Source organism: Pseudomonas sp. FG1 (genome assembly GCF_034313875.1).
GTDB classification, from domain to species: domain Bacteria; phylum Pseudomonadota; class Gammaproteobacteria; order Pseudomonadales; family Pseudomonadaceae; genus Aquipseudomonas; species Aquipseudomonas veronii.
On sequence record NZ_JAVIWP010000001.1, the window covers coordinates 1 to 56,587 of the forward strand.

Below are 56,587 nucleotides of genomic sequence, written 5' to 3' on the forward strand. Positions count from 1 at the left end.
GTATACATACACGTATATGTGTGTGTATACAGAACACACACATATATATATATATATATATATATATATATATATATGTATCACAAATGTACCCACCCACCCACCTACCACCCACCCACAAAAGGAAAGGCATCCGTAATCAATGCAAACAACGCAATCAAACATCCTGCCCAGACCACACTCTCCCCCACGCCACCGCCGCCCCCCCCTCCTGTCACCGTGGGGCACACAGCAATGGGCAGAAGGAAGGAACACAACAGAATGTGTGGGTGGGTGGGGGAGGGGAACAATAAATGTAATAATAAGAACTCATCCATAGAAACATCCACCATAAAAAAAAAAACTTGCAGGTAGAATAAATGGGTAAATTTTTTGTGTGTGTGTGTGTGTGTGTGTGTGTGTGTGTGTGTGTATATATATGTTATGTTTTTTCAATGTAGAATTGAGATCCCCCTGGTTCCTGGACTGTATATACCTCCAAGTGATTCCATTGAACTGCATTATTTACAATATGGGAAATAAATTTTACCTGTGTCATCTTTAATGCTGCTCTTTGTGTTTCGAGTAGCTGAATATCATCTTTTGGAAGTCTAAAATTTAACTGATTACTTTTTCTTTCTTTATCACTCATACAATCCTCCATATTGATTGCTATACATTTTTCAAACGTAGTGCGAGGTAAATCGAGACGTAAACGTTAGTGCCATGGTTGAACTGAAGGGAACTTGCATATACGATTTACATTGTCTTTCGCCCATGGTAATGTTTTCGAACTACTAATATCAAGTTAACATATATTAAAATGTTTTCAAGTTGTATAGCTTTCAATAAGCCAGATAACAAAGAATGAAAGTGTATATAAACGCAGAAACGGCGCAACGTATAGCAACGTATAGCAGGCATTAAAAAGGCCACCTAATTAGGTAGCCTCATGAATGATGACAACAATAAAAAATTATACTGAGAATTTATATTGTAGGTGTTTAACAGCATCCATTTTAGATGCTGGGGTTGGGCCTTCCGAATATCTATCGAAAGTCATTCTTAGCAGTCCATCAGCTTTGTGGCCAACCAACGAAATGATGACAAGGTTCTTAACATCAGCACGCTCTAATGTAGTGATTACAGTTTTGCGAATGCTATGGAAAACACATTTTTTATCAAAACCTAAATCTGTCTTGAAGATTGAAAATTGATTACCTAAACCTTTCGATTTGGTTTCATACTTCCCACCTTTGCTTGTCTTCAACAAATACCCATCGTCCGATGAACTAACAAGCCGTTTGACCGTTTCCATGAGAACCGGATGAATTGGCACAAAACGAACGGATGCTTGTGTTTTACCTTCTGTAATATGAAAACAATCCACACCATCCTCTTTAACAACTGACGATGTTTTTAAACGGCATATTTCTTCAATGCGTGCTCCCGTATAGGCCGCTATCTTAATCAAATCGGCTAATTGACGCTTTCCTTTTTCAACTGCTTTACTATGCAAGGTTTCAACCTCTTCCGCCGTAAAAGCACGTCTTTCATCTTTTTTGAGTGTTCCACGTCTAACTTGGCTCAATTCATGACTTTTGAAAGGATTGATTGGATAACGTTCTTTGAATGGTGGTTCTTTTTTAATCAAGAAATTATAGAAGGCATTAAACGAAAACAAATATTGTTTCTTTGTCTTCGATTCCAGATTTTTTGAAATCAAGAATGAAGCAACTGCCTCATAATCCAGCAATAAGTCCTCAGCTTTCAAAAAGGCATCAAGTGCTTTAATTCTCTTTATATGTCTATCAACTGTATTCAAGTCTACTTTTCGTTGATTTAATTCATAGTTATAGAAACCATCAAGGCGACTTTTGAAAAATGGGGTTTTTGGTGAGTAGTCCGAACGACCTGCTGCAATATCAATTGCTTCATTAACAAGGTCGATGCTTAACTTCTTATCTTGTGTATATTGGATTACTTCAAAACCCATTTTTGTTTCATTGTTTGCGGGTTTCCCCTTAATTTTATCTTGGTTTATGGCCCTTTGATGCTTTTCAACTATTTGAAGAACATCATCACGGAAATTGCCGATTTCACCCCTACGGGCTTTTTCGATTTCGGTTTTCCACTGCTGCAACCATCGTAGTTTGAAAATATGGGCTTCCGAACGATTGCCAGTTTTGAGGCTTTTAGTCAAAACCTTACGCCCGGAAAAGGCTTCCCGTGCGTCTTCTGGAACGTCCAGACGGACGTAGTAGGTGCCGGATTTCAGGACTAAAAAATCGGTCATAGCAAAAGCCTTCGCTAGTCATTTCTACCCAAAATTCTACCCAAAATTTCTACCCAAAGCCACTGAAAGCCTTTAAACTCGCGGCATTGCTGGGTCTTATGATGTTTTTGAGGGAGTTCGAGTCTCCCTCGGGGCACCATTTGATGTACATAGACGTCCAACGACGGCTAAGCAATACCCCTAGAGCCCGCTAACTGCGGGCTTTTTGGTCTCTGGGGTTCCATCCCCGTCCCTTGCAAGCCAGCCTCTTTTTGGTACATTTTCTGTACAGATTCCAGTTCGAGAACCGGAGGTGTACAGCCATGCCCCTGACCGCCTTGCAGATCAAAGCGTCCAAGCCAGCCGACAAGCAATACACGCTGGGTGATAGTTCGGGTCTTGCCCTTCTGGTTCAGCCTAACGGGCGCAAGTACTGGCATTTTCGCTATACGTACCGGGGTCGACCGGCGCGAATGTCGCTTGGCGTCTATCCGAGCATCTCCTTGCAGGAGGCTCGCGAACGGGCGGCTGAATGCCGGAAGCTGCTCAAGGACGACATCAACCCTGCTGCCAAGCGGCGGGATGACAAGCAGCAGCAACGGGAGGCTGGGCTCAACACCTTCAGGCGAGCTACGGAGTACTGGTATCAGTTCAAGGCCGACTCCGGCCGCAGCCATGCGACGCTAAAGAAGATTCGCGACTACCTCGACAAGGATCTGCTACCGGCACTCGGCGAGATGCAGCTGGAGCACATCACTCGCGCCGACTGCGCGAAGTTGCAGGCCAGCATCGAAAAGCGCGGGGCGTTCAATGTGGCAGACAAGGCTCGGACCTGGCTCAAGCAGATTTTCAGTCAGGCGATTGCACGGGGGTTGTGCGAACACAATCCGGCTTCAGAACTTCATGCCATCGCGTTGGCGCCGCCTCCTCCTGAGCACTACCCGCATTTGCGTGAAAATGAGCTACCCGAATTTCTTCAAGCGCTGAGTAAGACCACCAGCCGGTTGCCGTCGAGGATTGCTTCGTGGATGGCAATACTGACGGCGAGCCGACCGGGCATGGTTCGGTATGCGACGTGGGATGAAATCGATTTTGAAGAAGGGACGTGGACCATACCGGCTGAACGCATGAAGATGCGCCGGGACTATGTCAGCCCCCTGCCCCATCAACTGATCGCGATGCTGATCAAGCTGCACCAATGCACTGGGCGCAGCCGCTACCTGTTTCCGGGTAGTGGTGAGAAACGCCCCGTCATCAGCGAGAACACGATCAATCTGGTGTTTGCCAAGATTGGCTATAAAGGGCGGATGGTGAGCCATGGCGTTCGCCACACCGCGAGCACGCTGCTGCGCGAACATGGGTGGCTGAAGGATCATGTTGAAAGTCAACTGGCGCATGTCGAGGGTGGCATTGCTGGGGAGTACAACCAGGCGCTGTACCTGACGCAACGGCGGATCATGATGCAGTGGTATGCCGATTATCTCGATGCGCTCAGGGTTGGGATTACGGCGAGCCTGCGGGATGAGTTTGATACGCGGGTTAATCAGTTTCTGTCGCGCAAGTCTTCGGAGCTTCTCGGGGTCAACGCGGTCGGTGGTGGCATCAGCGCCTTGGAAGATCAGTGTGGCGCATTTCAGCGCTAACCCGCCAGTAAAATCTCCACAGCTTTGCCTTCCACGCGGGCCCTTTCAAGCAAGGCTGCAAAGCCGCCCTGCTTGAAAGGGCCTCACTTGAAAAATCTAAAAATCAGCGTAACCGTCTTCTAGAAACCACGGATTTCCATAGACGGCTTATGCCATTCACAGCCGCAGAATTCTCGAAAAATCGAGCCTTGACCCTCTCTATCGGCGAGCGTAGAAAAGATCGGGCAAAGCGCTGTCGTTGACAGCAACCCAGGTAGCCAGAACCTTTAAGGCTACGCCACACCGTGGTGGTTCTCCCAAAGTGCGATTAGCGTCCGGCGGCTCGCACGGTCACTCACCGAGTGATGGATGCCCACTTCAGATCATCGCCATTGCGGCAAATACATCCCCCTACCCAGCTGCCCTGCAGCAACCTATCCGCTTGGCCATTTCCTTGCGCCAACCTGCGCCCGTCTCTTTCTTCCGGAAAGAGACGGGCGCTCCTACCACTGCTGCAGCCCAACTCGTACAAGGCTTTGCGGCATTCCCCCTCGTGACAATCGGTGTGACAAACACCGAAGTCACCAGCAACAGCGATCCAGATGATGGTTGCCGCAGCCCAGGGAATGGACTGTACCTGACTGACAGTCAGGCATGCCCCGGTCATCGCTTCACTGCCTTCACCCGACTCAGGATCTCGAGGCATTGGTCTCGTCAGCCAGTGCAGCCTCCACCCGCCCACTTCTTCAGAGGTGTTCAGGAGGCCAGGTCATGAGACGCCCAAGCTCCCGGTCGTAAAGAGCCGCCAGTCCCGCGTTAGTGGACAACCCTCACAGGTCGCAGGGGCCTTGATCCCTGATAACACTCAACATTCTTGGCGGGATGACGTGGGGATAGTTTCAAGGTTTTTTGGCTTCGAGAGGATTTAGATCATGGTACTGGTAGGTAGACGGGATGGACGCAATTTTGGCTATGGGCGACAACTGAGTTATGCCGGGCCGCAGGCATTGCCCGATCTGTTTGGCGGCGGGCATTACGGCACGGTCAAAGCACACAGTGATCGGTGGCAGGCGTTTGTACAGTGGTGTCGCTCGGAGGATGGGCCAGGGTTTAATGATGCGCGGCAGATAGATCGGCAGACCTTGTTGGACTATGCCGGACATCTGCGCCTGCAAGTTGACCAAGGTGAACTCACCAACGCCACTGCGCAAAACCGGTTATCCAGCGTCAACCGGACCATGGCCGCGCTTCGCGGTGATCAATATGTGAAAGTGCCAAGTCCGAGCAAGGCTTTGGGAACGCAGCGCATCACCGTGCGCACGAAAAATCCTCAAGGCCAAGATCACGAACACGTGATACGCATCGTCGAGGCGCTCCGCGAAAAGCATCCGCGTGCCGCCGCCATCGGACAATTGGTACGCGCCACCGGCATGCGCCTGCGCGAGGCCATTTTGGCCGACCTACCGCGCTTAACACGTGAGGCCGAACACTACGACAAGATCAACATCCAGGAAGGCACCAAAGGTGGCCGCGGTGGTGCAACTCCACCTCGCTGGATCATGGTGGATGATCATATTCGCGACGCACTCAGGTACGCCGAACAGGTCTCTCCCAAGGGGAGCCGCAACCTGCTGGCACCGAATGAACGCTACCTCAGTTTCCAACAGGAAGTCGTCCGGCCGGTGCGGGAAATTCTCCACAGCCACGATCTTAAGGGCTTTCACGAATTGCGGGCGGCGTACGCGTGTGAACGTTATCAGCAGATCACTGGTCACCCTGCGCCAGTTAACGGCGGGAGGTTTAACCGGCGTGACCCACAGCTTGATCGGAAGGCTCGCCTGGTAATCAGCTACGAGTTGGGTCACGGTCGAGTCGATGTAGTGTCCGCCTACATTGGAGGTCGAGTATGACCAAACCGTTTGATAAGGAACCTGAATTCAACACATAAGTGCAACGCTCACCCCTGCATAAACTTCGTACGGCGTCTTCCAGCCCAGGCGTTTTCGCGGGCGTAAATTGATCTTCGTTACCACGCGACTGACCGCCTCGACGGTCAGCTTGCTGAAGTCGCCGCCCTTGGGAAAATACTGCCGGAGCAGGCCGTTGGTATTTTCATTAGTGCCTCGCTGCCAGGATGAATAGGGTTCTGCAAAAAAGACTTGGCACTGGCTCCGATGCGCAATGCGTTCATGCCCGGCAAACTCCTTCCCGTTATCCAGCGTCAGCGTGTGAACAGCATGCCCCTTGAGCAACAGATTGATCGCCCGCGTTACCTGCCGGCGCGTCCTGCGCTTGACCGGATAGGCGCTCAGGTAGCCGCTTTTACGATCAACCAGCGTGACCAGATTGCCGCCTACGCCATGCACCGTGTCACCCTCCCAATCACCTAGACGCTCGCGGGCTTCGACCTCAGCAGGGCGCTCGGTTATCGATACGCGATTACGCAACTGTCCGCGCCGGTCGTGGCTTCCGTAGCGTTTTCGGTACAGCTTCCTGCGGTGCCGCAAATACTTGTATAACTCGCCACCTGCGTGTTTGTCGGTGGCGATAAACCGATAAATCCACTCGTGACTGACCGCGCGCTCCGGCTGCTCTTGCTTCAGGCGCTGAGCAATCTGCTCCGGGCTCATACCGTGTTTTAGCCAGAGCGGCAGATAATGGCTGAACCACGTTAATGGCTTGCAGTGCTTGCGCGCCTGCGCTCGACGGGCATCACTTTCATGGGTCGCAGCAACCGCTTTGTAGGTCTTCTGGGAGCTGTTGCGGCGAACCTCACGACTGATCGTCGAGGGATGTACGCCAACCTGTTTCGCGATGCTTGCCTGGCTTTTTCCGGCGCTCAGACCGGCCTCAATCTGGTAACGTTGGCCCTGAGTCAGCTGCCGGTAATGCGTAGTCATCTGCGCTTGAATCCTTCGGTGTGAGAGCCTGGATTCTACCGGTGGCTGACTCTCTGCCTATCGTTTCAAACGTTGCACTTATTCTATGAATTCAGGGAAGTATTCCTGGCTGGGGCGCTGACGGGTGCTCCAGCGTCACATAAGCCAGGCCAACGCTATTCAGGCAACCATCCCCAACCGCCGGGGCCGAGATGATCCATGGAGGTGGCAACGAAAGCATCTTACGTGGTTCGTCAGTTCACATCTGACGTCGCATGCGGAGTCGACACGCGATTACATCCTGCTGACTATATGTTTGATCGAAAAACGCATGGGCAAAACCTGGCGGCTTTGAAGCGGACTCAAGCTACTTGACCGCCCTATAACCCGTCGCAACCTTTCCTTAGCTGTCAGTGGAGAAGGACAGCTTCAACTGCAGTCATTCAGCTCGGCAGCTTCAGCTAGCGTGGTAGAAAGCAATCAAAGCCATTGACGCGCGCTCCCCAACTATTATCGGAACAAGGTCACGCAAGCGCTACCGACGTAGGGCTTTCCCGCCGTTCGCGCCTTGTGGCATATTGCCATTGCTCACTGCTCGCTTGCGCTGAGATCGAGAGTCATCGAAACGTACACAAGGCGGGCACTCGGTCATGGACGGCCCTCAAACCTCCATGCTTCGCCTAGGCAATGGAGGAATTGATGGTTAGTTCGGCAGGAAGCGTATCGCCTTTCGCAAGCTTCATTGTGGCACTTGTTAAGCAACCGCAGACTACTATAGACACGATTGCAAAATCAGTGCTATCCGCGATCAAGCCCTCCGCAGGATGGGTGCAGTCGAAGCAGTTGGCACTGCCGGGAAACTCGCATACGTCGGAAGAGCTTGCATTTCATTTGATCGAACGGAGACTGACAAGCTGGGCTGGCGGAAACAACGTGAAAGACCGCTTAAATCACCTCATCGCCTTTTTCATGCTTGATGATTATATTGCAGTATATGTTAGCGACAGCGACCTCAAGGCATATTTGCACGAGTCTTTGTCGCTAGATGAAATCCCAAACCTAAGCCCGGTAGACGAGGCGGTTCTCATTTCAGCGTTTATTCAGGGAAATGCGCTGCGTACATTGTGGCTGGGAGGCACGCACCGGAACGTTCCGGTAAAGCCAAATAGCAAGATTCTTAGCGGTGAATCCTTGGGTGATGCGATAGATCCCTTTGGGGATAATACTTTCATTGCAGGTGCTGTCCGCTCAACTGCTGCTGGTGTAAGTTTGAAGCGTAGTGGCGTTTGGTTTGGGCCGAAGAAGAATTGGGCGGACTTTTCTGATACTGCAAACGGGTTGCTAACTACTCTAAAAGCGTCCCACTCAAAGGCACCCAACGATACTACTATACATATTGGTCTCGCCAATAGTGTCTCGAGCTTCAACAAGGTGGGCCAAATATATTGGATCGAGTGGACCGATCCCGAGACAGTCAAGGGCGCGCGACAAGCGAAAAAAATCAGTAAATTGCGCAGCGCCTATGAGATGCGCTTGACATCATCACAGCCAAAGGCTGTAGATATAGAACTTGAGGTTGTTTGCAGGAATACAGGGGCGACCCAAGTTTTCGAGCTCAAGCCTAGCATAAAAAAACGTAAGGTTTGCGTTAAGATCTTACCAAGTAAAATCGCGCCGGAGTTTTCCTATTGGGTTACAGAGGTAGAGCGCGATGCGGAGGTGTTGCGCCTCCTCTACGCTGATGGACACACTGTTGTGTATGCGACACTTTGCTTACCTCCTGTCGTCGATAGAAAGTTCGATATGGAGTTCCTAGACTTTGCGCCTTCCGGCTTCAATTACGATGTTACTATGGAAAAGCCTCCAGGGACACCGCCACCACTCCACAAAATTTACGACATAAATGACATCAGTCTCTTTAAATGGATAGCGAATGAGGGGCTGGCGCAGATGGGCTTGCAGTCGCCGTCTCCTGGTACCTGCTGGCTATACTGTGACGACAGGTCTAAGGAGGTGGCCGACTTCATTCATGTTCACAAACCAACAAGTGGAACGCCGTTGGTGACGATCATTCATGCCAAAGGCGCAAACAGTGCCTCAAATACACGTCAGGTCTCGCCCGGGGCGTATGAGCTTGTAACGGCACAAGCTATCAAAAACCTCAAGAGAATCTCGGCGCGCTCAATAATTAGCGATGTACAAGCGATCCTCAAAAAATCTACAGACAGAGTCTGGGATCAGCCTTGGCGCGTTGATTTACAAAGCTCGGCCGCTGCCAAATCGGATTTGGAGGTTGCGCTCACCAGCATGACGCAAGATTGTGACTATCAAGTCATTATTGTTCAGCCGCACGCGTTAAAAAGTCAATTTCATAGCACCGGAAAAAAGAATATCGGTGCCCTACAGTTGCATACGTTATTGTTGGGTGCGGAAGCATTGGCGCATTCTGTATCCGCAAAATTTCGAGTGATATCCGACAATCGCTAAGTTTTATTAACGAGCCCGCGGCGTTGCCTGCTAACTACGTTTCAAAACCTGAGCGAAAGGGGGCTATTGAGTGACGCCTTAGGCATGGCAGCACTCCCGTCCATGATCACTTTTTTGCCTTCGGATATGTAATAGCTAGTTGCGTTCAGGGCATCGCACGGTTGATTATTTCATCACGAAAGGCTAGCCGAGCAGATCAAGGCTTAAGAACGAGTAATGAATGACTGCAATCGATAGCTGCCCTTCGTAACTGGCCGTTTCGTCATTGAATGGCGGGCTTGAGAAGGTTAGGAGTCTTCTCCACAATCGGTTATAAGGTAGAGTACGGTCTATCCTGAGATCCGAGCACCTCCAAAATGCCTGAGACCTTCCAAGGCAGCTGCCTCTGCGGTGCCATTCAGTTCGAAACTCTTTCCCGCCCCAAAGCGCTATCTCACTGCCACTGCAGCCAGTGCCGCAAGAGCCACGGCGCAGCCTTTGCTAGTTATGCGAGCGTGCCCCGTGCCGACCGGCGCCTTGCCCAAGGCGAGGACCGCATCACCTCCTACGCATCCTCCGAATCAGTGCTTCGCCAATTCTGCGCCCAATGCGGCTCAACACTCTTCTGGTCGAAAACCAAGGGGCACCACGCCGACTGGATTTCCATAGCTTTAGGTACATTCGACACGTCATTTACTTCCGACAAGCAGAAACACATCGAAGTGGCATCCAAGGCACCCTGGTATAAAATCCAAGATCAATGACCACAGTCAGAGTGGACTAACCCTGCATCTCGTCGGAAACTCATCCAACAATAAACAGCGAGTTCCACACACTTCCAATAACCGTCAAAAAACATGCCAATTTACGTTTTTCTGTACACAAAAATATGTACAGCGTAATTAACCTTGTACAATCAAATAATTAACTCTAATATTGAGTCTCCCTCGGGGCACCATCTTAAAAAAAGACCTTGAAATTCAAGGTCTTTTTTTTCGCCTGTCGAAAAGTGGGCAACCAGCAAAACCCCTGACCAGCGCAACATCAACTTGAAACACAGCCCCTTGTGGGAGCTGGCTTGCCTGCGATAGCGTCAGCCGCAACACCCTCAAACCACCAGACTAACTACCCGCCACTTCACCCTCCTCCGTCACCCCATTGGCCAACATCCCATTCGCCAAATCATCCACCACCGCCTTCGCCATCTCCCCCAAATAATGCGCCGCCCAGGCATAACGATCCGCGCCCGTGTCCATGGCGGCATCCAACGCCAGCAGTTTTGAACAGTGGAGAAGTTCGGAGGCATGCTCCAGCGCATCGCGGATGGGCACGCCGGCGTTCACGCGGAATAGTCGGTGAAGGTTGGGCTGCTTGCCACAGGTGGAAAAGGTGATGACGCCGAGGGTTTTGTTGAGGGGTGGGTTGATCATTGGGCACCTCTTGGATGGGCGGAGGTGTGGGTGGTGGGGTTGTGAGGGTATGGCCTGTCAGAAATGCTCATGATTTTAGCTCCTAATGTCGAGAAGCTGCCACGTTCGTTATCAGGCGAAAGGGTGGCAGCTGTGCGCAGGCTGATAAACCGGGACAATAGGAACCCGGCAGGCCCGAAGGCCTCCCGCGCACAGCCGCCATAACACGGATGTGCGGACGCAAAAAAAGCGTCGGCATGGTGCTGGAGACGCTAGAGCGCCTATTGTTCCACGGGTTATCAGGCCCGGTCACTGAATTTGCAGCGACGACGGAAAGGTAGCGCGGATGGAGGTGGGACTAAAAGGTGGTATCTGTGGCGAAAGGTTTCCGGGATCTGTAAGGGTTAGGCGAGTGTCGACGGAAACAACCGGGGTCTGCCCCCGATTACCTCCGGGAAAACGTGTTGGTTTAATGGGCATCAGAAATGACAGTGTGCGCCGACGCGATGGCTGATATCTTTCCCGCGCGCCCAATCGCGTCCAATCGACGCCGGTCCCATCAATGTCGCCATCTGGCCGGGCGATGAAGCCGTCCAGGCTGACGGCGATGAAAACATGTGCAGTGGCCATCAGGACCTCCTAATTGAAACGACGTTTATTCATACTTGATCATAAGCCGAATAAAAGGTTCGCCTTCGCTGACTGCCGTTCATAGGTACGATCCCATAAGCGCCAAGATGGCAACAGGGCCAAGCTAAACCGTTTCTATGAACTTAGAGACTGTTGAGAGTGCCGTCGCGGTCGTTGAACTCCCATATTATTCTTTCTCCAGCGTGACGCGCCCAAGTCTACTTGGTGAGCGACGACATTGAGGCATTTCAGCCCTTTTTGATTTTTCAGAGTTTGACTCTAATTACCCTAGGTCACACGAAGTTGAAAGTACTGTCAGATACCTCGAAGTCGAGGTCGACGATTCCTTTAAGACGGCGGAACAGATGAAAGTCTGACTATTTATAACGACAGTCGACTCTAAACCGTCGCTATCCGCCCCGGAGCGGTCGATCGAGCCTCGGCCTTAACTCAATCATTCGGCCTGTAGGCGACTCCGCGTGCTAAATTGATATTTTCGAGGCGAGTTACCTTCACGCCAGGTGGTAAGTGCTGTTTGCAAGCCATTCCGACTGGTGACTTAAGGAGCTAGTTTCCTATACAACTGTAGGTAGACCATTATGGAAAACCATCCTGCCCCTGAGAGAGGATATGTATATATCCTCGGGGTTAAAGACATCGAACTTCCGGTGTGCAAGATCGGAAGAACCGCTAGAGATCCTGCTGTTCGCTGTGCAGAAATAAATCAGAGCTCGACGGGTGATTTTCTTTGGGAGGTAACCCATCAGATTGCAGTGAACGACTGCCAGAAGTTTGAGTCGCTGGTTCATACAAAGCTCCTGCAACTCCGACAGAGAAGGCGTGAGTTCTTCAATCTTCACCCGGACGATGCAATTCTTGCGGTTCAATCCATACTCGCGTCGGTATCGGACGTAAGTGCAGTAACCATCATGGAAGCGCAAAAAGAAGACATCGATGTATCAAAAGCGGGTGCTCCTCCCCGCAAACAGTCTACGCGCTCCAGCAGGAACACCCTATACGCCCATCTATTACACGGATTCACCGAATTGCTGGGTATTAAAGGACGACCATTCGGCCAATTAAACAAACCCTCCTTTGGAATTAGTGATGGACACGAAGGAGTTCAATGGAACCTCGCGATATACCCGAACGATGGGAAAGCGCGCGTGGGAGTTAATCTCGAGGGCTTGCAATACAGCGGCTGGCCGATTGCAACGCTGATAAAATCCGAACTGGAAATCCCTGCGTTACTACGACTTGTGCCAGATATACTCGATCCTCAGGACATCACCCTGCGTTTCGCGAGAGACGCGTGGCAGCTAAGTTCAAGACCGAAAATCCTGGAGGACACTTTAGGTGGACGCGAGTTTCGTCTCTCCGAAATCACCGATGGGTTATGGCGTTCAATACTCACCGAAGCCATCGGCTGCCTCAACAAAGACCGGAGCTACCATGGCCGAGCCCGCCAAGCTGTGACCGTGCTGAGAAAGGATGGGGCAGACGCGAATTCGACGTTTATGTTGGTTTCGCCTCACCTGACTATTTGGACTCCAATTGACCCATTGAGCGACTCGATCGAAGCGTTGTCCGCTGCGATTGATCGCTTAAAGCCCGTCCATGAATGGGCATCGAAGGTGAGCGGCGGTTAGGGTCGGCATTTGAAAAAAACGCCAACCAACTACACAATCAACCGGGCGTTTGGGCGTTTTCGCGTCGCGCAATTCCTCCGGGTCGGCGCAACCAAGCGCCGTTTATTGCGACCTTAGCCGACAGAACAATCGGGGAGTGACCCCGATTACCTTAGTTAGGCATTTTTATCCGACCTACGCAGGATCCATGTGAAGAAAGCAAAAGCGATTACCAAAAAGAAATCATCCGGCCGTGGCTTTGAGATGTCCTCGTTTTGTGGGTGGGATGGAGAGACTTTAGTTCTGAACATACTTGGAACTCCGAGCGCCAAAAAGGATGCCATCGGCAAGGCGAAAGGAAGTCAACTCAAGATCAGCGTCACCGCCGCACCCGTAGCAGGCAGGGCGACTGACCATATGGTTAAGTTTCTCGCCCGAGAGTTTGACGTCTCGGTTTCTGACATCACGGTTGTGTTCGGTCGTTTTAATTTGAACAAGCAAATGCGTATAAGGGCGCCCGGAAGCTTACCTGCCGTAGTGGCCAAGGCCCTGTCAGAAGCAGAAAACACCTGACCATTCGCTACGGGCGCGTGCAGCCTAATGAGCCGCCCTGCTGTCATGGACTGTTCCAGTGTCTGCTTGCAATAAAAGGGGGGACTGATTTATTTTCTGCACTAAGCGTCCGCTTCTGGCCGACTTCGGCCTATCGCAACCGGCAGATTACTCTTTCTCCAGCGCGATACGCCCAAGCCGACTTGGTGAAAGACGACATTGAGGCGTTCGCAGCCCTTTGGACTCTTCAGAGTCTGACCCCGATTACCTGCTGAAAGACACCCACTGAATCAGTGATCAACATCCCGGCCAGGTACACCATCAACACCGCCACACCCGCATCCAACCAGCGCCACACCACTGGCGCCTGGAACAGCCGCGTCAAACGCTGACATCCCAGCGCCAGTATCACAAACCACACCAACGACGCCGTCATCGCGCCGCTCGCGAACAGCGCTTGTTGGCCGGTGGGTTTGGCTGCGCCGATCGAGCCGATCAGCACGACGGTATCAAGCCAGGCGTAGGGATTGGCAAACCCGAGCACCAGTGCGGTGCGCAGCAAGCCTCGTTGCGAGTGACCGCCTTGCGTGTTGGGCATGGACTGGTTACGTAGGCACGCCAGCAAGCGTTGACCGCCAAACCAAAGCAAATACGCCGCACCGGACAGCAGCAACAGCGCCACCACACCCGGCCGACTTCCCAGCAATGAACCCAACCCTGCGACGCCAACAGCGATCAGTAGGACATCGGCGAGTACGCAGATAGCAACCACGGCCCAGATCGGACCCCGGCCCACACCTTGGCGGATGACCAAGGTGTCTTTCGGACCAGGCGCGGCGAACAGCCCCATGCCCAAAAGCAAGCCTTCGAGGTAAATAGCGTTGAAGTTTAGAAACATGGGATGTTCGAACCCGCTAGAATATTAGAGAAGTTGAATCGGTTGATTACCGAACTTGGTGTGCGGACGTTTATGGCACTATTTAAACTGATGGTTGCGAGCGGGAAAAATTTAGCAGCGTTTGAACAAAGGAAAATGAATCTTTAGTGGCCTGAGAGATTGCTGAATATCCATCAACAATTTTTTTGTAGTCCTGCAGCATGGCATCAGACATTTGCAGGATGCCGAAGCCTGATCGAACAATGGATTCACAGCACGTTTTTATTTGAGTCATCGCTATATCCAAAGATGATTGTAAAGGAATGCAACACACACAAGGTTCGCAAGCATGCGAGAAACCACGACACTGGATGTAGCCAACCCAAAAGGGACCTATCCATGTCCTTCACCACGTCGCTAGCAGGTCGCAAGTGTGCATCGCTCGATATACGTAGCGGCGAGCAGGTTGTCCTTTTTGGCGAACAACGTGACGACTATCACCAAGGACCGGAGATCAACACTCGAATATGAACATCAGAACACGCGATACGCTTCGAGCCTTGGTTATGCGACGCAGCCGAGAACTGGGAAAGCCCCTGACAGCCCTGGCCAAAGAAGCCGGCATTTCCCGAACCTACCTCTACGGATTGACCGGCGGAGCCTCACAAGATCCCTCAGTACGCACCCTGATCAAACTGGCCAAGGCGTTGCAGGTTTCGCCGCTGCTGTTATTCCGCTACTTCGCCGACCTGGCTGGCGCACCGGGCGATGCCTGTTCAATGGCAACCACTAATCGCGCCACCGGCCTGCGTGACCCCAGCGACATAGCTGTCTTCAACGCGGATGTCACCACCCCAGACCAGACCGTGGTGCTGCCCGGTGAGACGTTTCAGAAAACCTGGGAGATCCAGAACCTTGGCGCCCGCCCGTGGCGCGGTCGGAAATTGGTACGGGTCGACGGCGAATACGTAATCGCTCGCCGCAGCGCGTCCGGCGTTCCCTTGGAAGTGGTGATGGACACCCACCTGCGCAGCCTGAACAACGAAATCCCCATCGCCGACACCCTGCCCGGCCAGCCGGTACGTATCAGCGTGGAGTTCGGCGCCCCAAGGGAGACCTGCACACTCACGTCGATCTGGCGTATCGAAGATGAACAGGGCCAGCCTTGTTATGGACCCGCCTTCATCCTGCATGTAATCGTCAACGTCATGGCACGTTAAGGCCCGACGGGAGCCCCACAAATCTGTCCAAAACTCTGTGCCTGATGACGGGCGTCTATCAATGTAGACCGCAACGACATTTACACCTCCATAAAAATAAAACCTCGACTACTGTATTAAACCAACTAACCCCCTCTTCCTTATTACACAAAATCAAAAAAACACATTGCACGCCCCTTCAACTCATCCAAAAGTCTTAACTCCCTACTAATAGGTCGTGGTTTTGCAAACAGACGTTGACGCATTTATCCCGCCAGGAATAAGGAACTCCAAAGGGGCTGGCGGTTTATCTCAATGGCGCGCGGATCAATGAAGCGTTCGGCGATACCGTGAATTTCGACCTAATGCCCAGCGTGGCCATCGACCACGCTGATGCATGCCGGTTTCAATGTGAAGTTCTGAGTCGCTCAGCGTCTGAACCAATCCGGTACAGGCCCCACCGCATCCCCTACTTAACCTGCGCTTCCTCCAACAGCCAACGCGCAAATACCTGGATGGGCGCGCGGCTCAGTTCAAGCGGTTCGGGTAGCACGAGGCAAAAGGCCTTGGCGACATTCTTCTCTTGTGGCCATGGCGCGACCAGCCGGCCTTGCGCCAGTTCGGCTTCCACGTACAGGCGCGGTACGAGTGCCACGCCGAGCCCCGCCAGCGCGGCTTCGATCAGCATCGCATGCAAATCGTAACGCGCGCCCATCGCGGCGTTGCTCAGGACAATCCCGGTTTGCTGGGCGTAACGCTGCCAGGCATCCGGGTTCTGTCGTCGGTGTAATCGCGGCAATGAATCCAGAGCCGTTGCCTGCTTGCCCGGCTTCAGCAGGCCAGGGTGACAAACCGGAATTAACACTTCGTTCAACAGGCAGTGCGTCTGCATGCCTGTCCACGCCGGGTGCTCAAAATGGATGGCGGCATCGAAACCGCTGCCGGCGAGCACGAACGGTTCCATACGTTCCGAGAGGTGTACGCAGATATTCGGGTGTTGCTGGCCAAAGCCGGCCAACCGCGGAATTAGCCAGCGCAGGGCAAAGGTTGGGCTGACGGCGATATCCAGGCTGGCGCCGTCGCTGGGCTGGCCCATCAAATACTGGCTGTCCCTGTCGAGCCGGTCGAGTAGTTCGCGCACTTGGGCCGCGTAGCGCTCACCGTTGGGCAAGAGCCGCACGCGGTTGCCAACACGCTCGAATAACGTGACCCCCAGAAACGCCTCCAGACGGCCTATCTGCCGGCTGATGGCGCCTTCAGTCAGGGCCAACTCGTCTGCGGCACGGGCGAAACTGCCATGCCGGGCTGCGGCTTCATAGGCCATCAGGGCAGCGTTACTCGGGAGCTTTCGACGCATGGGCATTCCTGGTTCAAGTCAAGGCCTCCACCTTGATGTTTAATCACTGAAGAGTGCCGAAAAGTCGTTTTATGGCTCATTACCGTGTCACTAGCATGATGAAACATCAACCAACGAAGTGACATGATGATTTATACAGTCGAATGCAACTACGCTGACCCCGCCAGCGAAGCTGAGTGGAATGCGTTTTACAGCCTGGAAAAACTGCCAGCGCTGATCTCGGTGAGCGGATTCAGCTCCTCGCAGCGGTTCAAAGCCTTGAGCGGCGATTGCCCGGCCTACCTAGGCCCTGCACTCAGTCGACACGCTTGCCGTGTTGCAGAGCGACGAGTACCGCCAAAAAGGGGGAGGCAATTTTGCCCGTTGGCAGTCGCACATCACTGATTGGAAGCGCAACCTCTATGCCGGGCTGGACCGGGCAGTTGGCGTAGGCGTGGACGAATTCCTGTTGGTCAGTGAACAAGGCCCTCAAGTACTGATTGGATTAGGCCTTACACCTGTAGCGCTGCACGCGGTTGCGTTGGACAAGAACCCTGCACACCGTTGGCTGGCCAAACTGGGTTGCACTCAAGCAAGGGCCAGCGATCTGCAGGGGCTGAAGGTATATAGCGCAATGACCATGCAGTTACTGTCATGAGCCACGCGGACATAAATCACTGGAGGCTTGCCGGCCGGCACAGGATTGGAATCCATATTTAAGCGCCGAAGCATAATCGTTCTAACAGTGGTCTGAATCGCCCCTGATTTACTGGTCGAATCTGACGGACTGCTTTTAGCCGATTTCTCCCGGTTTGGGGAACCATAGAAATGTGTCCGTTCTGCACAATCGAAAGCAGCCCCTCTCGGGCGGCCACTTCGGGTCGGTATCCCACCTATCGCTTGATCTAGGTTTTGCACGCGCCCGCCGCGTGGAGCTGATCCTGGAGCGCTGACGCGTGGGTCTTTTTTTTCCGACGCAGAACAGTGATCATCGCCCTCCCCACCAAAACCCGAGGAAGCGAGACCATGGAATTGACGCTGGAAGCGGTTGCGCTCTTCGCACTGAAACTGGTGTACGAGACCGACGGCGGCAGCCCGGTCTTGCGTGACGATCTGGTGATGGACGGGTACGAGCGGGAAGTGTTTGGGTTACTGGTACGGCAGCGGGATTTGGCTGCGATTCAACGCAAGATCGAGGAGTGCGTGGTGCAGGCGCTGGAGGCATTGGGCGGCGCCCACACGGTGCTGGGGCGGGAGTTGCGGCGGTTGGCGACTGACGTGCAAAACGTCCATCAACTCGACGCACTGCCCACGCCGCTAACCACCCTCAAGGACTATTTGAAAGACATCCTGTGAATCGCTGATCAGCGTGCCCGCCGCGGCCAAAAGCGCATGCCCGGTTAGCGCCGCCCTTCAACCGCCATCCGCACGGCCAAGCCCATCAGCACCGAGCCCATCAGCCAGCGCTGCACCACCTGCCAACCGGGCCGGGTGACGAAAAACACCGCGATGGAGCCCGCCATCATGGCAATCATTGCGTTGACGCTCACGCTGATGAAAATCTGCGTGAAGCCCAGCACCAGGGATTGCGTCAGCACACTGCCGTGGCCGTTCGGGTCGATGAACTGAGGCAGCAACGACAGGTACATCACCGCGACTTTAGGATTCAGCAGGTTGGTCACAAAGCCCATCATGAACAGCTTGCGCGGGCTATCCAGGGGCAGGTCCCGCACCTGAAAAGGCGAACGACCACCCGGTTTGACCGCCTGCCAGGCCAGGTAGACCAGGTACAACGCGCCGCCGAGCCGCAGCGCGTCATACGCCAAGGGAACCGCCATCACCAATGCGGTGATACCCAATGCCGCGCACAGCATGTAAACGATAAACCCCAACGCCACCCCGCCCAGGGAGATCATCCCGGCCATGCGTCCCTGGCAAATCGAGCGGGAAATGAGGTAAATCATGTTCGGCCCGGGCGTCAGCACCATGCCGAGTGAAATCAGCGCGTAGGCAAACAAGCTGGACATATCGGGCATTGTTTAGCTCCTGGATTTTTATTCTGCCGACGTGAAATCCTTCGCCGACGTTGCAGTGTCAGGCGCCATGGTAGGGCGTTGAAAAGCAGGGCGTTAGATACAGATCCACGAGCAAAACGTCATACACCGGCTGACGATTACCGACTCACTCACCCAGGACAGGCACATGATCGACTTCAACAACAAAGGCTTCTTCAAACTCAAGCAAAACAACGAATACGCCGAACGCGTTGCCGCCCTGCTGCTGGACGGCGAAGAAGTGATCGATGCCTACAAAGCCATGCGCGACGGCGTGGTCTTCACCACCAAGCGCATCATCGCGGTGAACGTGCAGGGGATTACCGGCAGCAAGAAGGACTTCACCTCGCTGCCGTACAAAAACATCGTGGCGTATTCGGTGGAAACCTCCGGGACGTTCGATCTGGATTCGGAGTTGGAGATTTACTTTTCGTCACTGGGGAAAGTGAAATTCGAGTTCACGGGGAAGACTTCGATTGTTGAAATCTCGCGGATCATTTCCAGGCACCTGCTGGCGTGATCAGCGGGCAGAAAAAGACCTTGGCGTTCCAAGGTCTCTTATTACTGCATGCGCGGCTGATTCAATGGATACGGGCCATGTGAGTTATACCCTGCAATCAAAACTGACAGGCAAGTAGGACCGTTCTGATTTTATCTGATCCCCCTCTTAAGCAGCAGAGCGTTTGCTATGGTCGCGAAAAAACGCAACGGAAATGCTGAATGCTGACGTTCTATACGCTATGGAAAAACCATCCGGAAATCTTCGGAGACGCCGCCCCGTGCCGAACCAATGGCGCGAAAAATTTCAGCGATCAATGCGCGATCAATCTAGGCGTGGCATTGCGCAGATCTGGTGCCGACCTAAGCAGATTAAGGGGGGTGCGCTATTGTTGGCAGCACCCCAAAAGTGAAGGTCACGTACTGGCCGCAGAGGAAATGGCCAAGGCATTAAGCAGCGCCAATATCCCTGGTATACAGCCCGTAAAGAAGGTAAAGCCTGAAGACTTTGAGGATATGTTGGTCGGGCAGCAAGGCATCATCTTCTTCAAAGATTTTTGGCGCAGGAGGAATGAGACGTTTGGCAATCGCAGTGGTGACCACATTGATTTATGGAATGGACGGCGATTAACGGATTGGCTGAGCTACCCGCGAATTCAGTTGGGGTTCTCGATCGAAGGGACGTTCTCGGATTATCACGACTCCAGGGAAATATGGTTTTGGAGGGTTATATGAAGGTATGTAAGGCGGTCGTGTTCGTGTTTTTGGTGGTTGCCGTCGCTGTTGGGGTGTTTAACGGTGTGGTGATGGCGGTGGCGGCGTACTTTGGGCCGTTTTATGAGGGGGATGCGGAGCAGACTCGGAACTTTGGGATTTGGTTGGTGGGGAACGGGGTCACTGTTGTGGGTGCGGTTGTGGGTGGGGTGGTTTGGTATTGCAGGTATTTGGGGCGGGGCTGATGCACCGCGCCCACATTTGAGGGGATGTCCTTATCGGTGTAAGGGCTTCAGAACGACGCAGGTTTTATGTGGGAGTTGTCGAGCCCCAGCGAGGCTGCGATGCAGGCGCTGCGGTCTGGCAGGTGTCACGCGGTGATCCCATCGCAGCCTCGCTGGGGCTCGACAACTCCCACATGGGGTCAGGCGATCACTCAGGTTGAAACGTCGCCAGGTAGGCCAGGATGTTGTCGATCTTTTCCTGATCGCTGATACCCCAGAAGATCATGCGCGTGCCGCTCACCACCTTCTTCGGCGCCTCGATATAGGCCGCGAGTTTTTCCCGGGTCCAGACCACCCCGGAGTTTTTCATCGCATCTGAATACTGATAGTCGGGAGTGGTGCCGGCTGGCCTGCCGATGATGCCGTTGAGTTCGGGGCCAAAGCCGCCGCGCGCGCCCTCGCCGATGCTATGGCAGCCGCCGCAGGTTTTGGCGAAGAGCTTGCCACCCGCTTCGGCATCGCCGGCGGCGCAGGCTGCGCCGGTGTTGAGGATCAGGACGAAGGTCAGTAACGCGCGGTATTTCATAAGGGCTCCACATCGGGTGATACGGGTAATTATGCCGGTTTGTCAGGAACGCATGCCCATCCAGATCACCGCTTCGGTCCACGCTGTCACCACCGGCGCCAGCGCCCTGAACCACGGGTCGTCCCGCTCGATCTGCGCGGCCGAGTGATCATGGTGGTGCTGTTCCTCCTCGACGATCGAGGCAATCGCGGCCACGGCCAGCGGGTCGATGTCACGCAATGTGTGGAGTTGATGGGCCAGGTGCCTGAGGACCACACTCTCGACCGCAACCGTGGTGGCAACAATCGCTTTGCGGCCGCACAGGCCGGTGATCAGCCCCAGTACCAGGCCGCCGAGACCGCATAGCCAGTAACTGCGACAGCGGCGGTAACCCCGTCGTCGCAATTCGGCCTCAAGCAAGCGGACCGGAGGTGGGTGGAAAAGCGCCGGTATCGTGCAGCAGCACCCGGCAAAGGCGCAACCTAGACGCGCAAAACGACCATCCATCGCTCAGCGCATATCGGATCGAACCTAATCCGCTCCGCCCCACTCCACCCTACTGAACCCTGATGGTGGAGTAAGGATCATGGCTCAGCCATCGATTTTAGTGCTGGAAGACGACGAAATCATTCGCGCGTTAATGGTGGATGTACTGGAGGACTTCGGCGCACATGTCACCTCGTTTCCTTCGGCGGATGAAGGCATGATCTACCTGGAGCGGGCCGATGACCCGGTGGACCTGATTGTGAGTGATATCCAGATGCCTGGTTTACTCAACGGCTATGACCTGAGTCGAGTGGTGGCCCATCGCTGGCCGTCGGTGCCGGTGCTGCTGACGTCCGGTAACACCGGGCTGGCGGCGCAGCTGGGGGGATCGGTACGCTTCCTGCCCAAGCCGTGGAGCACCGAACATCTGCTCGAATGCGTACAAACCGCACTGACCCGGCAGGGCGCGTCGATGCATTGATAGCGTCGCGATTCACTTTGCTCAACGTCACGACAGGCTGGCAGTGGGCTCCGATTTACGGTGCCCACGGTGAATGACGATTCCCACTCCTGGGTAGTCTCGTTTTGACTCAATAGGTTTATAGCGACTGCCTTCTTACCCGCTGTAAGTTCGGTTCGCGTCGACAGTGTTCGCCGCAAACCGAACTTACAGAGGAAACCGTGATGAATATTTTCTACAGCCATCTGAACTTCGAAAATTCGTTTCTGCCGACCTACTTGAACACACAGGTAGACCACCACTCCCCCTCAAAAACGCCCCCTCAGGGAGCGGCCATTGGCGTCAATGGCGAGCAGTCGCCTAAAAAAGACCGCCCCGTGAGCGGGCTGGACAGCCTGGGTCGGGGAAACATCATCTGAGGCGCCCAACCAGAGGCTGCCGACCTGCAGCCTCTTCCTTCTTTCGATCCGCCCGGCCTTAACACAATACTGACATCCGCCGGGTTAACCTTCGCTACCCCCTTGCACAGAGCTTTCAACCCTATGCCTCACGCCGGCACCTTGCCCGACGTCCTCGCCGGCCCGCTGCTGCGGCGCCTTGAACCGCAGCGCCTGGTAATGTGGCTGGTGGGGACGCGGCAACTGCCTTTGACCCTCAGGCTGCACGTCGCCGAACAGAGCCGCGACATCGTGCTGGACCAAGGCCAGTGCCAAATCGTGCCGGTGGGGCGCCAGGCCTTTATCCACTTGATCGACATCCCGTTGGACGAGGCCCTGCCCCAGGACGCGCTGATCGGCTATGACCTGCTGATCGACGGGCGCGGCATCGCCCACTGGGCAGCGCACCTGCTCTATTGCGACGCGCAATCGCCGAGTTTCGTGCTGCATAGCCGTATTCATCAACTGGTCCACGGCTCCTGCCGCAAGCCCCATCACCCGGCGGACGAAGGCTTGCTGTGCGTCGATCGCCTGCTGGCCGACGCCCAGACCGCGGCCCAACGCCCAGCATTGTTGATGATGAGCGGCGACCAGGTGTATGCCGACGATGTCGCCGGGCCGATGCTGCGGGCGATTCATGGGCTGATCGCGCGCCTGGGGCTGTTCGACGAATACCTGGATGGCGCCGTGGTGGACGACAGCGCCAGCCTCTACGGGCATCACGCCAGCTATTACCAGCGGGCCGAACTGCTCCCCGCGCTGGACAGCAACGAGACCTTGCGCGAGCGCTTCTTCGGCGGCGTGAAGAAGCCGATTTTCACCAGCAGCACCGCCGACAATCACCTGGTGACCTTCGCCGAAGTGATGGCCATGTATTTGTTGGTCTGGTCCCCCACTCCCTGGACGCTGATCGCGCCACAGCCGCCGCAACTGAGCGCCGACGCGCAACAGCGTTATGCCCGCGAACAGGTGCAGATCGATCGCTTCCGCAACGGCCTGCCCGGCGTCGCGCGGGTGTTTGCCCATCTGTCCACGCTGATGATCTTCGACGATCACGACATCACCGACGACTGGAACCTCAGCGCGCAGTGGGAAGAAACCGCCTACGGCCATCCGTTCTCCAAACGCATCATCGGTAACGCGCTGCTGGCTTACCTGCTGTGCCAAGGCTGGGGCAACCAGCCGCAGGTATTTGGCCCGCTGATCAACCAGACCCAGGCGCTTGTCGCCCAGGCACAGCACAACCACCTGAACGCGAGTGCGCAGGATCAACTGATCGACACGCTGCTGGCCTTCCAACAGTGGCATTACGTGCTGCCGACCACCCCCGCGCTGGTGGTGCTCGACACCCGCACCCGCCGCTGGCGCAGCGAATTCAACCTCAAGCAACCGTCCGGCCTGCTGGACTGGGAAGCCTTGAGCGAACTGCAACAAGCGCTGCTGGACCACCCGTCGGCAATCATCGTCTCCCCCGCGCCGATCTTTGGCGTCAAGCTGATCGAGACCGTGCAAAAAGTGTTCAGTTGGTGCGGCTACCCGCTGCTGGTCGACGCCGAGAACTGGATGGCGCATCGCGGCGCCGCCCAGGTGATCCTGAATATCTTCCGCCACTCCCGCACACCGGGTAACTACGTCATCCTCTCGGGCGACGTGCATTACTCGTTCGTCTACGAAGTGCTGATCCGCCATCGCAACGCCGGCCCCAAGCTCTGGCAGATCACCAGCAGCGGCATCAAGAACGAATTCCCACCGCGCCTGCTGGAATGGTTCGACCGCCTCAACCGCTGGCTCTACTCGCCGCGCTCCCCACTCAACTCGTTCACCCGCCGCCGCACCATGCAGGTGGTGCCGCATATCCCGGAACACGCCGAAGCCGGTGAACGCTTGTGGAACTCGGCGGGGATCGGCCAGGTATTTTTCAACGAACAAGGCCAGCCCGAGGCCATTTACCAGCACAACGCCAATGGGAAGGCACCGACGAGGATGCTGGCGCCGAAATAATGGCCTATCGCCACACTTCGGCAGCGGCACAGCCGTTCTATTCAAAGCGTGCAAGCCCCGTTGTACAGTAGCGCCAGCCACGGAGTATCGGCGTCAATTTGACCGGCCTTGGGGCCCACGCAGGAAGCGCGCACATGGACGATACATCCGGCAACAAACCGTCAACTGACCTCAATGCGGACATGTTGCATGCCGTCATTGAACTGGTCAGCGACGGGGTCTGGGACTGGAACGCGAATACGGGGTTCGTTTATCGCAACCCGGGCTGGTACGAAATGCTCGGTTACCCCCGCCACTCCCTGGAGAACAGCGTGTTCACCTGGGAGAACATCATCCACCCCGATGACTACCCCCGCGTGATGACGGTGTTCGATGACTACATCAACCGTCGCTCGCCCTATTACCAAACCGAATACCGTTGCCGCAAAGAAGACGGCAGCTACCTGTGGATCGAAGACCGCGGCTATGTGGTTGCGCGTAACCTCGACGGCTCGGTAGCGCGCATGGTCGGCGCCCATCGCGACATCAATACGCGCAAGTGCGCGATCGAACAGCTCGAACGGCGCAACCAATCCCTTGAAGCCTTGGTTGCCGAACGCACACGCGAGTTGTCGCGGGTCAACCAGCAACTGCAGTTGCAACTGGACGAGAACCGCTCCCTGGCCGAGCGTGACGCCCTGACCCGCGTGGCCAACCGTTATCGCCTGGAGAAAGTGCTGCTGGACGAATGCGAGCGCGCCCAACGCTTTCGCCTGCCGTTGGCCCTGGTCGCCATGGATATCGATGACTTCAAGCCGATCAATGATCGACACGGCCACGGCGTCGGCGACCAGACCCTGATGAGCGTCGTGGAGAGCCTGGAGGCCTGTGTGCGCCCCGGTGACTTGCTCGCGCGCTGGGGTGGCGATGAGTTCGTGGTGGTACTGCCCAAAAGCACCCTGGAGAGCGCAAAAAACCTGGCCGAGCGCATTCGCCAAAGCATGAGCGAAGTACCCACCGTGGGCGACTTCAAAATCACCCTGAGCCTGGGGGTGGTGGAGCGTCATGCGGGTGAAGCCCCCGCCGCCCTGATGGCGCGGGCCGATCAGGCGTTGTATCGCTCCAAGGCGGCGGGGAAAGACATCGTCTCGGAATGAATGCGCGGGTTTGTGGCCCCGAACGGCTGCTTGGCAAGCGCTCCTTCCGATTTGGAATGACCCGGCGACTTTATTTCGTTTGCGGCCCGGCCCGGCTCACGGCTTAGATAAAAAGACGCCCGCCACTGCCGAGTCCGAGATTCATGAGCCGCGAAACCATCAGCCAGTCGATTTCCATCGTCCACCCCATCAGCCTCAGCCACGGCAAGAACGCCGAAGTCTGGGACACCGCGGGCAAGCGCTACATCGACTTTGTCGGCGGCATCGGCGTGCTCAACCTCGGGCACTGCCACCCGGCGGTGGTCGAGGCGATTCGCCAGCAGGCGACCCAACTGACCCACTACGCCTTCAACGCCGCTCCGCACAGGCCTTACATCGAGCTGATGGATCGTCTGAGTGCATTTATCCCGGTGGACTACCCGGTCAGCGGGATGCTCACCAACAGCGGTGCGGAAGCCGCGGAAAACGCCCTGAAGATCGTGCGCGGCGCCACCGGCCGCTCCGCGGTGATCGCCTTCGACGGCGCCTTCCACGGCCGCACCCTCGCCACCCTCAACCTGAATGGCAAGGTCGCGCCCTACAAGCAAAAAGTCGGTGTCCTGCCGGGCCCGGTGTATCACCTGCCCTACCCCAGCGCCGATAACGGCGTGACCTGCGCCGAAGCGCTGAAGGCTATGGACCGCTTGTTCAGCGTGGAAATCGACGTCAACGATGTAGCCTGCTTCATCATTGAGCCGGTGCAGGGTGAAGGCGGCTTCCTCGCGCTGGATATCGCGTTCGCCCAGGCCCTCCGCCGCTTCTGCGATGAGAAAAACATCCTGCTGATCGCCGATGAAATTCAGTCCGGTTTCGGCCGCACCGGGCAACGTTTTGCCTTCTCGCGCCTGGGCATAACGCCGGACTTGATCCTGCTCGGCAAAAGCATCGCCGGCGGTGTGCCGTTGGGTGCTGTGGTGGGGCGCAAGGCGTTACTCGACAACCTGCCCAAAGGCGGGCTGGGCGGCACATATTCGGGCAATCCCATCGCCTGCGCGGCGGCGTTGGCCACCCTGGAGGTGATGACGGATGCACAGTTGCAGACCTGGGGCGCGCGACAGGAAGAGGCCATCCTGCGCCGCTACGAAACCTGGCGCGCGCAACGCCTGTCGCCTTACCTGGGCCGACTGACCGGCGTCGGCGCCATGCGTGGCATCGAGTTGGCCCACGCCGACGGCACGCCCGCGCCCCAGCAACTGAGCCAGTTGCTGAGCCTGGCGCGGGACGCCGGCTTGCTGCTGATGCCCAGCGGCAAGTCGCGGCACATCGTCCGCTTACTGGCACCGCTGACCATTGAGCCGGCGGTGTTGGAGGAAGGCCTGGACATCCTCCAGGCGTGCCTCAAGCAACTGGACTAGTAACGCGCATCCACCGGCTTGCCGCCGTTGGGCCAGTCTTTGACCTTGTCCGGGAAGTCCGGGCGAGGTTGCCCCGAGAAATACGCCGCGACGTCCACCGCTTCCTGGTCGGACAAACCGCCCTGGCCCAACGGGAACTGCTCGTGGAAGCCGATCGGCATGTTGCGTTTGACGAACGCCGCCGCCGTGTAGGTGCGTGCCATGCCGGCGCCGATATTGAACGACTGGTCGCCCCACAGCGGCGGGTACACCCGCTCGCCGTCGGCACGCGCCAGGCCCTCACCGTTGTCACCATGGCACACCGCGCATTGCTTGGCGTAGACCGCCTTGCCATTGGCCAGGTCCGGTTTGATCGCCGGGTCGACCTTGCCTACACCGCGCCCGGCCACCTTGTCTTCGGGGCGGGTGTTGTTCTTCATCCAGTCGAAGTACGCGACCATCGCCTGCATATCCGCCGATTGCGGCGGCAACGGTTTGCCGTTCATCGAGCGCCGGAAGCAGCCGTTGATGCGTTCTTCCAGGCTCACCACCTTGCCCGCGCGCGGTGCATAGCTGGGGAAGAAGGCCGACACGCCGACGAAGGGCGAACCGTCCGCCACGGTGCCGGCGTTGAGGTGGCAACTGGTGCAATTGAGCGCGTTGCCGACGTTGTCGGGCAGCAATGCCTTGGTTTGCAGGTGCAGGCGCATGCCGCGCACCACCTGGTCGGCGTTCGGCGCCGCGAGCAGGTCGGCCAGGCGCGGGGTTTCGAAAGTGGAGGAGTCGGTCGTGGCCGGGTTGAGCTGATCGCGCAATGTCTTGACCTGCGCGGCGCTGATCGACGTGCCCTGGTTGCCCCAGCGCGTGCGAACGAAACTGAGGATTTCAGCGACCTCCTGGTCCGCCAGCCGGGCAAACCCGGGCATGGTGTAGACCCGTGGGTGAGTGGCCGTTTGTGCGGTCTCCCAACCGGTGAGGGTGATGTGCAGCAGGGATGTCGGGTCGTTCGAGACGATGCTCGGGTTGCCGGCCAACGGCGGGAACAAGCCTTTCACCCCCGCGCCATCACTGCGGTGGCAGTCGCTGCAGAACTGCATATAACCCAGGCCGCCACGGCTGGTGAACAGGTCGGCGGGCGGCGCGGCCAGTGCGCGGGCCACCGACGGCATCGGCAGATCGTCCGGGCCGGGCGGCAGGGATTTCAGATAGCGGGCAATCGCGGTCAGGTCGTCGTCGCTGAAATGCTGGGTGCTGTGGTGAATCACATCGGCCATGTTGCCGGCGACGGTGGCAAAACGGTTCTGCCCGGTCTTGAGCAGTTGCACGGTGTCTTCCACGGTCCACAGGTTGCGCAGGCTCAGGGCGCGCCAATGCTCGACGGTTTCGCCGGCCAGGTAATGCTGGCCGCCGCGCCCGTCGTCGCTCATGGCCTTTTCCTGGAAGGCGATGCCCCGCGGGGTATGACAGGAGCCGCAGTGGCCCAGGCCCTGGACCAGATACGCGCCACGGTTGAGCTGCGCGTCACGGCCGGGGTCGGGCTGGAACGCTTGCTTGTCGAGAAAGGCGAAGTTCCACAAGGCCAGGCCCCAGCGCTGGTTGAACGGGAAGCCCATGTCCGCCTCGAGGTTGGCCTGCCGCACGGGTTCCACGCCTTGCATCAGGTAGGCGTACAAGGCGCGCATGTCCTCCTCGCTCATCTTGGCGTAGGACGGATACGGCATCGCCGGGTACAGGTTCATACCCGCAGGTGTGACACCTTCACGCATGACCCGGTCGAACTGTTCGAAGCTGTAGGCGCCAATACCGGTCTCGCGGTCCGGCGTGATATTGCTCGAATAGATCGTGCCCATCGGCGTGCTCAGCTCCAGCCCGCCGGCCATCGCGTTGCCTGGCTTGGCGGTGTGGCAGGCAATGCAGTCGCCCAATTGCGCGACATATTTGCCGTGTTCGATCAGTGCGGTATCGGCGGAATTGGCGTGCAGGGGTAGCGTCAGACCAAACGTCGCTCCCAGCAAGGCCAGGCGTGACAGAGAAAGCGCCATTGCATTAGTCCTTTAATGACCTCGCGTGGGGAAGCCCCCTCGGCGCAGGTCCGTTGTCGTTTTTATGGGTTCATCAGACCTTTGTGTTGTAACGGGTTTAGCGCTGCGGGGTTTTGATGTGGGTCAGGCTCAAACCGTAAGGGTGCCACCCATTGACCGTTGATAAGGAACCCCTTGAACACATGTACGTATTTCTGGACGTTTCGTACCATCAAGCGAGGACATACCCATGGAAACAATCAACTACACCAATGCCCGTGCCCATCTCTCCGAGACAATGGATCGGGTCAATGACGATCACATCCCGTTGCTGCTCACCCGGCAAAAAGGTGAGCCCGTGGTGATGATCTCGCTATCGGAATTCAATGCCCTTGAAGAGACGGCCCCGAACCACTCAAATACAACCTCAGTGGCTTCTGGTCTCGGCGAATCACCGCCGAACATCGCTTGGTCTATGGCATAGAGGATGATGAGACTCAGGTCTTGATGTGTCGTTATCACTATTAACGGGGAATACCTGTTGAAGCCGACGGCCCTGGTCCGCGCCTGAAAACATCCGACGCTTTTCTGCAGGGAAGCACACTGGCGCTGGCACCGTCGATACTGTCGAGCGGCGCCTGGGCGGGCGGCATGGTCATCGGCAGCCTGTTGGGCATGCGGGTTGACCGTAGGTCTGTTTTGCGGGCGCTGGCCGCGTTGCGTCGCAATAAGGGCATTGTGCTGCCTTGACCTGCCTCCCCTCCCCGCCGAAAATGCCCGACGCTTTTTTGTCCCTGTTTACTGAAGTAGTGAAATTTCAATGCCCGATTCCTACACCGCTGAATCCGCCGAAGAATCCGTAGTCGCCTTGCAATCCAAAGCTGAATACGAAAACGCCATCAATCTTTCACAGCATGTGCCAGCGGCCAAGATCATCAGCGAGATGGTGCTGGACGCGTTCCACACCTCCAAGGAAAGCGACCAGATCCGCGAGTTGCGCGTGGCCATCCGCCAGGCCCACGATGCCTTCGACGACGACAAGGCCTACGACCTGATGGGCCAGCTCAAGCAGCTCAAGGACGCCGAAGCCGCCGACAACATCGCCCTGGAAGACCTGAGCAGCAAGTTCTCGATCAGCCGCATCCTGTCCAGCTTCAAGGACGACCCGGAGTTTCAGGAGCTGGTCTACGGCCTGGCCCTCAAGGTGTTGAACCAGTCCCACCAGGCCATCAGCAACCCGAGCGCCGGCAAGGGCAAGGCCGCGCGGCCGAAGAAAGACGCCGAAGTGTTTGTGATCAGCAAGGATGGCATCAGCGTCACCCTGCCGCTGCGCACGCCGCGCTCGAAGCTCAATGTCGACCGTGAAGCGTTCGAGTTCCTGGGTTTCAGCTTCGTGGGTGAAGGCGATGACGCCGAGCTGGAAGTCGAGAGCTTTGTGGATAACGCCGGCGCCGAACAGCCATTGAGCCGCAAGAGCGTGATCACGGCGTTGCAGCAGCAGACCGCGTTCGATGGGTACAGCATCGCGCAGCAGTAGTACCGCAGAACCCAATGTGGGAGGGGGATTGCTCCCTCCCACATTGGTTTTGTATTGGGTTAAACGCTGCGCTGGACCTGCGCCGCAAACACCTCGCGAAACCGCTCCATCTCGTGCTTGTTCCCCACCGTCACCCGCACCCACTGCGGCCAACTCTTCCATACGCGGCCGATCATCACACCTTGCGCGGCCAGTTTCTCGATCACCTGCTCCGCCGGTTGCTTCACGTCGATCATGAAGCAGTTGCTCTGCGACAGCGTGCAGGTGAACCCGCGGGCCTTGAGCCAGGCGACGGTCTCCTCGCGCAGTTGCGCGTTCAGGGCCTTGCGTTGCGGCAACAGCTTGACGTCTTCGAGGCTGGCCTGCGCGCCGAGCAAACCGCTGCCGGCAGGGACGTTATCGCCCCCGAACACCGCGAGGCGTGCCAACAACGCCGGGGCGCCGATCGCCAGGCCCACGCGCGCGCCGGCCATGCCGTAGATTTTCGAGAAGGTGCGCAACACCAGCAGGTCGTCGTGTTCCTTGACCCAACTGACACAGCTGGGAGCGTCGGCGAAGTCGATGTACGCCTCGTCCACCACCAGCACGCTGCCTTGGGGTTTGTTCGCCAGCGCGTGGCGGATGGCCTCGGTGGACGTCAGGGTACCGGTGGGGTTATTCGGGTTGCACAGGTAGAGCATGCCCGCCTGGGGATCGGCGGCGAGCATCGCGGGGATGTCGTGGGCGTGCTCGGCCGTGAGGCTCACTTCATGCACCGGCGCCCCGCTCGCCTCGGCCGCTTGGCGCGGCACCTCGTAGGACGGCGTGGCCATCACCAGGCCGCGGCTTTCGCCGGTAAACGCCAACACCGCGTAGCGCAGCGCCGCCATGGAACCGGAAAACACCGCCACCTGTGCTTCGGCAATCCCCTGCTGCCGGGCAAACAACGCGGCCAGCGCATACATGTGGCCGTAGGGATAACGCCCGGCCGTGGCAATCGCGCCCTGCATCGCCTCGCGGGCGGCGCCCGAGGGGCCGTAGGGGCTTTCGTTATAGTTGAGCCGCACCTTCTCAGCCTTTGCCGGCGGTGGGCTGGCGACTGCCCAGTCCAGGCGCCCGAGCAAGGGCAAGGCCGCGCCCAAGGCGAGAAGGGACCGACGACTAACGCTGACCATGGTGACAACTCCTTGTACGCGGGTAATGGATTCGCACAGCTCGTACAGTGAGGTATAACGAGAAAGGCGCCGGCCGATTTAATCTCGCGCCCAAGAAAAAGCCCCGCACTTCTCACGAAGGCGGGGCTTGTTCACTGCTTGGAACCACTCAGGGCGCGTAGGTCAGCAACAGCTCTCTCGGCACCTGGAAATCCAGGGACATCATCACGCTGAGCGCGGTGATGGTGAAGATCGAGAACACGAACAGCTTGCGTGCCCACACGGTGTCGTCCACCGCCTTGTAACCGGTCCAGGCCATGTACAACCAGTACATGCCCATGGCGGCGGCGACGGCAAGGTAGCTCATGCCGGCGTAGCCACTGAAGGTCAACATCAAGGTCGCCACGAGGAAGGCCAGGATGTACAGCAGGATGTGTTTCTTCGCCACCTGGATGCCGCGCTTGACCGGCAGAACCGGAATCGACGCAGCCAGGTAGTCGTTGAAACGGAAGATCGCGATGGCATAGGAATGCGGCATCTGCCACAGGCTGAACATCACCAGCAGCACCAGCGCGGCCATGTCGAAGCTATTGGTCACAGCCACATAACCAATCACCGGCGGCATCGCCCCCGACAGACTGCCCACCAGCGTGCCGTGAACCGACTTGCGCTTGAGGTACAGGCTGTAGAGGCCGACATAAATGACAAAGCCGATCACGGCAAACAGTGCCGCCAACGGGTTGGCCACCTTGTACAACAACACCACGCCGGCAACACCCAGGACGGTCGCGAACAGCAGTGCCAGTTTCAGGGAGATAAGGCCCTGGACCAGCACGCGATTCTTGGTGCGTTCCATCTTGATATCGATGTCGCGGTCGATGCAGTTGTTGAACACACAACCGGAAGCTACCACCAGGGACGTGCCGATCATGGCGGCCAGGAAGATGGCCAGATCGACATGTCCCTTGGAGGCCAGGAAGAAGCCGCCTGCCACAGAAAGCACGTTACCGAAAATGATCCCCGGTTTGGTGATTTGGATAAAGTGCTTAAGCGACATCGGGTCTTACCTCACTTCGCCATCATGTAGGTGTGGATGCTGAACATGATCCACAGCGACAGACCAACCAGCAGAACGATCACCAGGCCTGCGAACACGAACGCAATCACGTTCTCGCGCTGGGCCTCGGAGCGGTCCAGGTGCAGGAAGTACACCAGGTGAACCAGGACCTGAATCACCGCGAACGCCAGGACGATCATCAAGGTGATCGACTTCGGCAAGGTTGGGTACATCACCAGGCCGAACGGGATCAGGGTCAGGATGACCGACAGGATGAAGCCGATAGCGTAAGTCTTTACGCTGCCGTGACTCGCATCATGGCTGTCATGGGAGTGTGCATTAGCCATTACAGGGTCCCCATCAAGTAGACGACGGTGAATACGCAGATCCAGACCACATCCAGGAAGTGCCAGAACAGGCTCAGGCAGTTCAGGCGAGTCTTGTTGGTGTTGGTCAGGCCGTGTTTATTGACCTGATACATCATCATCGCCATCCAGATCAGGCCAGATGTCACGTGCAGACCGTGGGTCCCCACCAGCGTGAAGAACGCCGACAGGAAGCCGCTGCGGCTAGGGCCGTAGCCTTCGGAGATCAGCAGGTGGAACTCGTTGATCTCCATGCCGATGAAGCCCAGGCCGAACAGGAAGGTCAGGCCCAACCAGGTCAGTACGCCCTGCTTGTTGCCCTTGTAGAAGGACAACATGGCGAAGCCGTAGGTGATCGAACTGAACAACAGCAAGGCGGTTTCGCCGAGCACGTAAGGCAGTTCGAAGATGTCGTGGCCCGCCGGGCCACCCGCTACGTTGTTTACCAGTACCGCGTACACCGCGAAGATCGACGCAAACAAGATGCAGTCGGTCATCAGGTAGAGCCAGAAACCGTAGACGGTTACCGGGCCCGAGTCGTGGTGATGGTCATCGTGCCCATGGTCATCGACATGGGCGTGTCCAGCATTGGTCACTAAGTTCGACATGGTTTAAGCCTGTTCCAACGAGGTTTCTACACGGTTGGCCGGGATCTTCTTCTCGGCCACCAGGCGAGCGTGCTGCTCGGCTTCGATGCGCTCGATCGTTTCGACCGGCACCATGTAGCCTTGATCATCACGTGCAGCGTGGACAATGAAGTAGCCGATGGTGCCCACCAGGCTCACGATTGCCAGCCACCAGATGTGCCAGATCATCGAGAAACCGAACACGGTCAACAGCGCACCCATCACCACGCCAGTGGCGGTGTTGTTTGGCATGTGGATCGGTTCGTAGTGCTTAGGCCGCTGGTACGCAGTACCGTTTTCCTTGGCTTCGGTGAACGCATCGATGGTGTTCGCGGTAGGAATCACGGCGAAGTTGTAGAACGGAGGTGGCGACGAAGTCGACCATTCCAGGGTGTGGCCGTTCCATGGGTCGCCCGACTCGCACATGTTCTGCTTGCGGTCACGCACGCTGACATACAGCTGGATCAGCTGGCAGGCGATACCCGCCGCGATCAGCACCGCACCGACCATGGCGACGTACAGGTACGGCACCCACTCAGGGTTGGTGGTGGCGTTCAGACGACGGGTCATGCCCATGAAGCCCAGTGCATAGAGCGGCATGAACGCGACGAAGAAGCCCGAGATCCAGAACCAGAATGCAGCCTTGCCCCAACCGTCGTGCAACTTGAAGCCGAACGCTTTCGGGAAGAAGAAGCTGAAACCAGCGATGTAACCGAATACCGCACCGCCGATGATCACGTTGTGGAAGTGAGCGATCACGAACAAGCTGTTGTGCAGCACGAAGTCAGCACCCGGGATGGCCAGCAGTACGCCGGTCATACCGCCGATGGCGAAGGTCACCATGAAGCCCAGTGTCCACACGACCTGGCTGGTCATACGCAGACGGCCGTGGTAGATGGTGAACAGCCAGTTGAATAGCTTCACCCCCGTCGGGATCGAAATCAGCATCGTCGCCAGGCCGAAGAAGGCGTTGACGCTGGCCCCCGAACCCATGGTGAAGAAGTGGTGCAGCCACACCATGAAGCCCAGTACCGAGATCGCACCGGAGGCGTAGACCATCGAGTGGTGACCGAACAGGCGCTTGCCGGTAAAGGTCGAGATCACTTCGGAGAAGATACCGAACGCTGGCAGGATCAGGATGTACACCTCAGGGTGACCCCATGCCCAGAACAGGTTCACGTACATCATTGGATTGCCACCAAGTTCGTTGGTGAAAATGTGGAAATCCAGGTAACGGTCAAGCGACAGCAGTGCCAGCGTAGCGGTGAGGATCGGGAACGAAGCCACGATCAGCACGTTGGCCCAGGTGCAGGTCCAGGTGAAGATCGGCATGTCCATCATCTTCATGCCAGGGGCGCGCATTTTCAGCACGGTGGCCAGGAAGTTGACCCCCGTCAGCGTCGTCCCGAGCCCTGATAACTGTAGCGCCCAGATGTAGTAGTCCACACCCACGCCCGGACTGTATTTCAGGCCCGACAATGGCGGATACGCAACCCAACCGGTCTTGGCGAATTCGCCGACGCCCAGGGACACGTTGATCAGCACCACGCCAGACACCAGCAGCCAGAAGCTCAGGGAGTTCAGGAACGGGTAGGCAACGTCGCGGGCACCGATCTGCAGCGGCACTGCAAGGTTCATCAGGCCGGTGAAGAAAGGCATCGCCATGAAGATGATCATGATCACACCGTGAGCGGTGAAGATCTGGTCATAGTGTTCAGGCGGCAGGTAGCCTGGCGCGCCCTCAGTGGCCATGGCCAACTGGGTACGCATCATGATGGCGTCGGCAAAACCACGCAGCAGCATGACCATGGCAACGACGATGTACATCACACCGATTTTCTTGTGGTCGACCGAAGTCAGCCACTCAGTCCACAAGTAGGTCCACTTCTTGAAGTAAGTGATACCCCCAACCAGTGCCAGACCACCCAGCGCGATCATGGCGATGGTAATCATCACAATCGGCTCGTGGAACGGGACCGCATCCCAACTTAATTTACCAAACATCGTTTACTCCTCTGCCCCAGCAGTTGAATGCGAGCCCGTGTCAGAACCTTCAACCGCAGCCACTTCTTTCTTCTCGTGCTTGACCGGCTTGCCTGGTTTCATGCCTTCGTACTTGTCGACGACTTTCTGAAACAGGTCAGGCGTGTAAGTGGAGTACAGCGCGACTGGGTTGTTCTGGCTTGGTTTGGCAAGGGCTTCGTATTCAGCTTGATCAAGCTGTTTAGGTGCGGCCTTGACTTCGGCTACCCAGGCGTCGAATTCTTCCTGGCTCGTCGAGATCGCTTTGAATTTCATGCCGGTGAAACCTGCGCCGCTATAGTTGGCGGAGATGCCGTCCATTTCAGCTTTCTGGTTGGCGATCAGGTGCAGCTTGGTCTGCATGCCGGCCATCGCGTAGATCTGGCCACCCAGGCCTGGGATGAAGAACGAGTTCATCACAGTGTCGGAGGTGATCTTGAAGTTAACCGGGGTATGTTCCGGGAACACGATCTTGTTGACGGTGGCGATACCCAGGTCCGGGTAGATGAACAGCCACTTCCAGTCCAGCGCGACCACTTCGATGTTGATCGGCTTGACCTCGGAGTCCAGCGGACGGTACGGGTCCAGCGCGTGGGTGGACTTGTAGGTCACATAACCCAGGGCAATGATGATGAGGATCGGAACCAGCCACACCGCGATTTCAATCTTGGTGGAGTGCGACCACTTCGGCGCGTAAGTCGCCTTGGTGTTCGACGCGCGGTATTTCCAGGCGAAGGCGAAGGTCATGATGATCACAGGGACCACGACCAGCAACATCAGCAGGGTGGCAGTGATGATCAGGTTGCGTTCATCCAGACCGACCTGTCCTTTTGGGTCGAGCAAGGACCACTTGCAGCCTCCCAGCATTAACATCATGCCAAGCAGCGGCAAAAAGCCTAGTAATCGGGGGTACCTGTTTTTACTCATCTCACGACCTCTAAAGCAGCTTGCGCAATGCAGTTGGGTTTTGATCGCCAACACTTCACCCTGCCAAGGGTTGGCATTTCTCTTCGATTGAATAAGAGCCTGCCCGTGCGCCCTGATTGGACGGTTCGCGGACCTGCGGTGAGTTCTTATTCGATTTCGTGGTTAAAGGCCTTGTTACAGACCAATTCCATTTGGTGCGGATAGTTGAAAGGCTGCCGGAACCTGGGGTCGCACAGAGCCATCCATCTGCCCCTCGACCGCTCCAATGCTCAAATATTGAACAGCACCGGACATTCAGTGCGGGCGATTGTAGTTAGCTAGCGATGTATAAACCATGACTTATAAAGAAATAATTTTTATCGATTCCAGCAATAATCCTTCACCTATTTTGCAAAGGTTCGCGATCTTATCGCGTTGGATTCTCAACAAAAACCACAAAAAATGCCGTGTTATAGGGCAAACTGCCACACCCCTTACCCGCCGTAAGGGCCTGAAAAAGCGCTCCAAGCCCCCATAAAACAGGGCACTCGCTGACCACCGAAAGCCGCGAACGGCGCGCTATTCGCGGTGTTGCTCAAACGATGAACTGACAGCACACATTAACGGCCATGGGTAAATTCAAGCGGCGTTGTGACGGCTCGGAAACGCCCAGCGACAGCGCCTGTGTGACAACATGTCGCACACTGCGCGTCGTCAAAATTGTCCCGCGTCACTGTCCCTTCAAAATTCCCTACAAACAAAAACGCCCCGGCTTTCCTTTAAGAAAGGCCGGGGCGTTTCAATTAATGGCTCAGGCTTTGCGTTGGCGATTGCGGTAGATGCCCAGGGGCACCAGGATCACCGTCAGCACGAACGCCACCAGCGCCCACTGCGCCAGCGACAGACCGAGCACCGGCGGGTACGGCGTGCTGCAGAAGCCGTCGACCTGGAAGACCAGCGGAAACACCTTGGCCAGGGGCAGGCCGTCAACGATCGGTTGCAGCACATCCACGCCGCAACTGACCTCGGGGAAGAACTGGGTGTACACATGGTGACCGGCAGCCGCCACACCGCCCAAGGCACTGAGCACCACCAACCCTTCAAACAGCGTGATCGCCCCTTTGTTGCGCATAGCCGCACCAATAAACGCAAAAACGGCAATCAACAGCAAGGCATAGCGCTGCAGGATACACAGCGGGCACGGCGCTTCGCCCAACACCACCTGCATGTACAGCGCACCGCCGATCAGCGCCAGGCAGATGATGCCCAGCAACACCAGAAAGCGCCGCTCCCTGCCTAAACGCAATTCGTCACTCATCTCCGTATCCCTTTGTTTGGTTGTGCCTGTGGCGGCAAGTTTACACACAGAGAGTGGTTTAAACAGAAGGGGGTTAACGGCGGATTAATACGCCACTTGTAGGAGCGAGCTTGCTCGCGAAGAACGTCAACGATAACGCGTGCATCCTGGATGAACGCGGTGTCTTTGAGTTTTTCGCGAGCAAGCTCGCTCCTACAGGTGTATGTGGGTGTATGGGTGTGGGGGGGTTATTCGAGGGCGGCGGGCGGGCCGAAGAATTCGTAGCGGCTTTGTTTTTCGGGTACGCCCAAGGCCTTGAGGTGGCGTTTAATACGCCACTTGTAGGAGCGAGCTTGCTCGCGAAGAACGTCAACGATAACGCGTGCATCCTGGATGAACGCGGTGTCTTTGAGTTTTTCGCGAGCAAGCTCGCTCCTACAGGTGTATGGGTGTGTGTGGGGGGGTTATTCGAGGGCGGCGGCTGGGCCGAAGAATTCGTAGCGGCTTTGTTTTTCGGGGACGCCCAAGGCCTTGAGGTGGCGTTTAATACGCCACTTGTAGGAGCGAGCTTGCTCGCGAAGAACGTCAACGATAACGCGTGCATCCTGGATGAACGTGGCGTCTTTGAGTTTTTCGCGAGCAAGCTCGCTCCTACAGGTGTATGTGTGTGTATGTGTGTGGGGGGGGGGGTTATTCGAGGGCGGCGGCTGGGCCGAAGAATTCGTAGCGGCTTTGTTTTTCGGGGACGCCCAAGGCCTTGAGGTGGCGTTTAATACGCCACTTGTAGGAGCGAGCTTGCTCGCGAAGAACGTCAACGATAACGCGTGCATCCTGGATGAACGTGGCGTCTTTGAGTTTTTCGCGAGCAAGCTCGCTCCTACAGGTGTATGGGTGTATGTGTGTGGGGGGTTATTCGAGGGCGGCGGCTGGGCCGAAGAATTCGTAGCGGCTTTGTTTTTCGGGGACGCCCAAGGCCTTGAGGTGGCGATTAATACGCCACTTGTAGGAGCGAGCTTGCTCGCGAAGAACGTCAACGATAACGCGTGCATCCTGGATGAACGTGGCGTCTTTGAGTTTTTCGCGAGCAAGCTCGCTCCTACAGGTGTATGGGTGTATGGGTGTGGGGGGGGTTATTCGAGGGCGGGGCGGGCCGAAGAATTCGTAGCGGCTTTGTTTTTTGGGTACGCCCATGGCCTTGAGGTGGCGCTTAATACGCCACTTGTAGGAGCGAGCTTGCTCGCGAAGAACGTCAACGATAACGCGTGCATCCTGGATGAACGCGGTGTCTTTGAGTTTTTCGCGAGCAAGCTCGCTCCTACAGGTGTATGGGTGTGTGTGGGGGGGTTATTCGAGGGCGGCGGCTGGGCCGAAGAATTCGTAGCGGCTTTGTTTTTCGGGGACGCCCAAGGCCTTGAGGTGGCGTTTAATACGCCACTTGTAGGAGCGAGCTTGCTCGCGAAGAACGTCAACGATAACGCGTGCATCCTGGATGAACGCGGTGTCTTTGAGTTTTTCGCGAGCAAGCTCGCTCCTACAGGTGTGTGTGTGGGGGGGGTTATTCGAGGGCGGCGGCCGGGCCGAAGAATTCGTAGCGGCTTTGTTTTTCGGGTACGCCCAAGGCCTTGAGGTGGCGCTTGATTGCGGCCATGAAGCCTTTAGGGCCGAGGAAGTACGCATCCAGGTCGCGCTGCTCAGGCAACCACGCCGCCAGTTGTTCCTGGCTCAGCAGGCCCACGGTGTCGCCTGCCGGGCTCACGCCATCGTCCTCGTCATAGCAGTAGAAGCGCTTGAGCTGCGGATGCTTGGCCGCCAGGGCGTCGACCCATTCCCGAAAGGCATGCACCCCGCCGTTACGCGCGCAGTGGATAAAATGCACCGGGCGCTGGGTGGCCAGGGCCGCTTCGAGCATCGGCAGTGTTGGCGTGATGCCCACCCCGCCGCTGATCAGCACCAGCGGTTTATCGCTGGCGGCCAGGGTGAACTCGCCCGCTGGCGGGAACAGGTCGATCGTCGCGCCGACCTGCAATTGATCATGCAGGTAGTTGGACACCCGCCCACCGGCTTCACGCTTGACGCTGATGCGGTATTGGCCGGCATCGCTGAGGGCCGACAAGGAATAGTTGCGGCGCACTTCTTCGCCATCGAGCAGCAGCGTCATACCAATGTACTGACCGGGCTCGGCGGCGAGGATCGGGCCGTTGTCCAGCGGGGCGAAATAGAAGGACGTGATTTCGGCACTTTCCTCCATGCGCTTGACCAGCTTGAACGGCCGCGCACCCCGCCAGCCGCCCGGCGCCTGGGCTTTCTCGTCATAGATCGCAGCTTCGGCGCCGATCAGGATGTCCGCCAACTGACCGTAGGCCGCGCCCCAGGCGCTCATCACCTCGGGAGTGGCAATCTCGCTGCCCAACACTTCGGAAATCGCACGCAGCAGGCAGGCCCCCACGATCGGGTAATGTTCCGGCAGGATCTGCAAGGCCACGTGTTTGTTGATGATCTTCGCCACCAGATCACCCAGTTGATCCAACTGGTCGATATGTCGTGCATACATCAACACACCATTGGCCAGGGCACGGGGCTGGTCGCCGCTGACCTGGTGCGCCTGGTTGAACAGCGGGCGCACCTCCGGGTACTCGGAGAGCATCATGCGGTAGAAATGGGTGATCAGCGCTTCGCCGCCGCTTTCCAGCAGGGGCACGGTGGATTTGATGATGGCACGGTCTTGGGCACTAAGCATGGAGCCTCCTGGGCTTCTTTACTGATTACCTTGGAGTACTCAGTATTCATGCCAACTAATAAATTGTTTTATTTCAATCAGTTAAATTACCTGTAGTCAGTATGACCTCCTACGACTTATAGTCATAAGGACTACAAGGAGTCATTATGACTGCGCAATCGCTGCTCACCACCCTGCTCCCTCTGGTCGCCGACCTGTCCCGCGAACTGCCCGAAGGCGAGCGTTACCGCCGCCTGTTGCAAGCCATGCGCGCCCTGCTGCCGTGCGACGCCGCCGCGCTGTTGCGCCTGGACGGTGAGTCGCTGGTGCCGCTGGCAGTGGACGGCTTGAGCGCCGATACCCTGGGCCGACGCTTCAAGGTCAGCGAACACCCGCGTTTCGCCGTGCTGCTCGGCAGCCCCGGCCCGACGCGTTTCGACAGCGACAGTGAATTGCCCGACCCCTACGACGGCCTGGTGGACGGCCTGCACGGGCACCTCGAAATTCACGACTGCATGGGCTGCCCGCTGTATGTCGATGACAAACCGTGGGGCCTGCTGACCCTGGACGCCCTCGACACCGAGCGCTTCGAACGGGTCGAGCTGGATGCCCTGCAAGCCTTCGCCAGCCTCGCCGCCGCCACGGTCAACGTCGCCGAACGCATCGAACACCTGGCATTGCGCGCCGAAGACGAACGCCAGCGTGCCGAGATCTACCGCCAGGCCAGCGGCCAGCAGCACAAAGAGATGATCGGCCAGAGCAAGCCCCACAAGCGCCTGGTCGAAGAAATCAACCTGGTGGGCGGCAGCGACCTCACCGTGCTGATCACCGGCGAAACCGGGGTCGGCAAGGAACTGGTGGCCCAGGCGATCCACGCCGCGTCGTCCCGCGCGGACAAGCCGCTGATCAGCCTCAACTGCGCCGCCCTGCCGGAAACCCTGGTGGAAAGCGAGCTGTTCGGCCACGTGCGCGGCGCCTTCACCGGCGCGCTGAACGAGCGCCGGGGCAAATTCGAACTGGCCAACGGCGGCACGTTGTTCCTGGATGAAGTCGGCGAGCTGTCGTTGACGGTGCAGGCCAAGCTGCTGCGCGTCCTGCAAAGCGGCCAACTGCAGCGCCTGGGCTCGGACAAGGAACATCAAGTCGACGTGCGCCTGATCGCCGCCACCAACCGCGACCTGGCCGAAGAAGTGCGCAACGGCCGCTACCGTGCCGACTTCTACCACCGCCTCAGCGTCTACCCGCTGCAAGTGCCGGCACTGCGCGAGCGCGGGCGCGATGTGTTGCTGCTGGCCGGGTTCTTTCTCGAACAGAACCGTTCGCGCATGGGCCTGGGCAGCCTGCGCCTGACCAGCGACGCCCAAGCCGCGTTGCTGGCCTACAACTGGCCGGGCAATGTGCGCGAGCTGGAACATTTGATCGGACGCAGCGCACTGAAAGCCCTGGGAAACTGTCGCGAACGTCCGAAGATTCTCAGCCTGAGCGCCCAAGACCTGGACCTGCCCGACGTTAGCGCAGCGCCGATCGCCCCCCCACCCGAAGTCACCGCCATCGCCGGCGGCGACCTGCGCCAGGCCACCGAACACTACCAGCGCCAAGTCATCAACGCCTGCCTGGAACGCCACCAACACAACTGGGCCAGCACCGCCCGCGAACTAGGCCTGGACCGCGCCAACCTAGGCCGCATGGCCAAGCGCCTAGGCCTCAAATAACCCAGATCCCCCAATCAAACCCAATAAATACTGAAATACTGAAATACTGAAATACTGAAATACTGAAATACTGAAATACTGAAATACTGAAATACTGAAAATACTGAAATACTGAAAATACTGAAATACTGAAATACTGAAATACTGAAATACTGAAATACTGAAATACTGAAATACTGAAAATACTGAAAATACTGAAAATACTGAAAATACTGAAAATACTGAAATGCTGAAAATGTGGGAGGGGGCTTGCCCCCGATAGCGGTGGGTCAGTCACTTATTTGTAGCTGACCCACTGCTATCGGGGGCAAGCCCCTCCCACCTAAAGCAACACCCTCCCACCTTACCCCCTTCCCACCTCAGACTTGCTTCGCCCTGAACACCGCCTCCCCCGCCTGAACCACCCTACCCCTACGAAACACCAACACATTCCCCACCATCACCAACACCAACCCCATCAACGCCGGCGCAGTCCACTGATACCCCTCAGCAAACGCCGACACATTCAGCGCCACCACCGGAAACAACACCGTGCAATACGCCGCCCGCTCAGGCCCCATCCGCCCGACCAGCGTCAGATAAGCCGTAAACCCAATCACCGACCCCGGAATCACCAAATACCCCAACGCCCCGACATACCGCGCACTCCAGTCCATCTCGAACGGAATACCGCGCACCACGCAATAGGTCGCCAACATCACCGCACCATATGCCATGCCCCAGGCATTGGTAGTCAACGGCCGCAACCCCGCCTTCTGCTGCAGGCTCGAAAGCATATTGCCAGCCGAAAAACACATCGTCCCCAACAGCGCCAAACCCAGCCCGAGCAAGGTCTGCGGGCTCGCGGTGTGCCCCGCCAGCTCCGGCCAGAACAACAGGCCCAAGCCCAGCAAGCCAAGGCCGCCGCCCATCAACACATTGCGCGCGACCCGCTGGCCAAAAAACACCCGCGCATTCAGGGCATTCCACAGCGTCGCCGTAGAAAACACCACCGCCACCAGCCCGCTGGGAATCCACTGGCTGGCCGTGAGAAAACACATGAAGTTCACACAGAACAGGCACAACCCCTGAGCCAGGCAGATCAGATGCCCGCGCCGGTTCATCACCTGCAACTTGCGGCTGAGCAGCAACAGCACAAACAACACCAACGCCGCCAGGGCGAAGCGATAGACAATCGACACGGGAATCGCCACCACGCCCAGTTGCCACTTGAGGGCGATCCAGGTGGTGCCCCAGATCAGCACGGTGAGTAAATACAGGAAAAGGTTCATAACAGGCTCCGCTGGTTGAGCCACAGTGTCGCCTTCAAGCCCTGGCCGGCGCTTGCAGATTCTTGCGCTTTTGTCGCACGGCGGGCTCACAGCGCCAGTGGCTCGGAGTAGGATGCAAGGCGTCGGAGAGTACACACCATGTCAACGCTGGAATCCCTGCAAGTCTTTCAAGCCCTCAACCGCTCGCCCCACGCTCGCCTCGAAGCCTGCGCCGAGCTCGGTGACGGCTTGTCTGCGGCGTTGTGGAGCAACCACCACGATTCCCAGGACTACCAGGCGCCCGGCCATCACACCTTGTCCTGCTACATCGGCGGCGGCACCGGCACGTTTCGTCGCGACCAGCCGGGCACCAAGGGCGGGCCCGACAAGTTGTGCATCCTGCCGGCCGAGCATCAGTCGGCCTGGGTGATCAACGGCGACATCCGCCTGGCCCATGTGTATTTCAGCCAGGCGCAATTCGCCCTGGGCTGCATCACCCTGCTCGACCGCGAACCGCGCGCGCTGCAACTGCAGGAAAGCACCTTCCTCGAAGACCCCAGCCAGGCGCGACGCTTTCACCAGTTGATCGCCCTCAACTGGCACGAGCCCGCCGAACGCCTGCTGACCAGCAGCCTGGCCCATGAAATGCTCAGCCACACCTTGCTCAGCCAAGTCGGCGCGCGCGACGGGCTGCGTTTGAAAGGCGGGCTGGCGGCGCATCAGCGGCGGTTGTTGGTGGACTACATCGACCAGCACCTGGATGACCCCATCAGCCTCGGGCAATTGGCCGGGATGTGTGCGCTGTCGGAATATCATTTTGCGCGGATGTTCCGCCAAAGCTTCGGCCTGCCGCCCCATCAATACCTGCTGGCCCGGCGCCTGGCCCGCGCGCAGAACCTGCTGCGCAGCGGCAGCCTGCCCGTGGGTGACATCGCGTTGATGTGCGGCTTCTCCAGCGCCAGCCACTTCACCCATCGCTTTCGCCAGGCCATGGGCGCGACGCCCGGCGAATACCGTCAGGCGTTCTGCGCTTAAACCATCAAGCCCAACGTCTTGGCCTTGGCCACCGCCTGGGTGCGTCGCTCCACGCCGAGCTTGCTGTGGATGCGTCGCGCGTGGGTCTTGACGGTGTGCAGCGAGATAAACAAGCGGTCGGCGATTTCCAGGTTGGAGTTGCCCAGGGCGATCAGTTGCAGCACTTCCAGCTCGCGTTGGCTCAGCGGGTTGTCCGCCGTGCCGGTCGGCGAGGCCTGCGGTTCCAGGCCCAGCTCACTCAACAGCCCGGGCGAGCGTAAACGCAGCTCGCGGATCGCCTGCTGCACCTGGCAACGCCCTGCCAGTTCCAGGCCGTGTTGCAGTGAGCGACGCGCCATCGCCGGTTCGCCCAGTTGCCAGGCCACTTCCCCCAGCACCAAGTGCAATTCGGCCTCCAGGCACAGCATGCCGCGTTGGCGGGAAGCGTCCAGCAGTGCGTTGAGCCGCACCAGCGGTTGATCGGCGACGCCCAGTTTGACCTCGGCCAACACCAGCAGGTATTCAAGACGCGGGATCAATTCCAGCGTGGCCGGCGGCGCCTGCTTGGCGTCGGGCCCTCGGAAATGGCGGAGCACCCGGCGCAGCGCTGCCACCGTCAATTCGGCGCGACCCTGTTGCAACCAGAAGTGCCCGCTGACCAGCAGCAACACCGCGCGGTACACCGTGTCCGGCACCTGGCGCTGCTGCATCAGGCGCTCGGCCTCGCGCAACTGGATAAAGGCCTGGGCGTAATCACCGTGATTGGCCGCCAACAACGCAAGGCCCAGGTAGCCATACAACACGCGCTTGTCCTGGCTGTGCAGGCACATGTTCAAACCCGTCTCGAAGCACTCGGCAGCCAACGCGTCCTGCCCCTGGCGCAGGGCCAGATGCCCACGCCGCAAGGCGATACGTCCGACCAGCGGCCCAGCCTTCAGCCGCTGCTTGAGCAACATCGCCTGCACCTGTTCCAACAGGTTTTGCGCGCGGTACGGCGCGCCGCGCTGTTCGAGCAATTGCGCGTGATCCAGCTCCAGCAGGGCTTCGAGCAACAGCGAACCATGGGCCCGCGCCAGGCACAGCGCTTCGCGGTTCAGGGTCTGGGCCGCCTCCAGCTCACCGCGCAGCAAGGCTTGCTGGGTCAACCCCGACAGGCACATCAGACGTGATGTCCACGCACTGTCGGGCAACGCCTGCAAGGCCTCGAGGAAATGCTCGCGAGAACGTTGCGCATCACCCGCCAGATGCAGCAACCACCCCCACTGCGCCTGCCAGCGCGCCAACAACAGGCGTTGCTGCGGCGCCGACGGTTGCGGGGCGAAACGCGCCAGTTGGCCGATGCACAATGCGGCCTGCTCGAAGCGCCCGGCGAACAGCAACGCGGCCGTGACCAGCCCCACCAACTGCGCGGAACACAGCATCAGCTCGTCACCGTGTTGTTCATGCAGGCGCAACAACAGCACGGCATTCTGCTGGCGGAACAGGTCTTCGAAGCTGAAGTGCTGCAACAGGCTGACGGCCACTTCGTATTCTTCGGCCAGCAGCGCCTGCTCGAACGCGGCTTGCCAGTCGCCCTCGGCGCTGAACCATTGGCAGGCCCGTCGGTGCCAGGAGCGTTTGGCCGGCCAGGGCTCCTCCCGTATCAACTGCGCAAGCGGCGCGAAGACTTGCAGCCAGTCGGCGGCATCGTCCCAGGGCTGGATAAATGCGCCGAGCGCCTGCAAGTCCCGCAGGTACTGAGCGCCATCGCCAAAGCCGAACAGGTGCTCGCACAAGCCCGCGTTGAAACGCGGCAAATGCGCCAGCACCCGCCAGGCTTCCTCCAGTTCCGCCGGCAAGGTGCTGAACAGCTCGTGTTGCAGGTAGTCGAGCAAGGTCTTGTCGGGATGGCCATCGCCGAGCAAGGCGATGCGAACCCCGGCGCACCAACCGGCGCTGAACCGCATCACGCGCTCGACGCTGTGACCCGGCGCCTCGCCGAGCAGGGCCTGGACTTCCTCGGCGCTGAAGATCAACTCGGCCGCACTGCATTCCAGCAGCTCATCGTCGAGCAGCAGCCGCGGCCAGTTGCACCCAGGGCGCCGCCGCGCACCCAGCCACCAGGTCAGCGCCGGGTGGCTGGCGCTGAGCAGGCGGTCGAGCAAGGCGTCCAGTTCGGGCGCGGGCAGACGGCTGAAATCATCGAGAAACAGCCACGCCGACGTCTGCCAGCGGCTCAGATCCTGCAACAGCGTGGCTTCATCGGTAAACGCCAGGCCCAGGTTGTGCGCCAGGCGCCGGCACAAATCCAGCGGGCTTAGCGGCACGCCATTGAGCGGTAGCCAGTACACCTGACAACCCGCCGGCGCCTGCAAGGCGCACTCGGCGAGCAACGCGCTCTTGCCACTGCCGCCCGGGGCACAGAGCAACTTGACCCGCGCCTGCGCCGCCAACAACGGCTCGGCCAGGCGCGGGCGCAACAGATGATGGGCGGACAGCCGTGGCATGAATCCAGGACGGTCCAGGCAGCGTGTCATGGCGGTCATTGCTGCATCCTGCGTTTTTATTGTTATGCAACCTGACACCTACCCTAGCCCCGTGCTCGGCGAATATTGAAGAAGTATTCAACGCAGTGATTAATAGCCATGCACAAAACCCAATGTGGGAGGGGGCTTGCCCCCTCCCACATTGGGATTGCATTTCAAACAGGCATCAGCGCACGTCCGAAGGCATCAGCGCACGCCCGAAGCCCTCAGCGCCGCTGGCGTGTAGTCCGCCGCCTTGGCCGCAAACCCGAACACAAAACTGCTCTTCTCCTCATTCTTCATACCCAGGGCGATGTAGCGTCCGGCGATGAGGTCGTACAGGGTTTCCACGGTGTAGGCCGGCACCTGATGGTCGTAGTAGAACTGCGCATGACCTTCGGCGACACGCCACAGTTGGCCGCGGCCGTCATAGTGATCCACCAGCGCGACCTGCCAGCTGTCTTCGTCGATGTACATGTGGCGCTTGGCATAGATGTGCCGTTCGCTCGGCTTGACGGTGCCGACCACTTCCCACACGCGGTGCAGCTCATAGCGGGTCAGGTCCTGGTTGATATGCCCGGCCTTGATGATGTCGTCGTACTTGAGGTTCGGCGAATCGAGCTTGTAGCTGTTGTAGGGGATGTACATCTCTTTCTTGCCCACCAGCTTCCAGTCATAGCGATCGGGGGCGCCGGAGAACATGTCGAAGTTATCCGTGGTGCGCAGGCCGTCGGACGCGGTGCCCGGGCCGTCGTAGGACACTTGCGGCGCCCGGCGCACACGGCGCTGACCAGCGTTGTAGATCCAGGCCAGGCGCGGTTCCTTGACCTGGTCGAGGGTCTCGTGGACCAGCAGCACGTTGCCCGCCAGCCGCGCCGGGGCCGTTACCGATTGCTTGAAGAAACTCAGCACGTTGGCGGCCTTGGCCGGGTCAATATCCGGGATCGCCTGCGGCACCGCGACTTCTTCTTCAAAGCGGATCGGCGTGTAGCTGCCGTTCGTCTGCGGGGTGGCCTGGGTGATGATGCGCCGCAGGTTGCCGCCGTGGTAACGGGTGATGTGGTTCCACAGCACCTCCACGCCATTCTTGGGGATCGGGAACGCGTAGTAGCGGTTGCCGGTGAAGTTCTCCAGGCCGTTGCCGTCGTTGATCGCATGCACGTTCAGCGCGCTGCGCTTGATCGACTCGTAGATATCCGGCGGCAGGTTGACCGTGCGGTGGCTCGGGTACACCGGGATCTTGTAGGTCTCGGGGTAACGCTTGAACATCGCCACCTGGCCGTCGGAGAGTTTGTCCTTGTATTTGTCGACGGTCGCGGCGGTGATCACGAACAGCGGTTTTTCATTGGCGAACGGGTCGGCGAGGAAGCCCTTGCTGTCCACCGCACCGGCATTTTTTGGAATGCCGCCGGTCCAGGCCGGGATCGAGCCATCGGCGTTGCCGGCCTTTTCGGCGCCGACCGGGGTCAGGCTGGTGCCGAGCTTGGCGGCTTCTTCGGGCGACACGGCCGCCATGACATTGGCGGCCAACACACTCAGGGCCATCACAGCAATTAACTTACGCATAGAGTCTTGTCCTTCTTTAAGCCAAATCAGAAGTTCACGCCGAAGCTGAGGGCGAGGAAGTCGCGGTCGGTCAGGGTGTTGTAGTCGCCACCAAAAAAGTCGGTGTAACTCAGGCTGGCGGTATAGGTGTTGCGGTAGTCCGCATCGACGCCGACGCTGATCGCCTTGGCGCCCTGGTTGAACAGGCCGTTGGGGCCGTAGCCGTTGACGTCGTGGGACCAGGACAGGTTGGGCTTGAGGTTCACCCCGGCAAACACGTTGTTGTAGTCGAGGATGGCGCGGGCACGATACCCCCAGGAATTGGCCGTGACGAAACCGTCGGTGTCGCCACCGTAACCATAGGCGCCGTATACCGAGTCGCGGCCGTAGCGCAGTTTGCTTTTCGCTTCCAGCCCGCCGACGTGGACGAAGGCGGCCTCTCCCACCAGGGTCAGGCGTTCGGCCCCCAGTACCTGGTCGAAGAACTGAGTCATGGTGCTCTGGATCTGGGTGATTTCCTTGCGCCGGTAACCGGCGTTGTCGGCGCCGAACGAGCTGTGGATCGGCGAGGCGGTGTTGCCGGCAATCGGGTTGACCAGGGCCAGGGTCAGGTCGGTGGTGTTGAGTTGCACCGGCGCATTCGGGCGGTAGCTGATTTCCCCGGTCCAGGCCGTGCCGGTGGGCAGGGTGGTGGAGAAGCTGGCACCGTACAGGCGAATGTCTTCCGGGTAATCGAGATAGTACTGGCCACGGCCGAGCATGGTGCTCTGGGCCAGGGCCGAGCCGGTGCCTGGCGCAATGGCGTTGGCAGCGTTGACGATGCGCCCGATGGTGGCCAGGTTGGTGTTGGCGGTGAGGGTGCCGACGGTCGGCGTGCGGCTGTGGTAGTTCATGAAGTACAGGCCGTACTCGGTGTCGTCGCCCAGCCAGCGCAAGGCCGCGCCGAATTGGCCGCCATCGCGGGCATCACGGTCCTTGGCGCGCTGCACCACGACGCCTTCACGCGTGACCTCAAAGCCCTGGCCGAACGCTGCGGCCACCGGTTGCAACGGCGCAATCGCCGGGCTGCCGACCGTGTAGTTACCGTTGCAACCGTGGGCCGCCACGTCGCCACCAAAGAACGTGCCGCAGTTATCCAGCACGGTGTTTTCCCAGTTCAACTGGTAGAAGCCTTCTACCGTCAGTTGGTTGGTCAGGCTCTGGGAGGCGAACAGCATATTGACCGGTATCAGCCCTTCCTTGATCTCGGCGCCGGGGCGGCGGAAGGCCGATACGTCGATGGGGTTGATGCTGTTGATGGAGTTACCGATAAACGTACTCTCGCCCCAACTCACCACCTGCTTGCCGACGCGCACGTTGCCCGGCAGGTCGGCGATGGAATAGTTGTGATAGACGAACGCATCCAGCAGCTCGTAGCCGGAGGAGCGCGCACCTTCGTCGCGATGGTGATTGCTGATCTGCTTGAACTCGCGGTCTTCGTCCTGCAGCTCGAAGTCGTACCAGTACTTGCCGCGCACGAACACGCCGCTGTCGCCGTACTTGAGTTCCAGGTCGTGGATGCCTTTGAAGATCTTGGAGAAGGTCTCGCCCTTCTTGAAGTTCAGTCGCCCGTCATCCCCGGTGGAAGCCTGCCCCGTGCCGCCATTGGACACGCCCACCAGTTTCTTGTCGGCATCGCGCATGCCCCAGCTGGCGCCGACCGACAGCGAGGAATCGAATTGCCCTTCGATCTCGCCGATGTTGAACGAAACAGCCTGTGCCTGGGCACAGCATCCCAACGCAACCGCGGCGGCCAGCGCCTGCGGCGTGAAGATGGCGCGCATTGTTGTTTTTGTCATGCGTCTTCCCCGGTGAGTGACAGAAGGCCCCACCCTACTGCCGCCCTTCGGGAGCGATAAGCGCACCAAGGAGGTATTCGTGTTGTCGCCCGAAAGGATTAACGCCGCTCTGGCGCGGCTCTGCGCGGGGGCATGCGCCCCATGGATGGCGGGTTATCAGGCCGGTGGATGGCGCCAGGGGGTGACTGTTGTCATATCCGTAACAGTCCTTGTCCTGAAGCGCTATTACTCATTTTGTTACAACCCTCTATTCTTGCCTGGCTTTCAGGGCAAACGGCCCGCTCCCACCTTCGGGAGAACAGCTGAAATTCGACGGATTGGCTACTGTATTCAATCTGTTACCGGTGTTCACTGACGTTGAGTCTGTCGCTCCTTGATCCAACGTCTTACTTTGGCCGCTGCTTTGCAGCGGCCTTTTTTATGCCTGAAAAAAACGGGGCGCCGTTAGCGCCCCGCAGTATTGCTGGTGTATCCGGCAATGATCAGAGACTGAACTTCTGCAAATTCGCCATCATCTCCTTCAAAGCCTCGATTGTGTCCTTGGGATGCACCGCGCCTTCGAAGTCACAGATCTGTTGCCAGTGCGCGGCCACGTCGTCCGGCGAGAACCCGGCTTCCGGGTCGAAGCCCACACCCAGGCTGCGTTCCCAGCGGGTCTTGCCGATCCAGCCGCCGCCCACTTCGAACAAGCCTGAGGTTTCCTGGCACGCCTCGCTGCCCAGGTACACCACCAGCGGGCTGACCAGTTCCGGCTTGAGGCGCTCGAACACCTGCGGCGGGATCAGGCCTTCGGTCATGCGCGTGCCGCCGGTGGGGGCGATGGCGTTGACCAGAATGTTGTTCTTGCGCCCTTCCAGCGCCAGGGTGCGGGTCAAGCCATACAGGCCGAGCTTGGCCATGCCGTAGTTGGACTGCCCGAAATTGCCGTAGATGCCCGACGTGGACGCAGTAAAAATCACCCGCCCATAGCTTTGTTCACGCAGATGAGGCCAGGCGGCGCGGGTGACTTTGTAGGCACCTTCGACATGCACCCGGTAAACCAGGTCCCAGTCGCTGTCGTCCATTTTGTGGAAGGTCTTGTCGCGCAGGATACCGGCGTTGTTCACCACCACGTCGATACGGCCGAACGCATCCAGGGCGTTCTGTACGATTTTCTCGCCGTCGGTGACGGAATCATGGTTGGCTTCGGCGATACCGCCGGCTTCGCGGATTTGTGCGACCACACGGTCGGCCGCCGACGCATTGGCGCCCTCGCCCTGGGTGGAACCGCCGAGATCGTTGACCAGCACTTTGGCCCCGTGCCTGGCGAACAGCAGCGCATGGGCCCGGCCCAACCCGCCGCCGGCACCGGTGACGATCACGACCTTATCCTGGAACTGCACTGACTCACTCATACCGAACTCCAATGGCGACGATGGGAATGGCTCGAGTGTCAGGCACGGCGCCTGCGGTCACAATAAATACGGCCACGGCTGAATGGTGCGCGATAAGGCAGCAGGATGATCGCCTGTTTCAGGAATAGGCCATGCGCGGCGGCGCGTGCGCGATCTGCTGTCGAAACTCCAGGTAATGCTTGAGCACCTGCACCGGCGCTTCGATCTGCGGGTAGTGGCCGATATTGGCCAGCAATACCGTGTCGGCGTGGGGCACCAACTGGCGGTAACGCTCGACCATGTGCGCGCCGGAAATCGGGTCGAACTCGCCGTCGATCACCCGCAGCGGCACGTCGCCACGTTGCAGGGCGCCCACCCAACGCTCACGCAGGCGACGGCGCTGGGGAATGTAGTTGATCAGTTTATGCAGGATGCGCGGCCCGTCATTGCAGTCGATCAGGCTCCAGAAATCATCCAGGGCGCTCTCACTGGGGCGGGTCTGTGCGCCGAAGATCTGGCTGAAGCTGTCGGACAAGGCATTGCGCCCAAACGTGCGACCGATCATCCAGCCCAAGGGGCTGAGCAGCAGTTTCTGCACCAGGGCCAGGCGATGGGTTTCGGGGAACAGCCCGCCATTGAGGAACACGCAACTGGCCATCTGGAAGCGGCCTTCGTGATGCCGCGCCAATAACTCCTGGGCGACGCTGTCCCCGTAATCATGGGCCAGCACATGCACCGGTTGTCGCACATGCAGGTGGTCGAGCAGCGCCTGTTGCAGATCCGCCTGTTCCAACAGGCAATAGTCGTGATCCAGCGGCTTGGCCGAATCGCCAAACCCGAGCATGTCGCAGGTGATCACCAGGTTGCGCTGGGCCAGGGGCTGCCACAGGTAATGCCAGTCCCAACTGGCGGTCGGGAAGCCATGGATCAGCAGCAGCGGCTCACCCTGCCCGGCCACCCAATAGCGAATGGTGTGGCCACGAAAAACAAAACTCTGGCCGCACTTGCGCCAGGCTCTGAGCGGAATTTCGGCGAGAGGCATCAACTTTTATACCCTGGATCTTGCAGGTCCAATTTACGCAGCAGCGCCGGCCAGGCCAGCGCGCCCCCCATACCTTGGGCGCTCTTTGTGACAGCCGCCACCATCGCCCTGGCCCCGGCGAGAATCTGCGGGTCGATGGCGATCAATTCAGCCCCGCCGTTGCGCGCAAGCACTTGGATATCACAGGCGCGCTGAAAGGTGAACATCATCAAGAAGGTGTCGGCGATGGTCGCGCCGCAGGTCAGCAGGCCATGGTTGTGCAGCATCAGGAAATTGTTGTCGCCGAGATCGGCCTGCAAACGGGCTTTTTCCTCGTGGTTCAGCGCCACGCCTTCGTATGCGTGATAGGCCAGGCTGGACAACACGAACAAGGACTGCTGGCTGATCGGCAGTATGCCCTGCTTCTGCGCAGACACCGCAACCCCCGCCGCCGTATGGGTATGCAGCACGCACTCCACGTCGTGGCGCACTTCGTGGATGGCGCTGTGGATGGTGTAGCCGGCCGGGTTGATGTCGTAGGGGCTGTCCATCCGTTTGTTGCCGGCCTGGTCGACCTTGATCAGGCTCGACGCCGTGATCTCGTGAAACATCATCCCATAGGGGTTGATCAGGAAATCATCGGTGCCCGGCACCTTGGCCGAGATATGCGTGAAAATCAGATCATCCCAGCCGTGCAGGGCGACCAGGCGATAGCACGCAGCCAGATCAACGCGCGTCTGCCATTCGGCGGCGCTGACCTGATCTTTGACACTCTGTGGCGATACAACGGGGGCTAGGCTCACGGCAACGACCTCCTTGACGCACTTTCTTATTATTTTTTAAGTGAAGGGTCAGTGTAGTCAGACGTCGTGGCGCAGGTAGTTGCCTTCGCAGCCAGCTTGATGGCCGCACGAGTCAGCCATGAGAATAGTTTAAATCTGTCCAAGTCGCGTCAGAGAAGTGCCGCCAACAAAGGCGCGGCAAACAGGTTGAGCAGCCCCGTCAACACCATCACCAGGCCTGCGACAGAGCCCTCTTCGCCCCCCACTTCATGGGCCCGGCTCACGCCCGCGCCGTGCGCGCCCACCCCAAACAATGCCCCGCGTGCCAAAGGCGTGCGCAGCGGCAGCCACTTGAGCAGCACCCCCCCGAGCATGGCGCCGAACACGCCGGTGAACATCACGAACACCGCCGTCAGTTCCGGCACGCCGCCGAGGTCGGAAGACATCGGCATGGCAAACGGTGTGGTGATCGAACGCGGCACCAGCGACATCGTCACCGCACTGTCCAGCGCCAGCGCCTTGGCCAGGCCGAACGAGGTGCCGATGGACGCCGCGCTGCCGGCCAGCATCCCCAGCAGCAAGGCCGACCAATACCGCGCCAGCAAACGTCGCTGCTGCCAGATCGGCACCGCGAACGCCACCGTCACCGGGCCCAGCACCAGCATCAGCCAATGGGTGTCGCTGGCGTATTCGGCATAGGCGGTGTGCATCGGCACGGCCACCGCGAGCAGCAGCGCGGGCACCAGGATCAGCGGCGACAACAGGTAGCGCCCGGTCCGACGGTAGATCCAGCGACTGAAGAAATACGCGCCCAAGGTCAGGGCAAGCCAGAACACCGGCATCAGTTCAAGCTTCATGGCGCAGCTTCCAGCGACACACCATTTCCACGGTGAAGGCCGTCACCAGCATGACCGCCAGGGTGCTGAAGCCGATCACCAGCAGAATCCGCCAACCGTCATTGCGCACCAGGCCGCCGTAGTCCAGCAGGCTCATCAAGGCCGGAATAAAGAACAACAACATTTCCGCCATCAACACGCCCGCCCCCAGTTGCAGGGCCGCCGGCTTGACCAGGCCGGTGGCGAAAGCCGCCAGCAACAGGCCCAGGCCCATCACCCCACCGGGGATGGGCCACGCCAACCAGGCCACCAGTTGCGTACCGAGCAGGTAGATGGCCAGCAGCACGACCAATTCAGTCAGCAGACGGCCGACGTGTTTGAAGCTTAAACGTTTCATGGGCTTTGGGTCCTCGTAGGCCTCCATTTTAGAGAGAGCGCTTCCATCCCCACAGCGAATTGTTAGACTGCCAACTATTCCAAACTGGAATCGCACCCATGGAATTCAAACAGCTGCGCAGTTTTGTCGAAGTCATCCACCGCGGCGGTTTTACCCAGGCCGGGAAAACCCTGCACATCAGCCAGTCCGCCGTGAGCAAACAGGTCGCACAGCTGGAACACAGCCTGGGCACGCCGCTGCTCGACCGCATCGGCTCGCAGATCCGCCTGACGGCCGCCGGCCAGGTTGTGCTGCAACGCGCCGAAGCCATGCTGCGCCTGCAGAATGAGTTGCTCAGCGAGCTGGACGACATGCAGCACCTGACCCGTGGCGAGTTGCGCCTGGGCTTGCCGCAGTTGGGCGGCGATACGCTGTTTGCCGACCTGTTCGCCGAGTACCGCCGGCGCTATCCGAACGTCACCATCCAGTTGCTGGAGGGCGGCAGTCGCAGTATCGAGCAGGCGATTTTGAGCGGCGAGCTGGAAGTGGGCGGCAGCTTGAAACCCAGCGACCCGGCATTCGCCTGGCAAGACTTCTGCGATGAACCACTGGATGCCTTGCTGCCAATGAACCACCCCTTGGCACAGAACGCCCAGGTGCGCCTGGAAGAATTGGCAGACACACCGTTCCTGATGTATCAGCGCAGCTTTGTCTTGAACGACCGCTTGACGCAGGCGTGTCAGCGGGTGGGCTTTACGCCGAAGGAAGGAGGCCGCAGCGGCCAGGCGGATTTTCTCGCCGCCCTGGTTGCGGCCGGTCAAGGCGTGGTGCTGTTGCCCAGCGTGGTCGCTCGCGGGCTGGTGCGGCCCGGGGTGGTGCGCCTCACGCTGAAGGCGCCCGACTTCCTGCGCTGGGACATCGCGTTTATCTGGCGTGAGGGCGCCTATCTGTCGAAAGCCGCCCAGGCCTGGCTGGCGTTGTTGCGGGAGTTTCCGGTCAGCCGCGCAGGGCAGTGATCAACTCCGCCAACCAGGGCTCGGCGTCGGTTTCCGGGGTGACGCTTTCGCTGGCGTCCAGGCGCAGCATCGGCTGCACTTCGCGCACGCCCAACTCGCTGAACAGCTCGCGCATGTGCTCGCCGCCGGCGCAGAAGGTATCGCCATAGCTGGCGTCGCCCAGGCCGATGACCGCGCCCGGCAAACCGCGCCAGGCCGCGGGCAACTGGTCGCGAATGCTCGAATACAGCGGTTGCAGGTTGTCCGGCAGTTCACCCATGCCGGTGGTGGACGTCACCGCCAGCAACGCCTGCGGGGCGAAGGCCAACACGTCCGCCAGGGTCGCGCGCGGGTTGTGCCAGGCCTCGAAGCCGGCCGATGTAAGGATGCCGGCAGCGTGGCGGGCGACTTCTTCAGCCGTGCCGTACACCGAGCCGGAAAGAATGGCGACTCTCATCAATACTGATCCTGTCATTGAGCGAAAGCCTGGGATATTACCAGCTGGGGCAAATATTTCGGCGCGTGTCGTGCAACATTCAAGACTTGCCATAAACTGGCAGTTCAAGCACACGCCAGGGACCGCGCAATGATTAACGCCAAGCTGCTGCAAATGGTCGTCAACGCTTCCAACGACGGGATTGTCGTGGCCGAGCGGGAAGGCCGGGACAAACCGCTGATCTACGTCAACCCGGCATTCGAGCGCCTGACCGGTTACACCCTGGACGACGTCCTGTATCAGGACTGCCGCTTCCTGCAGTCCGGCGACCGTGATCAACCGGCGCTGATGGCCATTCGCGAAGCACTGGATAGCGGCGGCGCCTGCCGGGAAATCCTGCGCAACTATCGCAAGGACGGCAGCCA

Annotated in this window: 53 protein-coding genes and 2 pseudogenes (1 of these 55 cut by a window edge); 26 read left to right on the top strand and 29 right to left on the bottom strand. The window is 58.4% G+C overall.

All coding sequences use genetic code 11. The annotated features are described in order from the left end of the window. Positions 1–421 precede the first annotated feature (421 nt). Positions 422–631 (bottom strand): hypothetical protein, encoded by a 210-nt coding sequence (locus RGV59_RS00005; protein WP_322246816.1) that lies wholly within the window; start codon positions 629–631, stop codon positions 422–424. 324 nt (positions 632–955) lie between these two features. After that, complete coding sequence (locus tag RGV59_RS00010) at positions 956–2,275, bottom strand: DUF6538 domain-containing protein (protein ID WP_028624202.1); 1,320 nt, start codon at positions 2,273–2,275, stop codon at positions 956–958. 302 nt (positions 2,276–2,577) lie between these two features. Here RGV59_RS00010 and RGV59_RS00015 point away from each other — a divergent pair, with 302 nt between their 5' ends. Both RGV59_RS00015 and RGV59_RS00020 read left to right on the top strand, forming a co-directional pair. Beyond that, a complete protein-coding gene (locus RGV59_RS00015) occupies positions 2,578–3,897 on the top strand; it encodes a tyrosine-type recombinase/integrase (protein WP_126585456.1) in 1,320 nt (439 codons plus the stop codon). 911 nt (positions 3,898–4,808) lie between these two features. Further along, complete coding sequence (locus RGV59_RS00020; RefSeq protein WP_060763657.1) at positions 4,809–5,786, top strand: integrase domain-containing protein; 978 nt, start codon at positions 4,809–4,811, stop codon at positions 5,784–5,786. A 27-nt stretch (positions 5,787–5,813) separates the two neighbouring features. Here RGV59_RS00020 and RGV59_RS00025 read toward each other — a convergent pair whose 3' ends face one another. Further along, positions 5,814–6,776: an IS30-like element ISPsme1 family transposase gene (locus tag RGV59_RS00025; RefSeq protein ID WP_017846754.1), complete on the bottom strand. Its 963-nt coding sequence runs from the start codon at positions 6,774–6,776 to the stop codon at positions 5,814–5,816. Positions 6,777–7,454: 678 nt separating this feature from the next. Between RGV59_RS00025 and RGV59_RS00030 the strand changes: the two genes are divergently transcribed. Beyond that, positions 7,455–9,242 (top strand): hypothetical protein, encoded by a 1,788-nt coding sequence (locus tag RGV59_RS00030; RefSeq protein ID WP_126585457.1) that lies wholly within the window; start codon positions 7,455–7,457, stop codon positions 9,240–9,242. A gap of 356 nt (positions 9,243–9,598) precedes the next feature. Beyond that, complete coding sequence (locus tag RGV59_RS00035) at positions 9,599–9,985, top strand: GFA family protein (protein ID WP_126585458.1); 387 nt, start codon at positions 9,599–9,601, stop codon at positions 9,983–9,985. Between the two features lie 357 nt (positions 9,986–10,342). On the opposite strand, the gene RGV59_RS00040 is transcribed toward RGV59_RS00035, so the two are convergent. Together RGV59_RS00040 and RGV59_RS31630 are read right to left on the bottom strand one after the other, a co-directional pair. Continuing rightward, entirely contained in the window at positions 10,343–10,651 is a 309-nt protein-coding gene (locus RGV59_RS00040; RefSeq protein ID WP_017846211.1) for a DUF3077 domain-containing protein, read from the bottom strand. 537 nt (positions 10,652–11,188) lie between these two features. Continuing rightward, positions 11,189–11,260 (bottom strand): annotated as a pseudogene (locus RGV59_RS31630) (dihydrofolate reductase); the annotation flags it as partial. Between the two features lie 599 nt (positions 11,261–11,859). Here RGV59_RS31630 and RGV59_RS00050 point away from each other — a divergent pair. Both RGV59_RS00050 and RGV59_RS00055 read left to right on the top strand, forming a co-directional pair. Beyond that, positions 11,860–12,909 carry a GIY-YIG nuclease family protein gene (locus RGV59_RS00050; RefSeq protein WP_126585459.1) on the top strand — a complete coding sequence of 350 codons (1,050 nt, stop codon included), beginning with the start codon at positions 11,860–11,862 and terminating at the stop codon, positions 12,907–12,909. Positions 12,910–13,098: 189 nt separating this feature from the next. After that, positions 13,099–13,461, top strand: a complete 363-nt coding sequence (locus RGV59_RS00055) for a DUF167 domain-containing protein (RefSeq protein ID WP_197089044.1) — start codon at positions 13,099–13,101, stop codon at positions 13,459–13,461. Positions 13,462–13,687: 226 nt separating this feature from the next. Here the strand turns inward: RGV59_RS00055 and RGV59_RS00060 are convergent, their stop codons facing one another. Then, positions 13,688–14,338: a LysE/ArgO family amino acid transporter gene (locus tag RGV59_RS00060; RefSeq protein ID WP_126585460.1), complete on the bottom strand. Its 651-nt coding sequence runs from the start codon at positions 14,336–14,338 to the stop codon at positions 13,688–13,690. A 545-nt stretch (positions 14,339–14,883) separates the two neighbouring features. Between RGV59_RS00060 and RGV59_RS00065 the strand changes: the two genes are divergently transcribed. Then, a complete protein-coding gene (locus tag RGV59_RS00065) occupies positions 14,884–15,537 on the top strand; it encodes an NBR1-Ig-like domain-containing protein (RefSeq protein WP_232565975.1) in 654 nt (217 codons plus the stop codon). Positions 15,538–15,985: 448 nt separating this feature from the next. On the opposite strand, the gene RGV59_RS00070 is transcribed toward RGV59_RS00065, so the two are convergent. Further along, positions 15,986–16,873: a LysR substrate-binding domain-containing protein gene (locus RGV59_RS00070; RefSeq protein ID WP_126586635.1), complete on the bottom strand. Its 888-nt coding sequence runs from the start codon at positions 16,871–16,873 to the stop codon at positions 15,986–15,988. Positions 16,874–17,186: 313 nt separating this feature from the next. Between RGV59_RS00070 and RGV59_RS00075 the strand changes: the two genes are divergently transcribed. Together RGV59_RS00075 and RGV59_RS00080 are read left to right on the top strand one after the other, a co-directional pair. Further along, positions 17,187–17,510 carry a hypothetical protein gene (locus RGV59_RS00075; RefSeq protein WP_260473894.1) on the top strand — a complete coding sequence of 108 codons (324 nt, stop codon included), beginning with the start codon at positions 17,187–17,189 and terminating at the stop codon, positions 17,508–17,510. 368 nt (positions 17,511–17,878) lie between these two features. Further along, positions 17,879–18,208, top strand: a complete 330-nt coding sequence (locus RGV59_RS00080; RefSeq protein WP_017846741.1) for a hypothetical protein — start codon at positions 17,879–17,881, stop codon at positions 18,206–18,208. Positions 18,209–18,252: 44 nt separating this feature from the next. Here the strand turns inward: RGV59_RS00080 and RGV59_RS00085 are convergent, their stop codons facing one another. Beyond that, on the bottom strand, positions 18,253–18,888 hold the full coding sequence (locus RGV59_RS00085; RefSeq protein ID WP_102617294.1) for a LysE family translocator: 636 nt from the start codon (positions 18,886–18,888) through the stop codon (positions 18,253–18,255). 166 nt (positions 18,889–19,054) lie between these two features. Between RGV59_RS00085 and RGV59_RS00090 the strand changes: the two genes are divergently transcribed. Both RGV59_RS00090 and RGV59_RS00095 read left to right on the top strand, forming a co-directional pair. Further along, positions 19,055–19,426: a PH domain-containing protein gene (locus RGV59_RS00090; protein ID WP_102617293.1), complete on the top strand. Its 372-nt coding sequence runs from the start codon at positions 19,055–19,057 to the stop codon at positions 19,424–19,426. Positions 19,427–19,626: 200 nt separating this feature from the next. Beyond that, the gene (locus tag RGV59_RS00095; protein WP_079444668.1) at positions 19,627–20,139 is read left to right on the top strand and encodes a type VI secretion system amidase effector protein Tae4; all 513 of its coding nucleotides are present in this window, start codon (positions 19,627–19,629) and stop codon (positions 20,137–20,139) included. A gap of 411 nt (positions 20,140–20,550) precedes the next feature. Here RGV59_RS00095 and RGV59_RS00100 read toward each other — a convergent pair whose 3' ends face one another. Beyond that, entirely contained in the window at positions 20,551–20,928 is a 378-nt protein-coding gene (locus RGV59_RS00100; RefSeq protein ID WP_017846737.1) for a c-type cytochrome, read from the bottom strand. 42 nt (positions 20,929–20,970) lie between these two features. Beyond that, entirely contained in the window at positions 20,971–21,312 is a 342-nt protein-coding gene (locus RGV59_RS00105) for a demethoxyubiquinone hydroxylase family protein (RefSeq protein ID WP_231589867.1), read from the bottom strand. A gap of 181 nt (positions 21,313–21,493) precedes the next feature. On the opposite strand from RGV59_RS00105, the gene RGV59_RS00110 reads away from it, so the two are divergent. The 5 genes from RGV59_RS00110 to RGV59_RS00130 all read left to right on the top strand — a co-directional run bounded on the left by RGV59_RS00110 (position 21,494) and on the right by RGV59_RS00130 (position 26,821). Next, positions 21,494–21,874 carry a response regulator gene (locus RGV59_RS00110; protein ID WP_017846735.1) on the top strand — a complete coding sequence of 127 codons (381 nt, stop codon included), beginning with the start codon at positions 21,494–21,496 and terminating at the stop codon, positions 21,872–21,874. A 203-nt stretch (positions 21,875–22,077) separates the two neighbouring features. After that, positions 22,078–22,272 carry a hypothetical protein gene (locus tag RGV59_RS00115; protein ID WP_017846734.1) on the top strand — a complete coding sequence of 65 codons (195 nt, stop codon included), beginning with the start codon at positions 22,078–22,080 and terminating at the stop codon, positions 22,270–22,272. 123 nt (positions 22,273–22,395) lie between these two features. Then, positions 22,396–24,291 carry an alkaline phosphatase D family protein gene (locus tag RGV59_RS00120; RefSeq protein WP_126586639.1) on the top strand — a complete coding sequence of 632 codons (1,896 nt, stop codon included), beginning with the start codon at positions 22,396–22,398 and terminating at the stop codon, positions 24,289–24,291. A gap of 134 nt (positions 24,292–24,425) precedes the next feature. After that, positions 24,426–25,427, top strand: a complete 1,002-nt coding sequence (locus RGV59_RS00125) for a diguanylate cyclase domain-containing protein (RefSeq protein WP_102618909.1) — start codon at positions 24,426–24,428, stop codon at positions 25,425–25,427. Between the two features lie 143 nt (positions 25,428–25,570). Beyond that, entirely contained in the window at positions 25,571–26,821 is a 1,251-nt protein-coding gene (locus tag RGV59_RS00130; RefSeq protein ID WP_126586641.1) for an aspartate aminotransferase family protein, read from the top strand. On the opposite strand, the gene RGV59_RS00135 is transcribed toward RGV59_RS00130, so the two are convergent. Next, on the bottom strand, positions 26,818–28,842 hold the full coding sequence (locus RGV59_RS00135) for a c-type cytochrome (RefSeq protein WP_126586643.1): 2,025 nt from the start codon (positions 28,840–28,842) through the stop codon (positions 26,818–26,820). The two genes, RGV59_RS00130 and RGV59_RS00135, sit on opposite strands and share 4 nt — an antisense overlap. 229 nt (positions 28,843–29,071) lie before the next feature. Here RGV59_RS00135 and RGV59_RS00140 point away from each other — a divergent pair, with 229 nt between their 5' ends. From RGV59_RS00140 to RGV59_RS00150, 3 genes are all read left to right on the top strand, one after another. Continuing rightward, positions 29,072–29,305 (top strand): type II toxin-antitoxin system Phd/YefM family antitoxin, encoded by a 234-nt coding sequence (locus RGV59_RS00140; RefSeq protein ID WP_227778728.1) that lies wholly within the window; start codon positions 29,072–29,074, stop codon positions 29,303–29,305. Then, entirely contained in the window at positions 29,272–29,349 is a 78-nt protein-coding gene (locus tag RGV59_RS00145; protein ID WP_141123716.1) for a type II toxin-antitoxin system YoeB family toxin, read from the top strand. Before RGV59_RS00140 ends, RGV59_RS00145 begins: the two co-directional genes overlap by 34 nt. 292 nt (positions 29,350–29,641) lie before the next feature. After that, positions 29,642–30,358 carry a hypothetical protein gene (locus RGV59_RS00150; RefSeq protein WP_126586645.1) on the top strand — a complete coding sequence of 239 codons (717 nt, stop codon included), beginning with the start codon at positions 29,642–29,644 and terminating at the stop codon, positions 30,356–30,358. Between the two features lie 59 nt (positions 30,359–30,417). Here RGV59_RS00150 and RGV59_RS00155 read toward each other — a convergent pair whose 3' ends face one another. From RGV59_RS00155 to cyoA, 6 genes are all read right to left on the bottom strand, one after another. Then, a complete protein-coding gene (locus tag RGV59_RS00155; RefSeq protein WP_126586647.1) occupies positions 30,418–31,512 on the bottom strand; it encodes a pyridoxal phosphate-dependent aminotransferase in 1,095 nt (364 codons plus the stop codon). Positions 31,513–31,660: 148 nt separating this feature from the next. Then, positions 31,661–32,548, bottom strand: coding sequence for a heme o synthase (gene cyoE, locus RGV59_RS00160; protein WP_017846726.1), 888 nt, complete (start codon positions 32,546–32,548; stop codon positions 31,661–31,663). An 11-nt stretch (positions 32,549–32,559) separates the two neighbouring features. Then, positions 32,560–32,895 carry a cytochrome o ubiquinol oxidase subunit IV gene (gene cyoD / locus RGV59_RS00165; RefSeq protein ID WP_017846725.1) on the bottom strand — a complete coding sequence of 112 codons (336 nt, stop codon included), beginning with the start codon at positions 32,893–32,895 and terminating at the stop codon, positions 32,560–32,562. After that, positions 32,895–33,521, bottom strand: a complete 627-nt coding sequence (locus RGV59_RS00170) for a cytochrome o ubiquinol oxidase subunit III (protein WP_017846724.1) — start codon at positions 33,519–33,521, stop codon at positions 32,895–32,897. Before RGV59_RS00170 ends, cyoD begins: the two co-directional genes overlap by 1 nt. A gap of 3 nt (positions 33,522–33,524) precedes the next feature. Further along, positions 33,525–35,543, bottom strand: a complete 2,019-nt coding sequence (gene cyoB / locus RGV59_RS00175) for a cytochrome o ubiquinol oxidase subunit I (RefSeq protein WP_017846723.1) — start codon at positions 35,541–35,543, stop codon at positions 33,525–33,527. A 3-nt stretch (positions 35,544–35,546) separates the two neighbouring features. Next, positions 35,547–36,488: a ubiquinol oxidase subunit II gene (gene cyoA, locus RGV59_RS00180; RefSeq protein ID WP_026139992.1), complete on the bottom strand. Its 942-nt coding sequence runs from the start codon at positions 36,486–36,488 to the stop codon at positions 35,547–35,549. A gap of 27 nt (positions 36,489–36,515) precedes the next feature. Here cyoA and RGV59_RS00185 point away from each other — a divergent pair. Beyond that, positions 36,516–36,805, top strand: a pseudogene (locus RGV59_RS00185) (hypothetical protein). 473 nt (positions 36,806–37,278) lie between these two features. Here RGV59_RS00185 and RGV59_RS00190 read toward each other — a convergent pair. Then, the gene (locus tag RGV59_RS00190; RefSeq protein WP_017846721.1) at positions 37,279–37,785 is read right to left on the bottom strand and encodes a disulfide bond formation protein B; all 507 of its coding nucleotides are present in this window, start codon (positions 37,783–37,785) and stop codon (positions 37,279–37,281) included. A gap of 110 nt (positions 37,786–37,895) precedes the next feature. Between RGV59_RS00190 and RGV59_RS00195 the strand changes: the two genes are divergently transcribed. Then, positions 37,896–38,525 carry a hypothetical protein gene (locus RGV59_RS00195; protein WP_322247149.1) on the top strand — a complete coding sequence of 210 codons (630 nt, stop codon included), beginning with the start codon at positions 37,896–37,898 and terminating at the stop codon, positions 38,523–38,525. A 34-nt stretch (positions 38,526–38,559) separates the two neighbouring features. Continuing rightward, positions 38,560–39,390, top strand: a complete 831-nt coding sequence (locus RGV59_RS00200) for a hypothetical protein (RefSeq protein WP_322247150.1) — start codon at positions 38,560–38,562, stop codon at positions 39,388–39,390. Here the strand turns inward: RGV59_RS00200 and hmpA are convergent. Beyond that, on the bottom strand, positions 39,320–40,501 hold the full coding sequence (hmpA, locus tag RGV59_RS00205) for an NO-inducible flavohemoprotein (RefSeq protein WP_126586649.1): 1,182 nt from the start codon (positions 40,499–40,501) through the stop codon (positions 39,320–39,322). The genes RGV59_RS00200 and hmpA overlap by 71 nt on opposite strands. A gap of 146 nt (positions 40,502–40,647) precedes the next feature. Here hmpA and norR point away from each other — a divergent pair, with 146 nt between their 5' ends. Next, a complete protein-coding gene (gene norR / locus RGV59_RS00210) occupies positions 40,648–42,192 on the top strand; it encodes a nitric oxide reductase transcriptional regulator NorR (protein WP_057005278.1) in 1,545 nt (514 codons plus the stop codon). A gap of 359 nt (positions 42,193–42,551) precedes the next feature. On the opposite strand, the gene RGV59_RS00215 is transcribed toward norR, so the two are convergent. After that, positions 42,552–43,463 (bottom strand): DMT family transporter, encoded by a 912-nt coding sequence (locus tag RGV59_RS00215; protein WP_126586651.1) that lies wholly within the window; start codon positions 43,461–43,463, stop codon positions 42,552–42,554. 138 nt (positions 43,464–43,601) lie between these two features. Between RGV59_RS00215 and RGV59_RS00220 the strand changes: the two genes are divergently transcribed. Beyond that, entirely contained in the window at positions 43,602–44,477 is an 876-nt protein-coding gene (locus tag RGV59_RS00220; RefSeq protein ID WP_017849547.1) for a helix-turn-helix domain-containing protein, read from the top strand. Here the strand turns inward: RGV59_RS00220 and RGV59_RS00225 are convergent. From RGV59_RS00225 to RGV59_RS00260, 8 genes are all read right to left on the bottom strand, one after another. Beyond that, positions 44,474–46,981 carry a LuxR C-terminal-related transcriptional regulator gene (locus tag RGV59_RS00225; RefSeq protein WP_126586653.1) on the bottom strand — a complete coding sequence of 836 codons (2,508 nt, stop codon included), beginning with the start codon at positions 46,979–46,981 and terminating at the stop codon, positions 44,474–44,476. The genes RGV59_RS00220 and RGV59_RS00225 overlap by 4 nt on opposite strands. A 186-nt stretch (positions 46,982–47,167) precedes the next feature. Beyond that, positions 47,168–48,526: a DUF1329 domain-containing protein gene (locus RGV59_RS00230; protein WP_017847776.1), complete on the bottom strand. Its 1,359-nt coding sequence runs from the start codon at positions 48,524–48,526 to the stop codon at positions 47,168–47,170. A gap of 26 nt (positions 48,527–48,552) precedes the next feature. Continuing rightward, positions 48,553–50,343 (bottom strand): DUF1302 domain-containing protein, encoded by a 1,791-nt coding sequence (locus RGV59_RS00235; RefSeq protein WP_102618923.1) that lies wholly within the window; start codon positions 50,341–50,343, stop codon positions 48,553–48,555. A 482-nt stretch (positions 50,344–50,825) separates the two neighbouring features. Then, positions 50,826–51,737 carry an SDR family oxidoreductase gene (locus RGV59_RS00240; RefSeq protein ID WP_017847774.1) on the bottom strand — a complete coding sequence of 304 codons (912 nt, stop codon included), beginning with the start codon at positions 51,735–51,737 and terminating at the stop codon, positions 50,826–50,828. Between the two features lie 118 nt (positions 51,738–51,855). Continuing rightward, positions 51,856–52,758 carry an alpha/beta fold hydrolase gene (locus tag RGV59_RS00245; protein ID WP_017847773.1) on the bottom strand — a complete coding sequence of 301 codons (903 nt, stop codon included), beginning with the start codon at positions 52,756–52,758 and terminating at the stop codon, positions 51,856–51,858. Next, positions 52,758–53,540 carry a class II aldolase/adducin family protein gene (locus RGV59_RS00250; RefSeq protein ID WP_046382099.1) on the bottom strand — a complete coding sequence of 261 codons (783 nt, stop codon included), beginning with the start codon at positions 53,538–53,540 and terminating at the stop codon, positions 52,758–52,760. Before RGV59_RS00250 ends, RGV59_RS00245 begins: the two co-directional genes overlap by 1 nt. A gap of 149 nt (positions 53,541–53,689) precedes the next feature. After that, a complete protein-coding gene (locus tag RGV59_RS00255) occupies positions 53,690–54,376 on the bottom strand; it encodes an LrgB family protein (RefSeq protein WP_046488163.1) in 687 nt (228 codons plus the stop codon). Beyond that, positions 54,366–54,752 (bottom strand): CidA/LrgA family protein, encoded by a 387-nt coding sequence (locus RGV59_RS00260; RefSeq protein WP_046385176.1) that lies wholly within the window; start codon positions 54,750–54,752, stop codon positions 54,366–54,368. The genes RGV59_RS00255 and RGV59_RS00260 overlap by 11 nt, the downstream gene beginning before the upstream one ends. A 98-nt stretch (positions 54,753–54,850) precedes the next feature. Here RGV59_RS00260 and RGV59_RS00265 point away from each other — a divergent pair, with 98 nt between their 5' ends. Next, positions 54,851–55,747, top strand: a complete 897-nt coding sequence (locus RGV59_RS00265) for a LysR family transcriptional regulator (RefSeq protein ID WP_017847769.1) — start codon at positions 54,851–54,853, stop codon at positions 55,745–55,747. Here RGV59_RS00265 and RGV59_RS00270 read toward each other — a convergent pair. Next, positions 55,728–56,183, bottom strand: a complete 456-nt coding sequence (locus tag RGV59_RS00270; protein ID WP_017847768.1) for a flavodoxin — start codon at positions 56,181–56,183, stop codon at positions 55,728–55,730. The genes RGV59_RS00265 and RGV59_RS00270 overlap by 20 nt on opposite strands. Positions 56,184–56,312: 129 nt before the next feature. On the opposite strand from RGV59_RS00270, the gene RGV59_RS00275 reads away from it, so the two are divergent. Continuing rightward, on the top strand, positions 56,313–56,587 hold the 5' portion of the coding sequence (locus RGV59_RS00275) for a PAS domain S-box protein (protein ID WP_017847767.1). Its footprint extends 193 nt past the window's final position; only the first 275 of its 468 coding nucleotides appear in the window; it begins with the start codon at positions 56,313–56,315; its stop codon lies off the right edge, out of view.

Bases quoted from the DNA above. Each gene is read 5' to 3' on its own strand.
- RGV59_RS00260 (WP_046385176.1), bottom strand. From the start codon at position 54,752: ATGAAACGTTTAAGCTTCAAACACGTCGGCCGTCTGCTGACTGAATTG.
- RGV59_RS00120 (WP_126586639.1), top strand. From the start codon at position 22,396: ATGCCTCACGCCGGCACCTTGCCCGACGTCCTCGCCGGCCCGCTGCTG.
- RGV59_RS00225 (WP_126586653.1), bottom strand. From the start codon at position 46,981: ATGACCGCCATGACACGCTGCCTGGACCGTCCTGGATTCATGCCACGG.
- RGV59_RS00270 (WP_017847768.1), bottom strand. From the start codon at position 56,183: ATGAGAGTCGCCATTCTTTCCGGCTCGGTGTACGGCACGGCTGAAGAA.
- RGV59_RS00020 (WP_060763657.1), top strand. From the start codon at position 4,809: ATGGTACTGGTAGGTAGACGGGATGGACGCAATTTTGGCTATGGGCGA.
- RGV59_RS00005 (WP_322246816.1), bottom strand. From the start codon at position 631: ATGAGTGATAAAGAAAGAAAAAGTAATCAGTTAAATTTTAGACTTCCA.
- RGV59_RS00155 (WP_126586647.1), bottom strand. From the start codon at position 31,512: ATGGTCAGCGTTAGTCGTCGGTCCCTTCTCGCCTTGGGCGCGGCCTTG.
- RGV59_RS00095 (WP_079444668.1), top strand. From the start codon at position 19,627: ATGCTGACGTTCTATACGCTATGGAAAAACCATCCGGAAATCTTCGGA.
- RGV59_RS00100 (WP_017846737.1), bottom strand. From the start codon at position 20,928: ATGAAATACCGCGCGTTACTGACCTTCGTCCTGATCCTCAACACCGGC.
- RGV59_RS00010 (WP_028624202.1), bottom strand. From the start codon at position 2,275: ATGACCGATTTTTTAGTCCTGAAATCCGGCACCTACTACGTCCGTCTG.
- norR (WP_057005278.1), top strand. From the start codon at position 40,648: ATGACTGCGCAATCGCTGCTCACCACCCTGCTCCCTCTGGTCGCCGAC.
- RGV59_RS00015 (WP_126585456.1), top strand. From the start codon at position 2,578: ATGCCCCTGACCGCCTTGCAGATCAAAGCGTCCAAGCCAGCCGACAAG.
- RGV59_RS00060 (WP_126585460.1), bottom strand. From the start codon at position 14,338: ATGTTTCTAAACTTCAACGCTATTTACCTCGAAGGCTTGCTTTTGGGC.
- RGV59_RS00035 (WP_126585458.1), top strand. From the start codon at position 9,599: ATGCCTGAGACCTTCCAAGGCAGCTGCCTCTGCGGTGCCATTCAGTTC.
- cyoD (WP_017846725.1), bottom strand. From the start codon at position 32,895: ATGGCTAATGCACACTCCCATGACAGCCATGATGCGAGTCACGGCAGC.
- cyoA (WP_026139992.1), bottom strand. From the start codon at position 36,488: ATGAGTAAAAACAGGTACCCCCGATTACTAGGCTTTTTGCCGCTGCTT.
- RGV59_RS00115 (WP_017846734.1), top strand. From the start codon at position 22,078: ATGAATATTTTCTACAGCCATCTGAACTTCGAAAATTCGTTTCTGCCG.
- cyoB (WP_017846723.1), bottom strand. From the start codon at position 35,543: ATGTTTGGTAAATTAAGTTGGGATGCGGTCCCGTTCCACGAGCCGATT.
- RGV59_RS00090 (WP_102617293.1), top strand. From the start codon at position 19,055: ATGATCGACTTCAACAACAAAGGCTTCTTCAAACTCAAGCAAAACAAC.
- RGV59_RS00130 (WP_126586641.1), top strand. From the start codon at position 25,571: ATGAGCCGCGAAACCATCAGCCAGTCGATTTCCATCGTCCACCCCATC.
- RGV59_RS00040 (WP_017846211.1), bottom strand. From the start codon at position 10,651: ATGATCAACCCACCCCTCAACAAAACCCTCGGCGTCATCACCTTTTCC.
- RGV59_RS00240 (WP_017847774.1), bottom strand. From the start codon at position 51,737: ATGAGTGAGTCAGTGCAGTTCCAGGATAAGGTCGTGATCGTCACCGGT.
- RGV59_RS00150 (WP_126586645.1), top strand. From the start codon at position 29,642: ATGCCCGATTCCTACACCGCTGAATCCGCCGAAGAATCCGTAGTCGCC.
- RGV59_RS00265 (WP_017847769.1), top strand. From the start codon at position 54,851: ATGGAATTCAAACAGCTGCGCAGTTTTGTCGAAGTCATCCACCGCGGC.
- RGV59_RS00030 (WP_126585457.1), top strand. From the start codon at position 7,455: ATGGTTAGTTCGGCAGGAAGCGTATCGCCTTTCGCAAGCTTCATTGTG.
- RGV59_RS00245 (WP_017847773.1), bottom strand. From the start codon at position 52,758: ATGCCTCTCGCCGAAATTCCGCTCAGAGCCTGGCGCAAGTGCGGCCAG.
- RGV59_RS00170 (WP_017846724.1), bottom strand. From the start codon at position 33,521: ATGTCGAACTTAGTGACCAATGCTGGACACGCCCATGTCGATGACCAT.
- RGV59_RS00085 (WP_102617294.1), bottom strand. From the start codon at position 18,888: ATGCCCGATATGTCCAGCTTGTTTGCCTACGCGCTGATTTCACTCGGC.
- RGV59_RS00230 (WP_017847776.1), bottom strand. From the start codon at position 48,526: ATGCGTAAGTTAATTGCTGTGATGGCCCTGAGTGTGTTGGCCGCCAAT.
- hmpA (WP_126586649.1), bottom strand. From the start codon at position 40,501: ATGCTTAGTGCCCAAGACCGTGCCATCATCAAATCCACCGTGCCCCTG.
- RGV59_RS00215 (WP_126586651.1), bottom strand. From the start codon at position 43,463: ATGAACCTTTTCCTGTATTTACTCACCGTGCTGATCTGGGGCACCACC.
- RGV59_RS00125 (WP_102618909.1), top strand. From the start codon at position 24,426: ATGGACGATACATCCGGCAACAAACCGTCAACTGACCTCAATGCGGAC.
- cyoE (WP_017846726.1), bottom strand. From the start codon at position 32,548: ATGTCGCTTAAGCACTTTATCCAAATCACCAAACCGGGGATCATTTTC.
- RGV59_RS00065 (WP_232565975.1), top strand. From the start codon at position 14,884: ATGCGACGCAGCCGAGAACTGGGAAAGCCCCTGACAGCCCTGGCCAAA.
- RGV59_RS00080 (WP_017846741.1), top strand. From the start codon at position 17,879: ATGGAATTGACGCTGGAAGCGGTTGCGCTCTTCGCACTGAAACTGGTG.
- RGV59_RS00050 (WP_126585459.1), top strand. From the start codon at position 11,860: ATGGAAAACCATCCTGCCCCTGAGAGAGGATATGTATATATCCTCGGG.
- RGV59_RS00235 (WP_102618923.1), bottom strand. From the start codon at position 50,343: ATGACAAAAACAACAATGCGCGCCATCTTCACGCCGCAGGCGCTGGCC.
- RGV59_RS00140 (WP_227778728.1), top strand. From the start codon at position 29,072: ATGGAAACAATCAACTACACCAATGCCCGTGCCCATCTCTCCGAGACA.
- RGV59_RS00070 (WP_126586635.1), bottom strand. From the start codon at position 16,873: ATGCGTCGAAAGCTCCCGAGTAACGCTGCCCTGATGGCCTATGAAGCC.
- RGV59_RS00220 (WP_017849547.1), top strand. From the start codon at position 43,602: ATGTCAACGCTGGAATCCCTGCAAGTCTTTCAAGCCCTCAACCGCTCG.
- RGV59_RS00025 (WP_017846754.1), bottom strand. From the start codon at position 6,776: ATGACTACGCATTACCGGCAGCTGACTCAGGGCCAACGTTACCAGATT.
- RGV59_RS00110 (WP_017846735.1), top strand. From the start codon at position 21,494: ATGGCTCAGCCATCGATTTTAGTGCTGGAAGACGACGAAATCATTCGC.
- RGV59_RS00190 (WP_017846721.1), bottom strand. From the start codon at position 37,785: ATGAGTGACGAATTGCGTTTAGGCAGGGAGCGGCGCTTTCTGGTGTTG.
- RGV59_RS00255 (WP_046488163.1), bottom strand. From the start codon at position 54,376: ATGAAGCTTGAACTGATGCCGGTGTTCTGGCTTGCCCTGACCTTGGGC.
- RGV59_RS00135 (WP_126586643.1), bottom strand. From the start codon at position 28,842: ATGGCGCTTTCTCTGTCACGCCTGGCCTTGCTGGGAGCGACGTTTGGT.